We start from the raw sequence: 57,671 nt of genomic DNA on the forward strand, positions 1-57,671 counted from the left end.
TGAGGCTGTTGTCAAAGTGACAGATTTGATGGCGGAAATATCGGCAGCCTCGCACGAACAAAGTAAAGGTATTGAAGATATGACCACGCGAGTAGGAAAGATTAATGAAGTCACCAAGCTGAATGCGGAACTTGTCGAACAATCCACGCGCGCTTCGGAAGTTTTACAGCAGCAAATTTTTCAGCTCAATCAATTTGTATCCCGATTTTCTTTACCTACCGTTATAAGGCCTCCCCAAGAGAGTTATGAGGAGGTTTTGGCCAGAATTTAACGTGCTATACCGTTTGTTAAAAAATCAAGCCAGCCGGACGGATCTCCATAATATTCGCTGGCTGACAGAGTCGTCATTTTCCCCTGATTGTCCTGCAATACAAATGTTGGAAAACCGTGTCCGCGTACTTTTGCCAGTAACATGCGACTATCCGCTATATGCGAATCTGACTCTATTATGGCGGCATTAAACGCGGTGATAAAGGCTTCGCGGTTCAGGCCAATATCCTCGGCAAGCTCCACTAATACGGGGGTGTCGCTGATGCGGCGACCTTCAACATAATGCGCTTGCTGGGTGCGATGGAGCATTGTTACCCCCAACCCAGCCAATGCCTCGGCTGCTAAGATTGCGGCAATCGGTGGGGTGGAATCCATGATTGCCGAGGTATCGTTAAGCAAACCATTAAAATAACTATCACCAAAAATTTGCCCGGTTAATTGAGCAATACGCCGGTCATGAGGCATAACATAACCTCGCCACTGGCTATCTATTTGTCGCCGATTTGGCCCAGACATCATCCCGCCGCCATGCAATACCAATGTCAGAACTGGGATATTTTGTGCTACTTGTAAGAGTGGTGCTGCGCCATAGCACCAGCCACATAAGGGATCGAAAATGTAATGCAACTTGGTGCCAGACATCTTGTGTTCCTCACTTTTTCCTGGTCGGATAATCTGTTCAACTTTATTTTTGCGCTTTTACTGTGGCCATTTCATTTCGTTTTTCAGCACCTTGGCACTTAATTCCAAGCTGGATTCATCTTTTAGTTTTGGGTAATGTTTTTTCATTGCCGCAATCAGTTCTGCCGAATCTTTTGCTTTGGGAATTTCTGTGTTTAACGTTGTTAAATAGTTTTGAGTAAAGGCCACTGAGGCCAATGTTTGTGGCGCATTATCCAGAAAATGCCCAGGAACCACGGTCTCGGGTTTTAATGCTTTGATGTTCTCCAGTGTCGTTAACCAATGTTGGCGTGATTCTGGTGTTTGGGTATCTGCTACCCATAGATGAATATTACCGGATACGGCAACCCCCCCGACGACGGCTTTCAATGATGGGATCCAGACAAAGGTTTTTTCTGGCGACGGGCCATCTAAGCCTTCAATGTCGATTCTTTGCCCATCAATAGTAAAGCTTTTGCCTGGCAATTCTTGTGGCACAATCACGCGAGTAGGGGCATTTTCTTTTAAAATTGGCCCCCAATAAGCCATTTTCCCCTCTTTTGTAGCTTTAATTTCTTCGATGGTTTGTGGGGTCGCGATAACCTTCGCTTGCGGGAATGCATCCGTAATGACATCCAAACCGAAATAGAAATCAGGGTCTGCCTGACTGATATAAATAGTGGTCAGTTTTTTGCCACTTTGCTGGATCTTCTTCACTAAAGCTTCAGCATCATTACGCTGAAATTGGGCATCAATCAAAGCAACTTCAGTTTTGCCACTAATAATTTCTGACGATACTGGAAAGATACTTTTTTCACCGGGATTGTAGACTTCCATTTTCAGTTGATCAGCGGCATTGGCAGTTGATATTGCAGCAAAAGTTGCCAAGCCGGCAAAGGTCATTTGTAAAAGCGTTTTAGTCAACATGTTCATTTTCCTGAGAGTAGCGGGGTATGGGTGAGATAATAGATTGCATTAATCGATAGAAAAACCCGATAATTGGCAATTATTTGTTGCTTAAATCGAGCTAATGATGGATAGAATCACTGCCGCTGAAGTCTTTGTGGCGATTGTTGAGCGGGGCAGCATGATTGCCGCCGCTGATGCTTTAGAGATGTCGCGGGCAATGGTGACACGCTATCTGGCTCAGATGGAGCAGTGGGCCGGAGCGCGTTTGTTGCATCGAACAACCCGTAAGCTAAGTTTGACTCATGCAGGGGAGGCAACACTTGAACGCTGCCGCCGCATGCTGGAGTTTGCTCAAGATATGGATTTGGTTGAGGGGCAGGAAAATGACGAATTGCGGGGGCTGCTACGAATCAGTTGCTCTCAGTCTCTTGGGCAAAGTGCCTTGGTGGTCGCCGTCACTGAATATTTGCGCTGTTACCCACAGGTTGCTGTTGATCTGCAAATGAATAATCGGGCCATTAATCTGGTGGAAGAGCGAATTGATCTGGCATTGCGTATTACCAATGATTTAGACCCCAACCTAATTGCGCGTCCACTGGCTACCTGTCACTCCGTTGTCTGCGCTTCTCCGAGTTACCTATCAGCGAAAGGGACTCCTAAAGAGCCACAGGATCTGGCGGTACACAACTGCCTAACATATTCCTATTTTGGCAAAAGCTTATGGCACTTTGAGCAGCAAGGTGCCAAATCCTCTGTCGCCGTAGGTGGAAATTTAAGCGCCAACGAATCGGTTGTTTTGCTCAGTGGGGCACTCGAAGGAGCCGGGATTACGTTGCAACCCAGTTACTCCGCCGCACCCTATATCGCCCGCGGAGAGTTAGTAAAATTATTACCTGATTATCAGCCGCAGGCGATGGGCATTTATGGAATCTATACATCCCGGCGTCAAATGCCAGCAACATTGAGGACGATGTTAGATTTTTTGGTGGTATGGTTTGCTACCCATCCCCTTCCATAACCCTGCTTACTTGAAGCTGTAGCGGTGTTAGCTGCTCTCATCCACCCGAATCACTTACTGCGTGTAAGCTCATCGGGATGAACTCGTTTGCTGCCTTGCTACAACTCCAATTAATTTGGGTTATTTTTTCTGCTTACTTGAAGCTGTAGCGGTGTTAGCTGCTCTCATCCACCCGAATCACTTACTGCGTGTAAGCTCATCGGGATGAACTCGTTTGCTGCCTTGCTACAACTCCAATTAATTTGGGTTATTTTTTCTGCTTACTTGAAGCTGTAGCGGTGTTAGCTGCTCTCATCCACCCGAATCACTTACTGCGTGTAAGCTCATCGGGATGAACTCGTTTGCTGCCTTGCTACAACTCCAATTAATTTGGGTTATTTTTTCTGCTTACTTGAAGCTGTAGCGGTGTTAGCTGCTCTCATCCACCCGAATCACTTACTGCGTGTAAGCTCATCGGGATGAACTCGTTTGCTGCCTTGCTACAACTCCAATTAATTTGGGTTATTTTTTCTGCTTACTTGAAGCTGTAGCGGTGTGGTTACATTCTCAAACATATTTTTATTGTAGAGAAGGGGGCTAAATCATTTTTTATTTCATTAGGTTAGTGCTGAAAAGAGAACTTGTTTAATTACCAAGCTAGTTATAACTCTATTCATTATTAATCAGAATATGCTATTTCTACCAAGTCCGTTCAGAGATTAAATAATTATAAATACTAGGGTTATTGCTGGGTTCTTTAGCAATTGACCACTATTTCTTTGCCTCTTTTCTACTGACTACGTCGTGCCAGCCAATAAATTATGACTGGCACCTATTTGATCTGCCTGTTTGTTGTGATGAGCAGATATTGTCTTACTGGGAGCTTGTATTATGCCTGTTGCGCTGCTGGCATTGGCACTGAGTGCTTTTGCTATTGGTACTACTGAATTCGTCATTATGGGGTTACTGCCCCAAGTGGCTGGTGACTTACACATCTCAATTCCCACCGCCGGCTGGTTAATCAGTGGTTATGCGCTAGGTGTGGCTATCGGCGCACCCATAATGGCTGTATTGACTGCCAAATTACCGCGTAGAAAGACATTATTGCTATTAATGGTGATATTCATTATTGGCAACCTGATGTGTGCATTGGCGTACAGTTATGACTTCTTGATGCTGGCTAGGGTCATTACCGCATTGTGTCATGGGGCGTTCTTCGGTATTGGTGCGGTAGTTGCGGCTAATCTGGTGGCACCAAATCGACGGGCTTCTGCGGTAGCGTTGATGTTTACCGGCCTAACATTGGCAAATGTGCTGGGTGTGCCGCTAGGCACTGCGTTGGGGCAGGCTTTCGGCTGGCGTTCAACATTCTGGGTGGTTTCTGTTATTGGCTTGTTCTCGTTGGCCGCGCTCTACAGCAAGTTGCCTTCTTCTCAAGAGGAAGCCCCAACCGAGTTACGCAAAGAGATTGCCGCACTGCGAGGTGGGGGTATCTGGCTGTCTTTGTTGATGACCGTTTTCTTTGCCGCTGCTATGTTTGCTCTCTTTACATACATTGCGCCAATACTGACTGAGGTAACTCAAGTTTCTGAGCACGGCGTCAGTTGGACCTTATTACTGATGGGGCTAGGGTTAACCTTGGGTAATATTGTAGGGGGGCGGCTCGCTGATTGGCGCTTGCCTGTTAGCCTCACCATGACTTTCTTGCTGATCGCAATATTCTCGGCTCTGTTTAGTTGGACGAGTCATTCATTTCTGGCTGCGGAAGTGACATTATTCCTATGGTCCGCTGCCGCATTCTCCGCAGTTCCTGCATTGCAAATTAACGTGGTCACCTACGGTAAAAAAGCCCCTAATTTGGTCTCGACACTCAACATTGCCGCTTTTAACGTCGGCAATGCGCTGGGGGCTTGGGTCGGTGGGGTCGTGATTAGTAAAGGTTTAGGATTGACCGCTGTACCGCTAGCGGCTGCCGTACTGGCTGTGATGGGTTTACTGCTGTGTCTGTTTACCTTTTCTAGAGCGCGCAGCCGTCAGGCAAAAACGGCGTAATGCGGGTAAAAATGAATATCAAGGGGTAATCACTGTCGCCAGTCGACGCTGGAAGGTGATTGCCTGTTGTTTTAAATGTTCAATAAACGTTTCTACCAAAGTTGATGAGGGGCGGTGCATTGGCTGTATTAAACTGATCGTAAAAGGGATCTCAACACTAAAAGGCCGCACACAAACGCCTCCAGTAGAGCCTTTGCTGATGTAATCCAACGCGGTTAATGGGTTAACGATTGAGACACCCACCCCCTCGCGCACCATAGCGCAAACTGATGCCGCACTGTGAGTTTCCAGTACCAATCTGCGGTTAATTCCTTGTTCACTAAACAGATTATCCAGTAACTGGCGATAACTGTCGGTGACTGACAAACTAATAAAATTCTCACCTTGGAAATCTTGCGGTGTCAGCACTGCTTTGTGTCGCAACGGATGGTCGCTGGGCAACACACAAACCTCATTTACCGTCATTAAAGCGTGACGCAGAGTACCTGCCGGGGTCTGAGAGTTTTCAGTTAAACCCAGATCGTGGCGCTGGGCTGAAAGCCACTCTTCTAAGAGCGGCGACTCCTGTGGGATAACACTCAGGCTGACTTCTGGATAGCGATCAATAAAAGGTTTACACACACTGGGAAGCAATGACTGAGAAAATACCGGCAAGCAGGCAATAGAAAGCTGCGCATGTTGAAATTGCCGGATTCCTTCAGCGGCCTGTTTGATGCGATCAAGCCCGTAATAAGAGCGCTGTACTTCTTCAAATAGACGCAAACCTTGCACCGTTGGGTAAAGGCGGCCTCGTACCCGGGCAAACAGTTTTAATTGAACGATTTGCTCAAAGCGGGCCAGTTCACGACTGACGGTGGGTTGTGATGTCTGGAGCAATAATGCGGCTTCGGTCAGGTTGCCGGTCGTCATTACCGCATGAAAAATTTCTATTTGCCGTAAGGAAATGGCGGGCATACAGCGCTCCTGCGGTGTCGGAAAAATCATCGAATCCATATCATAGATGAATAGACTCTGGGTAAATAGATATTTTCCTAACGCTTGCTTCATTGTTAATAATGGTGCATCAGTGAAATCCTGTTTTTCGCCCAACAAATTAATGACTCATTATCAGGAAAGCCTTATGCCACGTGCACTTAACGATACTTCTTCGGCACTGACTGCCCAAAATTTAATTGCCTTGCCAGAGCGTTTTGGCTGCCCGGTATGGGCCTATGATGGTGATATCATTACTCATAAAATCAATCAATTACGCAGTTTTGATGTTATTCGTTTTGCGCAAAAAGCGTGCTCGAATATTCATATTCTGCGTTTGATGCGCAGCCAAGGGGTTAAAGTTGACTCAGTCTCGTTGGGTGAAATTGAACGCGCATTACAGGCTGGCTTCCAACCGGGTTTGGAACCCGCTGAGATTGTCTTCACGGCGGATCTACTCGATCAAGCGACATTGTTGCGGGTGACAGAATTAAATATTCCGGTGAATGCGGGTTCCATCGACATGCTGGATCAACTGGGGCAACATGCGCCCGGCCATCCGGTTTGGTTGCGTGTCAATCCGGGCTTTGGTCATGGGCACAGCCAGAAAACCAATACTGGTGGCGAAAACAGCAAGCACGGTATCTGGTATGAAGATTTACCTCACGCCATTGAGAAAATTGAGCAATATGGCTTAACGCTGGTGGGTATTCACATGCATATTGGTTCTGGTGTTGATTATCAGCATCTGGAACAAGTCTGTGATGCCATGGTGCAGCAGGTTATTGATCTTGGGCAGGATATCAGTGCTATCTCTGCGGGTGGAGGCTTATCAATCCCTTACCAAACAGGGGATGATGAGATCGATACTGAGCATTACTATGGCTTATGGAATAGCGTCAGAGAAAAAATTGCTGCGCATTTGGGACATCCGGTCAGTCTTGAAATTGAACCAGGCCGTTTCTTGGTTGCCGAGTCCGGGGTATTAATCGCGCAGGTGCGGGCGGTGAAAAATATGGGCCGTCGACACTATGTTTTAGTTGATGCGGGTTTTAACGATTTGATGCGCCCGGCCATGTACGGTAGCTATCACCATATTTCGTTGCTGCCTGCGGATGGGCGCTCACTTGTGACAGAGCCATTAATTGATACGGTGGTTGCTGGCCCACTGTGCGAGTCAGGCGATGTGTTCACACAAGAAGCGGGTGGTGGATTGGAAACCCGTGCGTTACCGGCCGCTAAAATTGGCGATTATTTAGTATTCCACGACACTGGGGCCTATGGCGCATCAATGTCGTCTAACTACAACAGCCGCCCTTTATTGCCGGAGGTGCTGTTTGAGCAAGGGCAACCACGTTTAATCCGCCGCCGCCAAACCATCGAAGAACTGATGGCATTAGAACAATTTTAATTCTATTGGGCCTTATTACCTCAGCGGTAATAAGGCCCTGGCACTACCGATTCCCGCAGTTTCAACTCACCAGTAAAGGGAGAGAGAGGCTGCACTTTTTTCCCCGCAATCAGCCGTAATGCCTGAGTAACCGCTGCTTCAATCATGGCATCAATGGGGAGATAAACGGTTGATAGTGCAGGTTGTAAATAAGGTGCGGTGGGCTCATCATCAAAACCAAACAGTGAAACTTCCTCCGGCAACTTTTTCCCCGCCTGAATGAGGGCTTTCATCGCCCCAATCGTCATATCATCATTATAAATAAATAGGGCGCTGAACGTGAGATTACGGGCTAATAATGCCTGACAACCTTTGTATCCGTCGGGTACACCGCTATCACCATGAATAATTAATTCATCTTTGAGCGGAATCCCGTGTTTGGCCAGTGCTTGTTGATAACCGGCAAGGCGCGATTGTGCGGTGGCTGTGGTGATAGGCCCAGTGATGCAACCAATGTCACGATGCCCTTGTTCAATCAAATAGTTAACGGCATTAAATGCTGCTTGCTGTTGTTCGAAGAACACACAGTGCTCCCGCGCTTGTGGTAAATCGCGGTTAATCACCATCAACGGAGTGGATACGTTGGCAAGCAACTGCATTAAATCCACCTCAGACATTGAGCGGGTATAAAGAATAATGGCGTCGCAGCGGCGGTCGGCCAGTAACTGAACGGCTTGTTGCTCACCCTCTGGTGTATCGTGACCGTCAGTTACAATCAGATGCTTGCCACTGGCTTCAACCAGTTTGGCTGCCTGATGAAGTAGGCGACCAAAATAGGGGCCTTCAAAGTTGGAAACGACCAACCCTATGCTATTGGAGCTTTTGTTTGCCAGTGATTGCGCCAGAAAATTAGGGCGATAACCTAACTCATCCATTGCTTTAAACACGGCTTCACGGGTGCTCTCTTTGACCTGCCCGGTACCATTGAGCACGCGGGAAACCGTGGCCTTGGAAACACCTGCGCGCAAAGAGACATCCAACATGGTAATCATCAATTGTAGACCTCTGGCTGGGGGCGAATCTTGTGCGTAACTGCCGGATATAGCGGCAGTTTAGCATAGCGCGGGAGGAAGGTTGTTGCTCTTTGTTATTCGCCGATGTTAGTCATCTGCCACCATTTGCGGGCTGGCGACGGAATGACGGCGAACCAGTGTAGGGCTGAACATATTGGTGATTTCTGGCAGGGGAGTGTTATTGGCCAGTGCTAGTGCCAATTCTGCCGCTTGTGTCGCCATTGCCACCACTGGGTAGCGGATGGTTGTCAGCCGTGGGCGCAGATACCGCGAGATCAAAACATCGTCAAAACCGATCAATGAAATCTCTTGCGGCACTTCGATGCTGTTATCACTGAGTACCGACAAAGCTCCGGCCGCCATAGGATCGTTATAACAGGTGACTGCGGTGAAATGCTTGCCACGCCCAAGTAGGTCAGTCATGGCTTGCTCGCCACCGATTTCATCAGGTGAGCCGTAGGAGACTAAGCGGTCGTCAACCGGAATACCAAATTCTTTCAATGCATCCAGATAACCTTGGAGACGATCAGCGGCGTCCGAAATTTCATGATTGGAGCAAATGATTGCGATCCGTTTGTGCCCCTGCTGGATCAGATGACGCGTGGCTAACCAGGCGCCATAGCGATCATCAAGCGCGACACAGCGGGTTTCAAAACCGGGTAAAGTGCGGTTAATCAACACCATACCGGGGATCTGTTCCATTAATGACGTCAATTCCTCATCTGATAATTTTTTGGCGTGCACCACTAAAGCGGCACAGCGATGACGAATCAGCTGCTCAATCGCTTGGCGCTCTTTTTCAGCATCATGGTAACCGTTACCAATCAATAGAAAATTACCGGTCGCATAGGCCACTTGCTCTACGGCTTTAACCATCGAACCAAAGAAAGGATCGGAAACATCAGAAACAATCATCCCCACGGTTTCTGTAGATTTTTGCGCTAGCGCCCGTGCATTGGCATTCGGGTGATATTGCAGTTGTTCCATGGCACTGCACACCGCTGTTCGTGATGCCTCACTGGCCTTGGGCGAGTTATTGATAACACGAGATACCGTTGCGACGGAAACACCCGCCAGCTTGGCAACATCCTTAATAGTGGCCATTTTTCTTCCAGAGATTTTTAGGGTAATCGCTTACATCACTCAGTTTTGCGGAAAACAGGGCGGTCCGCAAGGGGGGATGATCGCAACTTGATGAGAAAAAATCAAAGAACATGAAATTAGGAGAATTACCGGTAGACACCAGATGAGGTTGCGCGCGCTTTAGTACAAAGCGGCACACTTTAGACAAAATTGTGCTTTGGCCTTCCCCTTAGGGGAATGCTATTTTTACGGCCTATTTAATTGCCAGAGATAGCCATGTCCATTACCCGTTACCCCCAGCTTGCCCACTGGGGCGCTTATACCGCTGTAGTTGAAGATGGCAAACTTATCCGCTGCGAACCTTTTGTTGGTGATTCCAATCCGTCGCCCTTATTGGATTCTATTACGCCAATGGTCTATTCCGACAAGCGTATCCGTAAACCCGCCGTTCGCCGCTCATGGTTACAGCAGCGAGAAAAGAGTGATCGTACTCTGCGTGGGCGGGAAGATTTTATTGAAGTGGACTGGGATGTGGCGCTGGACTTGGTGGCTGAAGAGAATCGCCGAGTCAGAGATAAATACGGTGCTTCAGGGTTGTTTACCGGGTCTTATGGTTGGTCTTCTGCGGGGCGCTTACATCACGCACGTTCATTAGTCCGGCGTTTTTATTTCAGTGGTGGTGGGGGTGTTGATCAACTGGGTAACTATAGCTGGGGGGCGGCACAATTTTTCTTGCCCTATGTCATAGGGACGTTTAGCCCGCTGACCGGCAGAGTGACCTCTTGGCCAAGTGTGGTTGAACATTGCGAATTGTTTATCGCTTTTGGTGGATTGGCACTGAAAAATGCTCAAGTTTCCTCTGGCGGTTCGGCGGAGCATTCATTAAAGCCATGGCTGGAGAAGCTGGCACAAAAGGGGACGCCGGTCATTAACATCAGCCCGATGCGGGATGACTGCCCAGCCTTTGTAAATGCGGAATGGATACCTATTCGCCCAAATACGGATGTTGCGCTGATGCTGGCGTTGGCTTATGAGATACAGCGTGTTGAGGCGCAGGATGAGGCTTTCCTGGCAACCCATTGTGTGGGCTATGAGCAATTAGCTGATTATATTCGCGGAGCGGATGACGGGATCGCCAAAACACCGGAATGGGCCAGCGATATTACTGGTATTCCGGCAGCAAGAATCGCCCTCTTGGCGCAGCAGCTTATCGGTGTACGCAGCTTTATGACTTGCTCTTATTCTGTCCAGCGCGCACATCGTGGTGAGCAACCTTACTGGATGGTGATTGCCTTATCGGCCATGTTAGGGCAAGTGGGGCTACCGGGTGGTGGCTTCTCCTTTGGGCACGGCTCAATGAATGGTGTCGGCAATCCACGGATAGACACGCCGGGGCCAAGTATGTCCACAGGGAAAAACCCAGCAGGGTTGGCGATTCCGGTGGCGCGAATTTGTGACATGTTGCTCCAACCGGGGCAGCCTTATCAGTTTCAGGGCGAAACCCATACTTACCCAGATATTCATTTGGTGCATTGGGCAGGCGGTAATCCCTTCCATCATCATCAGCAATTGAACCGGCTGGTGGAGGGATGGCAAAAGCCGGATACCGTGATTGTGCAGGATATTTGGTGGACACCGGCTGCGAAAATGGCAGATATCGTGCTACCAGTGACCAGTTCACTGGAGCGAAATGATATTGGTGGTTCGTCAAGGGATCGCTATGTCTTGGCGATGCATCAGGCAATTGCTCCGCAGCATCAGGCGCGAAACGATTTTGATATTTTTGCTGACTTGGCTGAACGTTTAGGGTATCGCGATACATTCACTGAAAACCGCGATGAGATGGCATGGATCCGGCATATTTATCAGGAGTGTGGTGTGGCACAGCAACCTCACGGGGTTGAGTGGCCTGACTTTGACACCTTCTGGCAACGTGGCCATGTGGATTTACCCGCCCCACAGAAGGAGTTTGTTTTCTTTGATGCCTTCCGTAACGATCCTCAGGCCCATCCGTTGCAAACGCCCAGTGGCAAGATTGAACTATTCAGTGAAAAGATAGCCAGTTACCAATATGAGGATTTTGCCCCACACGCGCAATGGAAGCCGCCAGTCGAGTGGCTAGGATCATCACTGACGGAGCAGTGGCCGTTACATTTGATCTCTATCCAGCCGGAGGATCGCTTGCACAGCCAGCTTGATCCCGCTCCTTTGGCACAGGGGAACAAAACGGCGGGGCGAGAAACACTCTATATGCATCCACAAGATGCTGCGCAGCGTGACATTTCTGAGGGCTGCGAGGTGAAAGTCAGCAATTTACGTGGTCATTGTCTGGCGGGCGTGCGTATCACCGATGGCGTGACGCGGGGTGTGGTGTTGATGGCCACAGGGGCATGGTTTGATCCCGGTTTTGGCGCTAAACAGCATAAAGTGGAGCAATCTGGTAATCCCAATGTTTTGACATTGGATATTGGTACATCACGTTTGACCCAAGGCCCGAATGCCATGAGTTGTTTAGTGGAAGTCGCGCTGTGTTAATTGGCTGAGGTATGTACCGTAATGAATTACAAACCTTTTCGTCTTTCTGACAATGTTCACTACTGGTTACACTTTGCACGCAAATGTTGCGATTACGTGCTGGCTGTGGTTTCACAGAAACGGATACAGTAGTGGTCCCAGAGGTATTAATTGGTGAGTAATCAACATACGCTGTGTGTTAAAAGCCAGTTTTTTATTTGCACCGACCTACGCAGATGCGTAGGTTTTTTTTTATTTGTTCTTTTCCCCCCGATTATCAGTGTGCTCTTAGATAAAAACCCGCCAGAATTATAGTATCCTGTTTGCACCTTTCTTAATCATTGTTCATTGACTTATAGGGAAATAGACATGGGTTATCGCGCACTGCGTGCTCTTTTTCGTGGGTTATTTCGTGTCACCATTGAGGGTGTCACTGACCAGTTCTCACATCAAAAGCTGATTATTACACCGAATCATGTCTCTTTCCTTGATGGTGCTTTATTAGCCCTGTTTCTGCCAATCAAGCCTGTGTTCGCCGTTTATTCCAGTATTACGGAAAGTTGGTATATGCGCTGGTTGAAACCTTATGTGGATTTTGTTGCGCTTGACCCAACCAAGCCCATGGCAATCAAACACTTGGTTAGATTGGTAGAGCAGGGGAGGCCGGTGGTTATCTTTCCTGAAGGGCGCATCACTGTCACTGGTTCTTTAATGAAAATCTACGACGGTGCTGCATTTGTTGCTGCTAAATCAGGGGCTACAGTTGTTCCAGTCCGCTTAGAAGGCCCTGAGTTTACTCATTTTGGGCGGCTCGGCGATGTGTTAAAAGTCCGCTGGTTCCCGAAAATCAGTATTCATGTCTTGCCGGCCACGACATTGCCTATGCCACAGGCCCCACGCGCTCGTGATCGCCGGGTGCTTGCGGGTGAGCGCTTACATGCCATTATGATGGCGGCGCGGATGACGGTTCAGCCAAAAGAAACCTTGTTTGAAGCACTATTATCAGCTCAAACCCGCTACGGGCGCTTTAAACCTTGCATCGAAGATATTTCATTTAAAGAAGATAGTTATCAAACTCTGCTGAAGAAAATCCTCGGTGTCAGTCGTATCCTGCAACGTTTCACTGTACCGGGGGAGCATGTCGGCATGCTGTTACCGAATGCGACTATCACGGCGGCTGCGATTTTTGGTGCTTCCGTGCGCGGACGTATTCCAGCACTTCTTAACTACACCGCGGGTGCCAAAGGTCTGAGCAGTGCTATCACCGCAGCGTCATTGAAGACCATTGTCACCTCACGTCAGTTTCTGGAAAAAGGCAAATTAACACATTTGCCGGAACAGGTGACACAAGCCAACTGGGTCTATCTGGAAGATTTGAAAGATACTGTCACGCTTGCGGATAAGTTGTGGATTTTATTCCATTTATGTTTCCCACGCCGAGCAATGGTGCCACAGCAGGCTGATGACAGTGCCTTGATTTTGTTTACCTCAGGTTCAGAAGGTCATCCTAAAGGGGTGGTGCACTCACACGCTAGCTTATTGGCGAATGTCGAACAGATCCGCACCATTGCAGATTTCACACCGCGTGACCGCTTTATGTCCTCTTTGCCACTGTTTCATGCTTTTGGTCTGACGGTTGGGTTATTCACCCCCTTGATGACTGGCAGCCGTGTATTTCTTTACCCCAGCCCGCTGCATTATCGGGTGGTGCCTGAACTGGTGTATGACCGTAACTGCACCGTATTATTTGGGACGTCAACCTTCTTGGGTAACTATGCTCGTTTCGCCCATCCTTATGATTTTGCTCGCTTGCGCTATGTGGTCGCCGGAGCCGAGAAGTTAGCTGATAGCACCAAACAGATTTGGCAGGACAAATTTGGTATTCGTATTCTGGAAGGGTACGGTGTGACGGAATGTGCACCGGTGGTGGCGATTAACGTGCCAATGGCAGCCAAAGTGAATACTGTTGGCCGTATTTTGCCGAGTATGGAGTCCCGGCTGATTCAGGTCCCGGGCATCGAAGATGCTGGGCGGCTGCAACTGCGTGGCCCCAATATCATGCGCGGCTACCTCCGAGTAGAGAATCCCGGTGTGCTGGAACAACCCTCGGCTGAAAATGCTCAGGGTGAGCAGGAAGCGGGTTGGTACGATACTGGAGACATTGTTGCCATTGATGAACAAGGGTTCTGCGCCATCCGTGGCCGAATGAAACGCTTTGCTAAATTGGCTGGAGAGATGGTCTCACTGGAGAGTGTCGAGCAGTTGGCGCTACGCCTCTCCCCTGAGGGACAACATGCGGCAGCCACGAAAGCAGATAGTGCCAAAGGCGAAGCCTTGGTGCTGTTTACCACGGACAGCGAGATAACCCGCGAAAAATTGAGCAAAACCGCGCGGGAAAATGGTGTGCCGGAGCTGTACGTGCCACGTGATATTCGCTTCGTGAAAGCCTTACCTCTGCTGGGGAGCGGTAAACCTGACTTTGTGACGTTAAGTAAAATGGCTGAAGACCCGGAGATGAGTGTATGAGTCAGCAAGCATTAGCAGAGAAACCACTACTATCCCGAGGAATGATTGCCGTACTTTGCGCGCAGTTTTTCTCCGCTTTTGGCGACAATGCGCTACTTTTTGCCACATTGGCATTAATTAAACAGCAGCTATATCCCGATTGGAGTCAGCCAATTTTACAAATGGCTTTTGTCGCGACCTATATCATTCTGGCACCTTTTGTCGGGCAATTTGCCGATAGCTTTGCCAAAGGGCGAGTCATGATGGTGGCGAACGGCCTGAAGCTGGCTGGCGCACTGGTTATTTGCTTTGGCTTCAACCCATTTCTGGGATATAGCCTAGTGGGCGTGGGCGCTGCGGCCTATTCACCGGCTAAATATGGCATTTTGGGCGAAATCACCTCTGGTGAGCAATTGGTGAAAGCCAACGGCATGATGGAAGCTTCAACTATTGCCGCCATCTTACTGGGTTCGGTCGCCGGAGGTGTGCTGGCCGATTGGCATCTGGTGGTGGCTTTGGGTGTTTGTGCGCTGGTTTATGCCATCGCCGTGGTTGCCAATATGTTTATTCCGCGGTTAGCGGCTGCGCGTTCGGGGAGTTCATGGCGGCCAAAGGCAATGACCAGCAGTTTTTTTGCCGCTTGCCGAATTTTGTGGCGTGATGGCGAAACCCGTTTTTCATTGGCGGGAACTAGCCTGTTTTGGGGGGCAGGGGTAACACTACGTTTCCTGCTGGTATTGTGGGTGCCGATTGCGCTGGGGATTACCGACAATGCCACTCCCACACTGTTAAATGCCATGGTCGCTATTGGGATTGTGCTGGGGGCCGGTGCTGCAGCTCGCTTTGTCACACTGAAAACCGTAAAACGCTGTTTACCTGCGGGTGTGTTGATTGGCGTGGTGGTCGCTATTTTTGCCTTGCAACACAGTATGCCGATGGCGTATTTACTGCTGATTATTATCGGGATTTTAGGCGGATTTTTTGTTGTTCCTCTTAATGCTTTATTGCAGGAACGCGGCAAACAGAGTGTCGGGGCAGGTAATGCTATCGCCGTGCAAAATTTGGGTGAGAACACCGCGATGTTGTTGATGCTGGGGCTATTCTCGGTTGTGGTGAAACTGGGTGTGCCAGTTATCGCTGTGGGTGTTGGTTTCGGCGTGGTCTTTGCTCTGGCGATAGCATTACTCTGGGGCTGGCAGTGGCGGCAACTGCGCCGTAAGGCGACGGAATGACTCGATAATAAAAAGGCCGCAGCAGCGGCCTTTTTGCTCTTTAAACATGGGTAGAATTAAGGGGCTGGAATAGTAAAACGAGTATGAATCTCTTCCAGCCCATCCAACACTTCCTGACTCAACACCACATTTTGGCTATCAATGTTACTTTTCAGTTGTTCCAAAGTCGTCGCGCCCAACAAGGTGCTGGCAACAAAGGGTTGTTGGCGTACGAAAGCCAGCGCCATTTGCGCCGGATCTAATCCGTGACGTTTTGCGAGAGCAACATATTCAGCTACCGCTAATTGGGCTTGTGGCCCGGTATAGCGAGTAAAGCGGCTAAATAAGGTATTACGCGCCCCAGCGGGTTGTGCGCCATTGAGATATTTCCCGCTCAACGTCCCAAATGCCAGACTAGAATAAGCCAGCAACTCAACACCTTCGTGCTGACTAATTTCAGCTAGGCCAATTTCGAAGCTGCGATTAAGTAAACTGTATGGGTTTTGAATTGAAACGATACGCGGTAAGTCATGTTTTTCTGCTAATTGCAGATAACGCATAACACCCCAAGGTGTTTCATTCGAGACACCGATATAGCGAATTTTACCGGCCCGCACCTGTTCATTCAGGGCTTCCAGTGTCTCAAGCAATGTGACAACGGCGGTCTGCTCGCTGTAGCGATAATTCAACTTACCAAAACAGTTGGTTTCCCGCTGTGGCCAATGTAACTGGTAAAGATCAAGATAATCGGTATTGAGGCGTGTAAGGCTAGCATCCAGCGCAGCGCGGATATTTTTCCGGTCCAGTGCCATATTCGGGCGAATCGGTTGATCGCTCCCGCGTGATGGCCCGGAGACTTTGCTGGCTAAAATGATTTTTTCTCGGTTTCCGCGCGCTTTGATCCAGCTACCAATATATTGCTCGGTTCGCCCTTGAGTCTCTGGTTTTGGCGGCACGGGGTACATTTCTGCGGTATCTATCAAGTTAATACCAGCTGCAACGGCATAATCCAGTTGAGCATGGGCATCGGCTTCACTGTTTTGTTCACCAAAAGTCATGGTGCCCAGACCCAGCAGGCTTACTTCTAATGAACTGTGGGGAATACGATGATATTGCATTGCCGACCTTCCTTAATGTCTGAAATTATCAGGCCATACCCTGCGTACCTGACGGTGCAACGCCAATAATTTGGGTATAAGTCAATTCCGACTATAACGAAGCACTGCGGCAGGGGGAAGAGCGCAAGGCGAAAGTGCAGTAAAAAGCGATAAACGGGCACGGCAATGCGCGCCCGGAGAGAATGATGTTGCTCTATTTTTTGGTGGACTGATTTTTTTTCCCACGCATGAGATTCAAGGTTTCGACGCCCATGGAGAAGAACATGGCGAAATAAATGTAACCTTTTGGAATGTGAATTTGGAAACTTTCCAGCATCAACGTGAAGCCAACCAAAATCAGGAAAGACAATGCCAGCATTTTGACTGAGGGATGACGATTAACAAACTCCCCAATCGGCCTGGCAGCAAACATCATCACGCCTACAGATATCACGACAGCAGCCATCATAATAAACAGATGGTCTGATAGCCCAACGGCGGTTATCACCGAGTCTAGGCTGAAGATAATGTCGAGCAGCATGATTTGCACAATAGCGGCGAAGAAAGAGCTGACATTACTGGTGTGCTCAGTATCACTGCCTTCAATGGTTTCATGGATTTCTTTACTGGCTTTCCAAATCAGGAATAGCCCCCCGAGCAGCAGAATCAGATCCCGCATAGAGACACCGTGACCGGCCACAGTAAACAGTGGTTCAGTTAGGCGAATAACCCAGGCAATAGAGGCAAGCAGTGCCAGACGCATGAGCATTGCCCCCGCTAAACCTAAACGGCGGGCTTTGTTCTGTTGTGCTTTGGGTAATTTTGCGACCACCAAAGAGAGGAAGATTATATTGTCTATCCCAAGAACAATCTCGAGAATAGTTAACGTGCCCAGCGCCAACCAGGCATTTGGATCGGCAATCCATTCAAACATTGCGCCTACACACCTTACGGAAACACAAAAATACAATTATACGCTTTTATTTATTAATCGGTACATATCCTAGGTAATTGCTATTGTTGCCAGACAATCAATAAGCGAATTCTGCGTTACAGTAAAAAGTGTCGGGCTAACATTGGGCCTGTGAACGTTTTTTTCAGATAAAAGCCGCGGGGCAGCGTCATTATAGGCTGGCCTTGCTCGCCAATGGCTTCCGTCAGTGCACGACTGTTGGCCGCTTTCGGGCGCAGTTGTAATACTTCGCCGTGGCGTGCAGTAATGGTTTCGACTTTTCCCAGAACGATAAGATCCATTAACTCTTCCCAATCGCGTCGCAGCAGTTCTTCCTCTTCTTCATTCGGGCTCCACAGTAAGGGCGCGCCGACTCTGCGTTCAGCTAAGGGGATTTGTCGCTCCCCTTCCACAGGCACCCACAATACTCTGGCTAACTTGTGTCGCACATGGCTGCTTTCCCAAGTGATACCACTGTTGCCCGTCAACGGGGCAACGCAGACGAAAGTTGTCTCCAGTGGCTTACCTTGCGCACTAATAGGAATCGTTTTCAGCTCGATACCGATATCCGCAAAATCCTGTTCAGGTTTACTGCCGGCGCTAGCTCCCAGATAAAACTCCAACAACATGCCAACCCAACCCTTTACACGTTTTAGGTCCGCCGGAATAACCCATTGCGCTTGAGCCGCTAGTTCGCCAAGAGTAAAACCTGACAACGCTTGAGCACGCTGTAAAAGCTGATGTTCATCAGTGGGTGGTGCTGGAGGCAGTGAATAAACAGACATGGATAAAAACCTGCTAAAGTCGGTTAAAAAACAAGCTGAAATAAAAGTGACTGTAGATGTATTGTTGTTCAGTACGGCAGAAATGAATAATAGCATGATTTAACGGAAGTTTTCTTTCCTTCCGCTCAGGAAATGCTTTTATTCTGACTATCTTGTGCACTTGTTGACAGGAATAATGAACAGGATCTTACACCTATTTATCCACAGATTTATGGGATAACCTCAGTAAATCACGATCACTGGTTCAATTTACAGCCTTGACGGCAGGTTTTTTTGCGAGTTTCACTCTTTTTTGCATAACTTTACCCCATTATCTGTGGATAAAAACCACATTGATGGATCTTTAGCCAGTGCCAGATCTAAAACGGATATAGATCACATTTTTGTTGGGTGGATACCTGTGGGAAACCTGTTATTTTATTGAAATTAATCATTTATTTTTTTTTATATTTTTGGCGTATAATAACGTTAAAATGAGTTGTACCTGCTTTTCCCTAGAGTTCTGCACACCTATATCCACAGAAAAAGTGAATAAAATAGAGCAAGTAGCCCCTAGGGTGTTTATAACTTTGCTAATATCTGTGAGTTATCCCAAAGTTGTCAGGTTTTGCTGGCGGATAAGCAGTGGTTTACCGCCTGTTACTAGTGTGAAACAATCAGGGTATCTTTGAGTATTAAGCTTATCGAGGTAGTCCGGTGATCGATGATGATGGCTACCGCCCGAACGTGGGTATTGTAATTTGTAATCGGCAGGGCGAAGTGTTGTGGGCCAGGCGTTATGGTCAGCACTCTTGGCAGTTTCCTCAAGGGGGAATAAACCCCGGAGAGACGCCAGAGCAGGCTATGTATCGCGAACTTTTTGAAGAGGTAGGACTTAACAAAAAGGATGTCCGAATTCTGGCTTCAACTCGTAACTGGTTACGTTACAAATTACCAAAGCGTTTGGTGCGTTGGGATACAAAGCCGGTATGCATCGGCCAAAAACAGCGATGGTTTCTACTACAGTTAATGTGTAATGAAGCCGATATCAACATGCAACGCAGTAGTACCCCGGAGTTTGATGGCTGGCGCTGGGTCAGTTATTGGTATCCGGTGCGTCAGGTGGTGTCTTTTAAACGTGATGTTTATCGTCGCGTAATGAAAGAGTTTGCGCCAACCGTAATGCCTGTGCAGGAGGCCGCTCCGCCACGGGTGCCGCCCGCTTATCGCCGTAAAAGAGGTTAAGTTAAGCCGATCATGCTCACGCGTTTGCGAGAAATAGTTGAGAAAGTGGCGATGGCAACCAGCCTAACGGATGCGTTAGAGCTGTTGGTCAATGAAACCTGTCTGGCGATGGACACGGAAGTCTGCTCGATTTATCTGGCAGACAATGACCGCCGTTGTTATTACCTGATGGCGACACGGGGTTTGAAAAAACCCCGTGGTCGCACTATTACACTGGCTTTTGACGAAGGTATCGTCGGGCTGGTAGGGCGTTTGGCCGAGCCAATTAACTTGGCTGATGCACAGAGCCACCCTAGCTTTAAATATGTTCCCCAAGTTAAAGAGGACCGCTTTCGTGCGTTTCTCGGGGTGCCTATTATTTATCGCCGCCAATTACTTGGTGTGCTGGTGGTTCAGCAACGTGAGCATCGTCAGTTTGATGAGAGCGAAGAGTCGTTCATGGTCACGCTGGCGACACAACTGGCTGGCATCCTGTCTCAATCTCAGCTTAATGCGATTTTTGGTCAATACCGCCAAACCCGAATCCGCGCACTGGCTGCAGCCCCCGGCGTTGCGGTAGCTGAAGGCTGGCAAGATACTTCACAGCCTTCCCTCGATTTAGTTTATGAAGCTTCGACACTCGATCCTGCTCTGGAGCGTGAACGTCTGACTCAGGCATTGGAAGAGGCTGCGGCTGAATTCCGCCGTTTCAGTAAGCGCTTTGCCGCCAGCTCACAAAAAGAGAGCGCGGCAATTTTCGATCTCTATTCTCACTTGCTCAATGATGCCCGCCTAAAACGCGAGCTTTTCGCCCAAATTGATGCCGGTTCTGTGGCTGAGTGGGCGGTTAAGCAGGTGGTTGAGCAATTTGCCGCACAATTTGCCAGCCTACAAGATACCTACATGCGCGAGCGTGCCAGTGATTTACGCGCACTGGGCCAGCGTTTGTTATTCCATCTCGATGATAGCACCTCAGGGGCCAGTCAATGGCCCGCGCGCTTTATTCTGGTGGCCGATGAGCTAACTGCCACGCTATTAGCTGAGGTCCCGCAGGATCGTCTGGCGGGTGTGGTGGTAAGAGACGGTGCAGCTAACTCTCATGCCGCCATTTTAGTGCGCGCCATGGGGATACCGACCGTAATGGGTGCGGATATTCAACCTTCGCTGCTTAATCAGCGTCTCTTGATTGTCGATGGTTATCGTGGCGAGGTGCTGGTTGATCCTGAGCCAGTGCTGGTTAAAGAGTATCAGCGGCTGGTTACTGAAGAGATCGAGCTGAGTAAACTGGCGGAAGATGATGTTGAACAACCGGCAGCCCTGAAAAGTGGTGAGCGAGTTCAGGTTATGCTTAATGCGGGTCTTAGCCCGGAGCATGAACAGCTACTGGGTGGGCGGGTTGATGGTGTTGGTCTGTACCGTACCGAAATCCCTTTTATGCTGCAAAGTGGTTTCCCATCAGAAGAAGAACAAGTCGCACAGTATCAAGGTATGTTGCAGCTTTATCCCAATAAATCGGTCACGCTAAGAACGTTGGACATTGGTGCCGATAAACAGCTGCCTTACATGCCTATCAGCGAGGAGAATCCTTGCCTAGGTTGGCGTGGTATCCGCGTTACGCTGGATCAGCCGGAGATCTTCTTGATCCAAGTCAGAGCGATGCTTAGGGCTAATGCAGGAACCGGTAATTTAGGTATTTTATTACCGATGGTCACCAGCCTGGAAGAGGTCGATGAAGCAAAACGCCTCATTGACCGCGCCGGGCGTGAAGTTCAGGAAGTTCTGGGTTATGAATTGCCACAGCCTAAATTGGGTGTGATGGTTGAAGTGCCGGCGATGATTTTCATGCTGCCTTACCTAAAATCGCGGGTGGATTTTATCTCGGTTGGCACCAATGACCTAACACAATACCTGCTGGCGGTGGATCGCAATAATACCCGTGTGGCTTCACTCTATGACAGCCTACACCCTGCGGTGTTGCAAGTGCTCCGTCATATTTTGACTCAAGCGACACAGTCCGGTCTTCAGGTGAGTTTGTGTGGTGAAATGGCCGGTGACCCTATGGGCGCGTTATTACTGATTGGGCTGGGTTATCGTAATCTCAGTATGAATGGCCGCAGTGTGGCACGAATTAAATACTTGCTGCGCAATATCGAGTTAGCGGATGCACAAGCCTTAGCCGAGCGAGTATTAGCCGCTCAAATGACGACGGACGTGCGCCATCTCACGGCAGCATTTATGGAGCGAAGAGGGCTGGGCGGGTTAATCCGAGGCGGGAAATAATTCTTTTTCCTTAGCGCTGTTGGCTGCTCTTGTTTACCCGAGTCACTGCGTTGAGCCAAGGATTCTCTTGTACAGGGGAGCATTGTTTACAGAACTTTTCTCCAAGCGGCTTTCCAGACACACTCTGCCCTATGCTATTATGCGCTACCTGTAGCCCTAACTGGGCAAGAACAATAGACATTTCGTGGTGATAGATGAGCAATAGCTATCTGGCGTTTCCAACATTTGATCCGGTCATTTTCTCCATTGGCCCAGTTTCCCTTCATTGGTATGGCCTGATGTATTTGGTGGGTTTTGTCTTCGCCATGTGGCTGGCAGTTCGTCGGGCCAATAAGCCCGGTAGCGGCTGGACCAAAGAAGAAGTCGAAAATCTCCTTTACGCCGGGTTCCTTGGGGTGTTTGTCGGTGGGCGTGTCGGTTATGTCCTGTTCTATAACTTGCCGATGTTCCTCGATAATCCACTGTATCTGTTTAAGGTATGGGATGGCGGCATGTCATTCCACGGCGGCCTGATTGGTGTTATCTGTGTGATGCTGTGGTTCGCCCGCCGCACTAAGCGCCATTTCTTCCAAGTTGCTGACTTTATTGCGCCTTTGATTCCGTTTGGTCTAGGTGCCGGTCGTCTGGGGAATTTTATCAATGGCGAATTATGGGGCCGAGTGACCACCGATACCCCGTGGGCAATGCTCTTCCCGACCTCGCGTGGTGAAGATATTGCGATTGTTGCTGCCGATCCCGCAAAATGGCAGGCGATATTCAATCAATACGGTGTATTGCCACGCCACCCTTCACAACTGTATGAAATGATCCTTGAAGGGGTGGTGCTGTTTATCATCCTGAATCTGTTTATACGTAAGCCGCGTCCGATGGGCAGTGTTTCCGGCTTGTTCCTGATTGGCTATGGTGTGTTCCGTATTATCGTGGAATGTTTCCGCCAGCCAGATGCGCAACTTGGTTTGTTCGACGGCGTGATCAGCATGGGGCAGATATTATCTGTACCTATGATTCTGGCCGGTATCATTATGATGATTTGGGCGTATCGCCGTCCTACGCAACAACTTTCGTGAGGTAACATGAAACAGTATCTGGATTTGATGAAAAAAGTGCTGGCAGAAGGCACACCTAAAGATGACCGTACCGGAACCGGGACTGTATCTATCTTTGGGCATCAGATGCGTTTCAATTTACAAGACGGCTTCCCGCTGGTGACCACCAAACGTTGCCATCTGCGCTCCATCATCCATGAGCTGTTATGGTTCCTTAATGGCGATACCAATATTGCTTATCTGAAGGAGAATAACGTCTCAATTTGGGATGAATGGGCAGATGAAAACGGCTCACTTGGCCCGGTGTATGGCAAGCAATGGCGTGCATGGGGGGCTGCTGATGGCCGTAAAATTGACCAACTCAGCAATGTAGTGCAGCAATTGAAGCAAGACCCTAACTCCCGCCGTATCATTGTTTCTGCGTGGAATGTGGGTGAGCTGGATCAAATGGCACTGGCGCCTTGCCATGCTTTCTTCCAGTTCTATGTTGCTGATGGCAAGTTGTCTTGCCAGTTGTATCAGCGCTCTTGCGATGTGTTCCTTGGCTTGCCATTTAACATTGCCAGCTATGCATTACTGGTGCATATGATGGCGCAGCAATGTAATTTGGACGTGGGTGATTTTGTCTGGACTGGGGGCGATACGCACCTATACAGCAACCATATGGAGCAAACACAGCTGCAATTGAGCCGCGAACCACGGGCATTGCCAAAGCTGATTATCAAACGTAAACCTGAGTCATTGTTTGATTATCGTTTTGATGATTTTGAAATTGAAGGATACGATCCTCATCCGGGAATCAAAGCTCCCGTTGCTATCTAGATATTGCTGATTCTGACCGGAGCTGTGATGGCTCCGGTTTTATATTTTTATCCTTCACTACTTCACTACTTCACTACTTCACTACTTCACTACTTCACTACTTCACTTCTGAGCGACTCCGACTCCTCACCTTTGGTAATAATTGCGAGCCACCCCGCAAGCTTTGCTGAATTTCTGTCGTCATAAATAAAGTTTTGCGCACCTTTCCTAAGCTTGATAACCCGTGGCTGGAATTTGAATTCCAGCGCCGTAAACTCGCGGGATGAAAATAAATACATCACAATATTCCCTACGTCTTATAAGGAATAATGCCCTTATAAAACAAAAAGGTATCAGCCTTATTGAACTACTACTGGTTATTGCATTGGTTGGAGCAATGGCCACATGGGGAGCGCAAAGTTGGCATCATTATCGACAACGAGAGAGGCTCGTGGATAGCGCTCGGCAGTTACTGGCCTTCTTAACGCACATGCAGGCAGGGGCTAATCGTGGTAACTACACGGCACTATTATGGGTACAGCCTAATGGGCGGGGGTGCTTAGGTAGGGGTAATAAACCTTTAACCCACTGTTCTTCAATCACAAACTCAATATTTATCCCCCCTTATCCTGATGTGGTTCTTACGATTGCCTTGAAAAAAGAAATAGGTTTCTTTGGTGTGAGGAACACGGCACAAGCAGGGAATATCATCCTCAGTAACCCCGTTGGGCGCATCAGACTGATTATTTCCAGCCGTGGGCGGATGAGGCTGTGCAGTGAAGAACAATCGATGGCAGGTATTCATGTATGCCAATAATAACCAAAGAGTCAGTAATATCAGGCCATTTTTTACCGAGATATATGACGGGTTTTACCCTGCCGGAAATGATGCTGGCATTGAGTATAGGTAGCTTGATTATGATGGCCGCGACGCAGGCCTTCCCTAAATTGCATCGGCAAATTTCACTATTGCAGCAACACTACCATCTGGAGTTAGCACTAAGTCAGGTTATGGCTGCGCTGGAAAAAGATCTGCGACGGGCAGGGTTTTGTCATGGTGAGTGTCAGGGAAAAGCGATGACAACACATCATTATCCGGGAGAAACAACAAATTCGTGTTTGATTATGGCTTATGACCTTAACCGTAATGGCCGATGGGAAGGGGAGAAACATTCGGAGTCTGAATATTTTGGTTATCGCCTACGCAATAAAGCATTAGAAGGCCAGCGCGGTGAATTGAATTGTTCGAGCCGTGGTTGGGAAAAACTGTTTGATCCGCAAGAGATTACGGTTACACACTTTTCTGTTGATCACTGGTCTCAGCTAACCTCAGGAAAGGTTTATAGGGTGAAGTTGGCCGGGCAACGAACGGGTAATCCGGCAATTCATCATCAGCTCACTTATACGATTCGCGGCAATAACCTATGAAACTGAATCGTCAACAAGGGGCGAGCACCTTGGCTGCCGTCGCCACACTTTTTGCCCTTGGTTTGTTTCTGCTGTCAGCGTTACACCGGCAATTAGATAATATTCAGCAAATTACAGCTGAGGAGCAGCACCATTTAAGGGCTTTTAATCAGGCGACATCATCATTGAATTGGGGGATAAAGCAGCGCTGGGTATTTGCTATGCCGTGGCGAGCTGGGGCTACTTGGTTATGCAATGAGCATCAACAATATGGTTTGAAAGCCTGCCTTAAACCGGCTTCACTGGCTGGTTATTTTATCCTCAGGGGCGAGAGCCAAGGTTTTAATATCCCGTTGATACTGTATCAACGCGTCAAACTGCATACAGAGAAAGATCATGATGATGGCTATCAATTGGTTAAGGCCCCACATGGTTGGTTGGATTTTTGCCCTGACAAGGATGACCAATTTTGTATTTACTGAAAGCTCCTTATCCGCGCCTACTGGCTAAATCCTCATCCCACCCACATGGGCAACAGGGGTTTAGTTTGCCGGAAGTGCTTATTGCTGCATTATTTTTCACGGTTTCACTATTGGGATTACTGCAATACCATCAGGCGCTTTTGCAAGGGTTCTCCGCTTTATGGCAACAGCGCCAGGCATGGTCTTGGCTTAATCAACATATTGAGAGTGGAGCAGATAATATCCCCTCAAAGCAGTTGAACTCTGAATTGGCACCTAACTGGCACTATCAGCAATCGATGGCTAGGGTTGATGGGGAGTGTACGGAGCTTAATTTTACGCTAACAATACCACCAACACGACGGGCAAAATTAAGTCGCTGGTTTTGTTCTTAGAGAGGTGAGCACTCATGCGGCATCAGGCGCGAAAGCGGGATAATGAAGATAACCTATTGCGCTCACTTATTATCAAGCTAGAGTATTAAACCTCAGGATGCATCCGAAAGTGATAATGAGCTGATTTAATCATTTATGGATATTTTCCACTGTGCCTAAAGGGAGTTGTCATGTTCACGGTCTATCATTCTAATCAACTGGATTTGCTCAAAGCGCTCACCACCGCGCTGATAGAACGAGAGCCGTTGGATAACCCTTTCCAGCAAGAAGTGGTGCTGGTTCAAAGCCCTGGAATGGCGCAATGGTTGCAAATGCAACTGGCACAGCAATTTAGCATTGCAGCCAATATTGAATTCCCATTGCCCGCAACCTTTATCTGGGAGATGTTTACCCGTGTATTACCGGGGATCCCGAAGGAAAGTGCATTTAGTAAAGATGCAATGACATGGAAGCTGATGTGGTTACTGCCTGATTTATTGGAAAATCCGGCATTCTCTCCGATGAAACGCTATTTAAGTGATGATGGTGATAAACGCAAAATTCATCAACTTGCCGCCCGTGTAGCTGACCTTTTTGACCAATATTTGGTGTATCGTCCAGAGTGGCTTGAGAGCTGGGAGCGTGGTCAACTGATTGACAATTTGGACGATGCCCAGCAGTGGCAAGCCTTATTGTGGGTCGAGCTTACGCGCTATACCCGTGAGTTGGAGCAACCGGAATGGCATCGCGCCAATCTATATCAGCGTTTTATCCGCACCCTACTCGAGTCTGATGTATGCCCAGCAGGGCTACCCAAACGGGTATTTATTTGCGGCATATCTGCATTGCCCCCTATCTATTTACAGGCTTTGCAAGCGTTGGGTAAACACATTGATATCCACCTGATGTTTACTAACCCATGCCGTTATTTCTGGGGTGATATTCAGGATTATGCCTTTTTGGCGAAACTGCAAAGCCGCAAACGCAGACATTACCGTGAGTCGATAGACGTAAAACTATTTCGGCACCCTGAACAGGCAGAACAGCTATTTAATGCTGAGGGTGAGCAAGACCTGAGTAACCCGCTACTGGCTTCATGGGGCCGGCTTGGGCGAGATCATATGTATTTATTGTCTCAGGTTGATGAGATCCAAGAGGTGCATGCTTTTGTTGATATCGATCCGGATAATTTATTGCATGGTATTCAGCACGATATGCTGGAATTAGAAGATAGCGCCATTATTGGTACCACACCGGAAACCTTAGCCCGCAGTGACCAGAAACGAGAATTACAACTGAGTGACCGCTCACTCAGTCTGCATGTTTGCCACAGTCCGCAACGCGAAGTCGAAGTTCTACAAGATAATCTATTGAAATTATTAGCAACTGACTCAGAACTGACTCCACGTGACATCATCGTGATGGTGGCGGATATCGATAGTTATACCCCTTATATTCAGGCCACATTTGGCAATGCTACAGGGGATCGCTATTTACCGTTTGCGATTTCTGACCGTAAAGCCAGTCAGGCCCATCCCGCGCTCCAGGCGTTCATTACGCTATTGGATTTACCTCAGAGCCGCTTCACATCTGAGCAAGTATTAGCATTGTTGGAAGTCCCCGCCTTAGCGAACAAATTTAGTATTACTGAAGATGGATTACGCCGCTTGCGGCAGTGGGTTGGGGAGTCAGGTATCCGTTGGGGATTGGATGATGACAATGTGAGGGAGCTGTCCCTGCCTGCAACCGGCCAACATACTTGGCAGTTTGGTATAACTCGCATGTTGTTGGGTTACGCCATGGACAGCACCGCGGGGGATTGGCAGGGGGTTCTGCCTTATGACGAATCTAGCGGTCTAGCCGCAGAACTCGCCGGGCAATTGGCTGATATGTTGATGCAACTTAGTCAGTGGCGACAGCAATTAAGTGAACCTCGTGCGCTGTGCGAATGGTTACCACTTTGTCGTCAATTATTGGACACCTTCTTCGAGTCCGATGCAGAAACAGAAGCCGTTTTGGTTTTGATTGAACAGCAATGGCAGAAAGTTATCAGCTACGGTATTGCTGCCCAATATCCCGATATCGTGCCACTGAATCTGTTGCGTGATGAACTGGCTTCGCGTTTGGATAATGAGCGAATCAGCCAACGCTTCCTCGCCGGGCCGATCAACTTCTGTACATTGATGCCGATGCGCTCCATCCCATTTAAAGTCGTGTGCTTATTGGGAATGAATGATGGCGTCTACCCACGAACACTGCCGCCGCTGGGTTTTGACTTAATGGCAAAACAGGTTCGCCGCGGTGATCGTAGCCGTCGTGACGATGATCGCTATCTGTTCCTTGAAGCGCTGCTCTCTGCTCAGCAACAGCTTTATATCAGTTATATCGGGCGTTCTATTCAAGACAACAGCAAGCGCTACCCTTCAGTGCTGGTCAGTGAATTGATTGAATATATCTCACAAAGCTATCATTTGCCGGGAGATGAAGCACTCAGTGCAGATGAAAGTGCCAAGCGCGTTATCCGCCATTTACTCTGCTGGCATGCTCGGATGCCATTTTCCGCAGAAAACTTTATTCAAGGCAGTGAATTGCAGAGTTATGCTGCGGAATGGCTGCCCTCTGCTGAGTCTAAAGGGCAGGCACATCCACAATTTAATCGGCCATTACCGCCCGAACACTTACCTGAAATCACATTGGATGAATTAATTCGCTTCTATCGTCATCCAGTTCGAGCATTCTTCCAACTGCGCTTAGGGGTTAACTTTGTGATTGAAGAAACAGAGCTACCCGATGAAGAGCCATTTACCTTAGATAATCTTAATCGCTACCAGTTTAATACTCAGTTGCTCAATGCTCTGATAGAGGACAGTGACATCACCACGGTGTTCTCCCGCGCCCGCGCGGCAGGCAGTCTTCCTTATGGTGCCTTTGGTGAGCTGTATTGGGAAAGCCAGCAAGAAGAAATGGTGCCATTGGCAGAACAAATTCGGGCCGAACGTAAAGAGAACCAGAGTATTGAGTTGAATATTGAATTGGGTGAAACCACGCTTACCGGATGGATTCATCAGATTCAGGAGGATGGGTTAATTCGTTGGCGGCCTGCGGCACTTACTGCTGTCGATGGACTTTTGTTATGGATTGAGCATTTAGTGTATTGCGCGGCGGGGGGAGAGGGCGAAAGCCGGATGTATGGGCGTAAAGGAACCGGGTGGCGCTATCCTTGTCTGAGTGCCGACGAAGCTCGGCAATATTTGCAGCAACTCATTACCGGCTATCAGCAAGGCATGTGCGAACCTCTGCTTCTGTTGAGCAAAAGTGGTTGGGCATGGTTGAGCCAATGCTTTGATCGTGAGTCTGGCCAGATCTTGTGGGATGAAGAAACACAAACGAAAGCCCGGATGAAACTGTTACAAGCGTGGCAAGGTGATCAGCGGATCGCTGGTGAAGGTGAGGATCACTATATACAAAGGGTTTTCCGCCTGATGGATAACCAACATCTCGACATGATATTACACGAAACTGAACGTTATTTATTACCGATAGCCCGTCATAATAAGGCGTGAGAATTGCTCATTAGCAAAGCAAGCTATTCAATACAAGAAGCCGGGTATGTGCTTTAGCGGCGATTTTAGGGGTTAGGGGAGAAACGGAATGCATAAACAGTTTGCCCGGTTCATTGGCATATTTTTCTTATTGGGTTTGTTAGCTCCACTGAGTTGGGCTAAAACACCTGCATGGCAACCACTGGCAGAAGCTATTCACAAAAGTGAACATGATCTGCGCAAATATCAGGCAATAAAATTGCCTAATGGTATGACTGTACTGCTTGTTTCTGATGAACAAGCACCAAAGTCTTTGGCGGCTGTTGCATTACCTGTCGGATCACTGGAAGATCCCAATAACCAACTGGGTTTAGCTCACTATTTAGAGCACATGTTACTGATGGGATCTAAGCGTTTCCCTGAACCCGGCAGTTTCTCTGAGTTTTTGAAGAAACATGGCGGTAGCCATAATGCGAGCACGGCCTCTTATCGAACCGCCTTCTATCTTGAAATTGAGAATGATGCCTTGGCCCCAGCGGTTGACCGTCTGGCCGATGCCATTGCTGAACCACTGTTAGACCCGATTAATGCTGATCGTGAACGTAATGCGGTGAATGCTGAATTAACGATGGCCCGCTCCCGAGACGGCATGCGAATGGCACAGGTTAATGCTGAAACTCTTAATCCAGCGCACCCGAGCGCACGTTTCTCTGGCGGTAATCTAGACACCCTTAAAGACAAGCCAGATGGCAAATTACATGATGAGCTACTGAGTTTCTATCATCGTTACTACTCTGCCAATCTGATGGTGGCTGTACTGTATAGTAATCAGCCTTTGGAGCAGTTAGCGCAATTAGCGGCTGATACTTTCGGCCTTATTCCAAATAGAGATGCGACAGTACCGCCGATTACAGTCCCGGCGGTCACTCCCGATCAAACTGGCATTATTATCCATTATGTCCCGGCCCAGCCTCGTAAGCAGTTAAAAGTAGAGTTTCGCATTGAAAACAACAGTGCAGAGTTCCGTAGCAAAACAGATACCTATATTAGCTATTTGATTGGCAATCGTAGCAAAGATACGTTGTCTGACTGGCTACAAAAACAAGGTTTGGCAGAGGCAATTAATGCCGGTGCAGACCCCATGGTTGACAGAAATGGCGGTGTATTCTCCATTTCAGTCTCACTCACCGATAAAGGCTTGGCGCAGCGTGATGTCGTCGTAGCAGCCATTTTTGATTACATCAACTTGCTGCACAAAGAGGGCATTAAACAGAGCTATTTTGATGAAATCGCCCATGTCTTGAATCTGGACTTCCGCTACCCCTCAATTACGCGGGACATGGATTACATTGAGTGGCTGGTGGATATGATGCTACGAGTACCTGTAGCACATGTGCTAGACGCGCCTTATCTGGCTGATAAGTACGATCCTAAAGCCATTGCAGCTCGGCTGGCTGAAATGACGCCAGAAAATGCCCGTATCTGGTTTGTTAGCCCTGATGAACCGCACAACAAAGTCGCTTATTTCGTTGATGCCCCCTATCAGGTGAATAAAATCACTCCGCAAGAAATGCAAGAATGGCAGACGCTGGGGAAAGGTATCCAACTGAACTTACCCGCACTGAACCCTTACATTCCGGATAGCTTCTCTTTAATTAAAGCTGACAAAAATATTACCCGGCCACAGAAAGTGGCAGAACAACCCGGCTTGCGAGTGTTTTATATGCCAAGTCAGTATTTTGCTGACGAACCGAAAGCCGATATCTCAGTAGCTTTTCGCAATCCTCATGCATCGGATACCGCTCGTCATCAGGTATTGTTTGCCTTGACGGATTATCTTGCTGGCCTGTCACTCGATGAATTGAGTTATCAGGCATCTATCGGGGGGATAAGCTTCTCGACTGCACCGAACAATGGTCTGTATGTCAGCGCAAATGGTTTCACACAGCGAATGCCACAGCTGCTGACCTCCTTAATGGAGGGTTACTCCGGGTTTACACCAACAGAAGAGGAGCTCATACAGGCTAAGTCTTGGTATCGCGAACAACTGGAAGTTGCTGAGAAAGGCAAAGCCTATGAACTGGCTATTCAACCCGCTAAGTTACTGTCTCATGTTCCCTACTCAGAACGCACTGAACGGCGCAAATTGTTGGATACCATCAGTGTGCAAGATGTTGTGGCCTACCGTGATGCTTTGCTTAAACAATCTGCAATGGAAGTTCTGGCTGTAGGCAATATGACCGCCCAACAGGTAACTGATCTGGCTGAGTCGTTGAAAAAACAACTGAGCCTCACTGGTAACACTTGGTGGACGGGTGAAGATGTGGTGGTTGATAAGGCTCAGTTAGCTAACATGGAACGGCTTGGCAGCAGCTCTGATGCTGCTTTGGCAGCGGTCTATATTCCGACTGGATATACCGAGATTAAAGGGATGGCCTACAGTGCCTTGTTGGGGCAAATTGTTCAGCCGTGGTTTTATGATCAACTACGGACAGAAGAGCAACTGGGCTATGCGGTATTTGCCTTCCCAATGTCGGTTGGCCGGCAGTGGGGCTTGGGCTTCTTGCTGCAAAGTAACAGTAAGCAACCTGATTATCTCTATCAGCGCTATTTGGCTTTCTATCCACAGGCTGAAAAGCGCCTGCGTGACATGAAATCGGCAGATTTTGAGCAATATAAGCAGGGGTTAATTAACCAATTACTGCAACGCCCACAAACGCTGGATGAAGAAGCCAGCCGTTACAGTAATGATTTTAACCGCAATAATTTTGCGTTTGATAGCCGTGAGAAAATGATTGCTCAGGTGAGGCTCTTGACCAACACTGCGTTGGCAGATTTCTTCCAGCAAGCCGTCATCAAACCGCAAGGCTTAGCGCTGCTTTCTCAAGTTAAAGGCTTAGGACAAACAACGGGTGGGTATGCAGTGCTTAAGGGTTGGACAACCTATCCAACAACCTCTGCCTTGCAAGCAACCCTACCGCAGAAGGTATTGGCTCCATGACATCAATCACTCCCCAGCGGCTGGAGCCGCTAACGCTCCCCTTGTATGGTGAGAGGCTGATTGAGGCTTCTGCCGGTACGGGTAAAACTTTTACCATTGGGGTTCTTTATCTCAGATTGTTGTTGGGCCTAGGTGGGGAGGCTGCGTTTCGACGCCCCCTAATGGTTGAGGAAATCTTAGTGGTGACCTTTACCGAAGCGGCAACAGAAGAGTTAAGAGGGCGAATTCGCGACAATATTCATGAGTTGCGTATCGCGTGCGTGCGGGGAGTCAGTGATGATCCAATGCATAAAGCTTTATTAGCTGAAATTATCGATCTGGGCGAGGCCGCAGCACAGTTGCTAGCGGCAGAGCGCCAGATGGATGAAGCGGCTATTTACACGATTCACGGCTTTTGTCAGCGAATGCTGGCGAACAATGCATTTGAGTCCGGCATTTTATTTGAACAAACATTAGTGCAGGATGAGCTACCACTACGTAGACAAGCTTGTGCTGATTTCTGGCGGCGTCATTGTTATCCACTGCCCTTGGCTATCGCTCGAGCGGTCAGTCAGGAATGGAGCGGGCCAGAGGCTCTACTCAAAGACCTTTCTGCATATTTGCAGGGAGAGACCCCAAAGTTTCGTCAAGCGCCGGGTGATGATGAAACGATACTCAGTCGACATCAGCAAATCGTGGTGCAAATTGATACAGTTAAAGAGCAATGGCGTACCGCGGCTCATGAGTTAGAGGCATTGATTAGTCACTCTGGTGTAGATAAACGCAGCTACAGCGCTAAACATTTACCTAATTGGCTAGAAAAAGTCGGGATTTGGGCAGAACAAGAAACGGGTGATTATCAATTACCCAAAGAACTGGAAAAATTTCGCCAGTCAGTATTATTTGAAAAAACGAAAAAAGGGGCCGCCCCCCAACATGCTTTGTTCAGTGCGATAGATCAGATATATGAACAGCCGCTGACCTTAAGGGATCTAATTTTAGCCCGAGCGATTAGTGAAATACGCACTAGCGTCCAGCAAGAGAAACGGCAACGAGCAGAATTGGGGTTTGATGACCTACTCAGTAAACTGGATACAGCATTACAGCAAGCGGGTGGGGAGCTACTGGCGCAAACCATTCGTACCCGTTACCCCGTAGCAATGATTGATGAGTTCCAGGATACCGACCCCCAACAATACCGTATTTTCCACACTCTTTATGGTGGGCAAAGCGATTGCGGCCTATTACTGATTGGGGATCCTAAACAGGCGATTTACGCTTTCCGTGGAGCAGATATTTTTACTTATATTCGTGCTCGTTCAGAAGTAAGTGCCCACTATACACTGGAGACTAACTGGCGTTCATCTTTCCCGATGGTGCAATCAGTCAACAGGCTTTTTAGTTTGGTCGATGTTCCTTTCTTATTTGAACAAATTCCTTTTATCAATGTGACACCGGCTGAAAAAAATAGTCAATTGTCATTTGAAATTAAAGGGAAAAAACAACCAGCGCTATCTTTCTGGTTACAGCCGGGAGAAGGTGTTGGGGTTAGTGAATACCAACAATTAATGGCGCGCCAGTGTGCGGCTCAAATCCGTGAATGGTTAACTGCAGGCCAGCAAGGGCTGGCCCAATTAGTCACGGGTAAAAGCTCAAAGCCGGTTCAGGCGTCGGATATCACCATATTAGTACGCAGCAGGGCAGAAGCGGCTTTGGTGCGTGATGCGCTAAGCGCATTAGCCATCCCATCAGTTTACTTGTCCAATCGTGACAGTGTATTTGATACGACAGAAGCCAAAGATTTACTGTGGTTATTGCAGGCGGTGCTTGCCCCTGAGCAGGAACGGGCACTACGCAGCGCTATGGCGACCGGCATCTTAGGGCTGGATGCCAAAATGTTGGATGAATTAAACCACGATGAGCGAGCTTGGGATGCTTTAGTTGATGAATTCGATCGCTATCGCCAACATTGGCAGCATCGTGGCGTGTTGCCAATGCTACGTGAGATAATGGCCCGCCGTCATTTAGCTGAAAATTTGCTTGCTACCCCCGGTGGTGAGCGTCGGTTGACAGATGTGTTGCATCTAGGGGAATTATTGCAAGAGGCGGCATCACAACTTGATAGTGAGCACGCACTAATCCGCTGGCTAGCACAACAAATAGCACAGCCAAATCACCAGTCAGATAACCAACAATTACGTTTGGAAAGTGACCGCCATTTAGTGCAGGTCATTACTATCCATAAATCGAAAGGGCTGGAATATCCGTTGGTATGGCTGCCTTTCGTGGGCAATTTTCGTCAGCAGCAAGATGTGCTCTATCATGACCGCCACAGTTTTGAAGCATTATTGGATCTGAATGCCGACGATGAGAGTCAAGCCTTGGCGGAAGAAGAGCGCTTGGCGGAAGACCTACGGCTATTATATGTGGCACTCACTCGTGCGGTTTATCATTGTAGCGTGGGTATTGCTCCGCTGATTAAAGGCGGGCGAAAAAAGCAAGGCGACAGTGATATGCACCTCAGTGCCTTGGGCTATCTGGTACAACAAGGTAAAGCAGGTGATGCACAGTATCTGGCCGACAAACTCACAGAGCTGGCGACACTTGCTGGAGGGGATATCTCGGTTTCACCCGCCGGGCAACTAAGTGAGACTCCTTGGCAGCCACAGCCGGAGGAAGTTCCTTCCCTTGCTGCTCGTCACTTTAACCGACAAATACAAGATTACTGGCGCGTGACCAGTTATTCCGGTCTACAGCAGCATGGCTCCAGCAAAAATAGCCTATTACCGGCATTGAATGTGCCTTTACAGGAGTTATTACCCCGGCTGGATACCGATGCTGCTGGCGAGCAAGCACTGATAACCGAGCCCCATTTAACCCCGCATACTTTCCCTCGCGGCGCAGCACCGGGGACTTTCCTGCATGATTTGCTTGAGCCATTGGATTTTAGTCAACCCATTGAGCAGGAGTGGCTTTCCGAACAATTACAGCAGCAAGGGTTTGGTGAGCAATGGTCACCTATGTTGTATCAGTGGCTAAATGACATTGTACACGTCCCACTTAATGAAACCGGTGTGACACTGGCGGAGTTAACACCACAGAGCAAACAAGCGGAATTACAATTTTATCTGCCCATTGACACGCTGCTACAAGCCCGAGAGTTAGACACCTTAATTAAACACTACGATCCACTCTCTCGTCAGTGCCCGGTATTGGATTTTCAGCAAGTCCGTGGGATGCTCAAAGGGTTTATTGACTTGGTTTTCTGTTGGCAAGGTCAGTATTACTTATTGGATTACAAATCCAACTGGCTGGGAGAAGACAGCAGCGCTTACACCGTGGAGGCGATGACCCAAGCCATGGCTGAACATCGCTATGATCTGCAATATCAGCTTTATACCTTGGCATTACACCGCTATTTACGTCATCGGTTAGCCAGCTATGACTATCAACGTGATTTTGGTGGCGTCATTTATCTCTTCCTGCGTGGTATTGATAAGCAACATCCGGGTAACGGCATTTTTAGTTGTCGCCCAGCGCAGGAGTTGATTGAAGGAATGGACAGTTTATTCAGTGGATTTACCTCGGTAGATGAGGGGACATCAATATGATGATGCTACTGGAGCAAGCTGTTCGAGACCATTTACTACGTCCTCTGGATGTCCAGTTCTCACGTATGATAGCTGCTGATAATGACCCTATGCTGCAATTAGCCGCCGCTATTCTCAGTGCTGAAGCTGGGGCGGGGCATGTGTGCTTGCCATTAAGCTATTTACAGGCGGATGAGTTATTTGGTGGGCGGCAACCAGAGCTATCGCAAGCGCTATGGCAGGCGGCGGGAGCGCCAGATAAATTGCGTTGGGCACAAGTACTAAATAACGCGCCTGCGGTCAGTGATGGATCGCAGCCAACACCGCTCGTCCTACATAATGACCGTTTGTATTTGCAGCGGATGTGGCAGTACGAGGGGGATGTGGTGCGCTTTATTGCCAGTGATAATGCCGCTTCATTCATCAACGAAACCAGAGTAGTAAATGAAACGTTATTGAGAGAAACCCTTGATAACCTCTTTGGGAAGGCTGGCCCTGAAATTGATTGGCAAAAAGTGGCCGCCGCCGTCGCAGCCACACGTCGAATTTCAGTCATTTCTGGTGGGCCGGGCACGGGCAAAACGACCACAGTCGCAAAGTTATTGACCGCACTGATACAACTTAGCCAAGGGCAACGGTTACGTATTCAACTAGCAGCCCCCACTGGTAAAGCCGCGGCACGCTTGACCGAATCACTGGGCAACGCTATTCGGCAACTTCCACTGACTGATGATGAGCGCAAGTTATTTCCTGAACAGGCCTCTACTTTGCATCGTTTGCTAGGGGCTCAACCTAACAGCCAGCGCCTACGTTATCATCAAGGTAATCCATTAAGCCTTGATGTGCTGGTGGTTGATGAAGCCTCTATGGTGGATTTACCCATGATGGCGCGGCTTATTGCTGCATTACCAGAGAAGGCTCAGGTGATTTTTCTTGGTGACCGTGATCAGTTAGCTTCCGTTGAGGCGGGGGCGGTACTGGGCGATATTTGTCGCTTTGCTGAATTAGGCTATAGCAGCACTCGAGCGGCACAATTAGCACGCTTAACAGGCTGTACGCTGGCGGGTCAAATACCTATTGGTGATGTGCAGAGCGATACAGTCAATGTCCGTGATAGTTTGTGTTTGCTACGCAAGAGTTACCGTTTTGATGAAAAATCCGGTATTGGGCAGCTTGCTTTGGCCGTGAATGCAGGCAAATATCGGGACGCATTATCCGTTTTAAATGGGGCACATTCTGATATCGAGCATTTTTCTCTCGCTGACGCCGATGAGTATCAGGCATTGCTGGAAGACTGTGCTACTGGTTATCAGCACTATCTTCAACTGGCGACCACCGGCGCGCATGCTGCTGATGTGTTATCAGCATTTGGTCGTTATCAGTTATTGTGTGCATTACGTACTGGGCCATTTGGTGTCAGTGGGCTAAATGAGCGGGTTGAACAGTTATTGCATCGTAAGCGCTTAATTGAACGCCCCGTAGGGCCATCAGGGCGCTGGTATGTCGGTCGGCCTGTCATGATTGGGCTTAATGACAGTGCTCTTGGTTTGTTCAACGGTGATATTGGTATTGCGCTAATTGACGGTGAGGGGGAGCTGCGAGTGCATTTCCAGTTGCCAGACGGCAATATAAAATCAGTACAACCCAGCCGCCTTCCTAGCCATGAAACTGCTTATGCGATGACCGTGCACAAGTCTCAGGGGTCGGAGTTTGAGCATACAGCGTTGGTATTACCCAATACTTTTATGCCAGTGTTGACCCGAGAGTTAGTTTACACCGCGATAACACGCGCCCGACAGCGCTTAACGCTGTATTGCAGTGAGGCGGTATTGAGCCATGCGATACGCACACCAACTCTTCGCCTTAGTGGATTGGTTGATCGTTTGAATGCGCTGAAGAAATAATACTAAGGGGGCTATTGCCCCCTCATCACCATCAATGACCGACTACAAATCCGCCAACAGAATTTTTGAGCGGCGCTGATAGTTATACAATTCTTGTTTTTGAATCGGTAAAACCTCAACTTCTGCTGGGGTAAAACCGCGTTCTTGGAACCAATGAATACTGCGAGTAGTTAACACAAACAGTTTTTTCAGGCCCATCTGCCGCGCTTGATTTGCGACCCGCTTGAGGAGCATTTCACCTCGAGAAGAGCTGCGATAATCCGGGTGCACTGCAACACAAGCCATTTCCCCTATTTGCTCCTCAGGGAATGGATAAAGCGCGGCACAGGCAATAGTCAGATTATCCCGCTCAATAATAGTGAACTTATCAATTTCCATTTCAAGTTGCTCACGTGAACGCCGCACCAAAATACCTTGTTGTTCAAGTGGACGAATCAATTCCAATATGCCGCCGATGTCATTGATAGTTGCACGGCGAACTTGCTCCGCACTTTCCATCACAATCTGGGTGCCGATCCCATCACGAGAGAATAGCTCTTGAACTAATGCGCCATCTTCTTGATAACTCAGTAAATGACTACGGCGCACGCCACTGCGGCACGCTTTCACCGCTCCACGCAGAAAACGGACTGTCCCCGAATTGTAGTCACCCTCTTGCTCCAGGTCTTCAATTCGCTTTTGCGCTTCGTTTGGAAACAGTTCTGAAATGATATTGCCTTCGTTGTCTGTCACCCCTTGGGATGAGCAGAAGCCGATCATCTTTTCGGCTTTGAGTTTAATGGCTAATTGAGTGGCAACTTCTTCAGATGTCAGATTAAAACTCTCACCAGTAACGGACACCGCAACAGGCCCCAGTAATACAATAGCGCCATTATCCAATTGGCGATGAATAGCATCTTCGTCGATTCTACGGATGCGTCCGCTATGGCAATAATCAACACCATCATCCACCCCCAGAGGTTGGGCAATGATAAAATTGCCGCTGACGACATTGATATGCGCGCCTTGGAGCGGAGTATTATTCAGGCTCATTGATAATCTTGCCGTAATATCCAACTGCAATAGGCCTGCGGCCTGTTTGACCATTTCCAACGTGCGGGCGTCGGTCACCCGAGTATGCTTGTGATAAATAGGTTCGTAGTGGTGCTGTGCCAAATTGGCATCGATTTGTGGGCGGGCGCCGTATACCACGACCAGCCGGATCCCAAGGCTATGCAACAACCCTATATCATTAACGATGTTTGAGAAGTTTTCATGCTCAATCGCCTCGCCACCCAGCATGACAACAAATGTCTTGCCGCGGTGTGCATTGATATAGGGAACTGAGTGGCGAAATCCTTGAACCAGTTCAGTACTACGTTCCTTCACGGCAGATCCTCTTTGAATTTTTATTCGATATTTTTGTATTTTTATTCTTTTTTGATCAAGATGGCAAGCAGGAAATTGCTATTAAATGCATATGTATGGCACATGTGTATTAATAAATTGAATAACATAAAAATGTTTTTCTGATGACAGCAGGGGGGCGATTAGTTAAAGTTTTTCCTCGTTAATTTTTTTTGTTCGATTTTTATTCATATTTTGGTAGTTACTTTGGAGTTACATGGCAGATTCAAATCATAATTCTGGGCGTCGCCGTCTACTACAAGGTGCTGCCGCAGCCTGGATGCTTAGTGTCACCCGGGTTGGATTTGCTGCTTCCTCACATATTATTGCTGTTAGGGTCTGGCCTTCCTCAACCTATACCCGGGTAACGCTGGAATCCAATACGCCACTTAAATATCGTCAGTTCGCTTTGACGAACCCAGATAGGATTGTGGTGGATATAGAAGGTGTGCACCTCAATAGCGTTCTGAAAGAAATTAGCACTCAAGTACAGTCCGGTGATCCTTACTTAAAGCAGGCGCGAGTAGGGCAGTTTGATAAAAACACTGTCCGACTGGTACTGGAGTTGAAGCAAAGCATCAGCCCACAATTATTTACGCTTAAGCCTTTTGCAGAATTCAAAAATCGTTTAGTCGTCGATTTGTATCCGCAAGAGGGGACAACCTCGGCAGAGGATGACCCGCTGCTGGCGTTATTAGAGGATTACAATAAAGGCAATGTGGAGCGCACATTGCCCGCAGAAGCGCCTAAAGCGGGTAAAGCAGGGCGAGATAGACCCATTGTTATCATGCTCGACCCTGGGCATGGCGGAGAAGACCCCGGTGCTATTGGTCGAAATAAAACTCGCGAAAAAGATATTGTGCTGCAAATTGCCCGGCGGTTGCAGGCATTGATAAAGAAAGAATCAAATATGCGGGTGTTTATGACCCGCAATGAAGACGTCTTTATTCCCTTGAAAGTGCGGGTGGCTAAAGCCCGTAAGCTACGTGCAGATTTATTCATTTCGATCCATGCCGATGCTTTCACTAATCGAGCTGCCAGAGGCTCCTCAGTATTTGCATTATCGACCAAGGGGGCAACCAGTACCGCAGCACGTTTCTTGGCTCAAACACAGAATGAAGCCGACCAGATTGGTGGGGTCAGTAAGAGTGGGGACCGCTATTTGGACCATACCATGATTGATTTACTGCAAACTGCAACCATCAATGACAGCCTGAAATTTGGCAAAGAAGTGCTAAACCGTATGGGGAAAATCAATAAGCTTCACAAGAATAGTGTTGATCAGGCTGGTTTTGCTGTATTGAAAGCACCGGATATTCCGTCAATTTTGGTTGAAACGGCGTTTATCAGCAACTTGGAAGAAGAGCGAAAATTGCGAACTAGCCATTTCCAGCAGCAAATTGCGGAGTCTATCTTTGCGGGTATCAAAGCTTATTTTGCTAATGGTGGGGCGATGGCACGGCTTTAGTCTTTGGCACATGGTCATTGACTGATATATAGCAGGACTAGGATAGCCCTGCTTAGGGATACGTTTATCGTCGATTGGACGCCAGAAACAAAAAAACACCCTTGAGGGTGTCTTATAGCGATATAAAGATGATTAAGAATTGGTTGCGGGGGCCGGATTTGAACCGACGACCTTCGGGTTATGAGCCCGACGAGCTACCAGGCTGCTCCACCCCGCGTCCGTCTTAATACTCTTTTTTATTTTGCTGCTTTTAATGTAATTGGTTGCGGGGGCCGGATTTGAACCGACGACCTTCGGGTTATGAGCCCGACGAGCTACCAGGCTGCTCCACCCCGCGTCCGTCATTACATTTATTACTTTACTTCATTAGCCGTTTTCACAGCTGGGCATCTATTTTACCTAATTCGTCTTAACTTTCAAGACTATCGGACGACATATGACACTGCTGGTAGCCAGTATCGGTTGGTTGCGGGGGCCGGATTTGAACCGACGACCTTCGGGTTATGAGCCCGACGAGCTACCAGGCTGCTCCACCCCGCGTCCGATTGAGCGCACTATACTCTGGATGAGATCTGTTGCAAGTAGTTTTGCCACTTAATTAGGGTAAATAGGGTTTTTCGATTAATTTATCAACTATCTGTTTCCTTTTTCCCCACAACCATGCCAAGGGGATTTTTTTCCACCTGCTGATTCCTTTATCTATAGGCGTTTGTTATCGTTCGCCAGTAGATAAAATAAGTAAGAGAAGGCGTGAAATGACGAGTCGTTGGGGCAAATACCTACTGAGTGGAATAATGATTGCTGTATTGGCCGGTTGCCAATCGCGCCCAACAGATCGCGGGCAGCAATATAAGGATGGGCGTCTGGAGCAATCACTGGAACTGGTGAATGAGCCGAACGCGACAGGTAAGCCAGTCAACGCAAAAGATTATTCTGATCAGGTGAATGTGATTAACCAATCTTCACCGGGTCTCTATAACCGTAATAGCAATACTTTCAATGCGGTTCAAAATTGGATGTTAGCAGGCGCTGATACCAGTAAATTAAGTTTGTTTGGGTTAAATGCCTATCAGATGGAAGGGGTCGATAATTTTGGTAACGTGCAATTTACCGGCTACTACACCCCGGTACTTCAGGCGCGTTACACTCCACAAGGTGAGTTCCGCCACCCACTTTACCGCATGCCAGCTAAAGGAAAGCGCCGTTTACCTGATCGGGCGGCTATTTATGCAGGTGCTCTGGATAATCGTAATTTAGTTATCGCCTATACCAATTCATTGGTGGATAATTTTATGATGGAAGTACAGGGCAGTGGCTATGTTGATTTTGGTGATGGCCGGCCTCTGACCTTCTTCGGCTATGCGGGTAAAAATGGCCATGCATATCGCAGTATTGGTAAGGTCTTGATTGATCGCGGCGAAGTTGCCAAAGCTGATATGTCAATGCAAGCGATTCGCCACTGGGCTGAAACTCACAGTGAAGCTGAAGTCAGAGAGTTATTAGAGCAAAACCCGTCCTTTGTGTTCTTCAAACCGGAAATGTATGCGCCCGTGAAAGGTGCCAGCGCTGTGCCATTGATTGCCAAAGCTTCGGTCGCTTCAGATCGTTCACTGATCCCACCGGGAACCACATTGCTGGCAGAAGTCCCTTTGTTGGATAATCAGGGGAAATTTACCGGCCAGTACCAGATGCGCTTGATGGTCGCTTTGGATGTAGGTGGTGCAATTAAAGGTCAACACTTTGATATTTATCAGGGGATTGGGCACGACGCAGGACAAGCTGCTGGTTTCTACAACCATTATGGCCGAGTTTGGGTGCTGAAAAATGCCCAAAGTGGTGGGCCACTGTTTACGGCTTATCAAGGTAATAAGGCAACGGCGCCATCGGGTGAAAACCCGTCTCTATTAGTGAGTAATCAGGGCCAATAAATAGAGTGGTTTTTATTTTTCTCAGGCGGCCAATGGGCCGCTTTTGCATTCGTATTGTTTTTCTAAGTTGTGAAGGTAATAAGGTTATGAAGGTAACAAGTCGATGAGCACAACCTATTCCGAAGCTTACCAACAGCGGTTTGGTGGTATAGCACGTCTATATGGACAGCAGGCGCTGACGCTTTTTTCACAAGCGCATGTTTGTGTCATCGGTATTGGTGGCGTGGGTTCATGGGCGGCAGAAGCATTGGCACGCACTGGCATTGGTGCAATTACTTTGATTGATATGGATGATGTTTGCGTTACCAATACTAATCGCCAGATCCATGCTTTACGGCACAATGTTGGGCAGGCCAAAACCGAAGTGATGGCAGAACGGATTCTGGCTATTAATCCGGAATGCAAAGTAACTTGTATTGATGATTTTATTACTGCAGATAATGTTGCAGAACTTTTAGATAACAATTTTAGCTATGTTATTGATGCTATTGACAGTGTAAGGCCAAAAGCGGCGCTATTGTCTTATTGCCGTCGCTATAAAATCCCAGTAGTGACGACGGGGGGAGCAGGTGGACAAATCGACCCTACCCGCATTGAAGTGGTGGATCTGGCGAAAACAATTCAAGACCCACTGGCAGCGAAATTGCGAGAAAGACTGAAGAATGATTTCAATGTGGTGAAAAACAGCAAAGGGAAATTGGGGATAGATTGTGTTTTCTCCAGCGAACCCTTGGTTTACCCACAAAGTGATGGTTCTGTATGCGCATCCCGTAGTACTGCTGAAGGGCCGAAGAAGATGGATTGCACTTCAGGTTTCGGCTCGGCGACGATGGTTACCGCCACATTTGGCTTTGTCGCCGTCTCACACGCATTGAAGAAAATGATGGCGAAAGCCGCACGCCAGGTACAATAGCTACTCAGGTATATGTGTGCGGTTAACAAAATAATCTTGTTACTTCAATTAGTTAGTGTATTTTTCGGCAATGGTTTGGACACCTTGTGCCAGCGCCTGTAAACCGCTGGCACGTGAAGTGCTTAACTGTTGGCGTAATCCCAATTGATCAAACAGTATCAAGGGGTCTTGCGCCAATACCTGCTCTGGAGTTTTGCCTTCTACAGTCGTTAAAATAACTGCCAATAATCCACGAACAATCCGCCCCTCACTGTCACCATAGAAATGTAAGCTGCCGTCTGGCAGGCGTTCATGCCCAAGCCACACTCTGTTTTCACATCCTGTGAGTTCCAACTCATTTTGCTTTAATGACTCAGGCAGTGGTGGTAGTTGCTTGGCGAGCAAGATTAACTGGCGATAACGATCTTCCCACTGTTTCTGAGCACTGAATGTTTCAAGCAGATGAGCTGCGGTAATATCGTGGCCAAATGGGTGTGGAGCAATCATCATCTTCTCATTTTATGGTTAGTTAAATTATTCGAAATTATAAGCTGTTAGCGCCTAATCTTGTAATAGCGCGAGCGTTTTGGTGATTGCAGAGCACAGGACTTCAACATCGTTCTCGGTATTGTAGGGGGCAAAAGATGCACGCAAACTACCACTCACACCCAACGCGGCCATCAATGGTTGGGCACAATGTTGCCCAGCTCGCAGTGCGATGCCTTGTTCGGCGAGCAACGTCACTAAATCGCTGTGGTGAACACCATCAAATGTAAACGCGAGTAAACTTGATTGCTGACAACGGAAGCTACGAAAACCCGGCAAGTTAGCCAGTTTATTCTCGGCTAAGGTGGCTAAACTTTGGCTATAAGCTTCGGCCTCTTCCAAATCAATATGTTCGAGCCAACTGAGAACGGCTGAGAGACCAATCACACCAGCAATATTGGGCGTACCCGCTTCAAAACGGTATGGTACTTCGTGAGGAGTAAAACCACTGAATGAAGCATGTGTCAGCATTTTCCCGCCGCCTTGCCATGCGGTCATTTCGCTCAGTAATTCAGATTTGCCGTACAGGGCACCAATGCCAGTTGGTCCATATAATTTATGGGCAGAAAATGCATAAAAATCAATATTAAGAGCTTGAACATCGGCGGGGCTATGAACGATACCTTGTGCGCCATCCACGACCACAATGCAGTCATACTGATGGGCGAGTTCAATGGCCTGAGCCAACTGCGGACAACCACCAGTCACATTAGACATCTGCCCCAGCGCTAAGAGCCGAGTTTTCTTATTGAGTAACCGTGGCAATTGCTGTAAATCCGGCAGATTATCTGGACCGATGGGTAATTTAACTATTTTGGTCCCGGTCTGTTCGGCAACCATAAGCCAAGGTATTAAGTTCGCATGATGTTCTGCTTCACTGACAATGATTTCATCCCCTGCCTGTAAACGGGGCCGAGCGTAGCTTTGTGCTACTAAGTTAATGGCCTCAGTTGTCCCTCGTGTCCAAATGATATTTTCTGCATCCGGCGCATTGATAAAGTCAGCTACCTGTTGGCGGGTTTCTTCAAAACGAACAGTCAATGATAGCGCCGATTGATGCTGGCTACGATGCACAGTTGCAGAATCTTGCTGATAAAACAGCTGAGTAGCCTCAATCATGGCGCGTGGCTTCAGCGCTGTTGCTGCACTGTCCAGATAGATTATTTCGTCGTTGATTGCCGGGAATTCCTGGCGAAAATCTGTTGGATTAAAAGCCTTCATATTGTTGTTTATATCCTTTAATTGGCTTCGGAACTGTCTCATTTTGCCCATAATCAGCCGACTAATGACCCTGATGGCTGGCAATATGACATGAGCGAGTTATGCTGAATAGTAACGGACATAACCATTTGTCTGGTAATGGAAACGAGTTTTTCAGCATTTTAATCTGCAAGGAGTCACCCATGAAAAAGACAGCTGCCGTAATTTCTGCACTTATGCTCACTTTTACCTTAGCAGCCTGTTCAAGCAACTATGTTATGCACACGAATGATGGTCGCACTATCGTTGCTGATGGTAAACCTAAAGTAGATGATGAAACAGGGATGATAAGCTATACCGATGCCAATGGCACTGAGCAGCAAATTAATCGTTCAGAAGTGAAAGAGATGGCTGAAGGTAATTAGTTGATCCCCTTCGTACTACTTAAATTTAAGCTTTTGCTCTGTGCAATATAAAGCGGGCGCTTACATTTAGGTCTATTGAACATAAGTCAGCCCCAAAATAGGGCAAAAAAAAAGCACCGCAAAAATTGCGGTGCTGCATAAAATCACTATGGACAGACAGGGTAAATGTACAGGAAGTGAAAAAAAAACAGTAGCTTGGCTACTATGTCTGGTACACCAGACCATTTGCAAACACAACATCACAACCACAAAGCCAAAAGCATTTCAGTACCTGGATACTAAACCTACTTTTCGTTCCGGCTTGGGAAGTGCCGTCACTATAGGTATTTACTGGCACATCCTCAACGGACAATTTATAATGTCTCGGATTACAAAAACTAATAAGTAAACAAAGGGTTTCATCTCGCGATGAGCCGTTATAAAAAAGTATCCAATTCATGTCAAAACGATTACCACCACTGAATGCTCTGCGGGTTTTCGATGCGGCCGCACGCCACCTGAGTTTTACTAAAGCTGCTGATGAATTATTTGTCACTCAAGCGGCTGTTAGCCACCAGATAAAGTCACTGGAAGATTTTCTTGGACTAAAACTGTTCCGTCGCCGTAATCGCTCTTTATTACTGACCGAAGAGGGGCAGAGTTACTATCTCGATATCAAAGAGATTTTTACTTCCATCAATGAAGCCACGCGAAAATTACAGGCGCGCAGTGCGAAAGGTGCCCTGACCGTCAGCCTTCCCCCTAGTTTTGCTATCCAATGGTTGGTTCCTCGCCTGTCTGGATTTAATGCGGCTTATCCCGGTATTGATGTCAGAATCCAAGCCGTTGACCGTGAAGAAGATAAACTTGCCGATGATGTGGATGTGGCGATATTTTATGGCCGAGGAAATTGGACCGGCTTGCGCACTGAACGTTTATATGCCGAATTCTTGCTTCCCGTGTGCGCACCGAGCCTGTTAATGGGCGAACATGGGTTAAAAGTGCCATCAGATCTGGCTTATCACACCCTATTGCATGATACTTCCCGCCGAGATTGGATGGCGTATACCCGTCAACTGGGTGTACCACAAATTAATGTGCAACAAGGCCCGATATTTAGCCACAGTGCGATGGTGGTTCAGGCCGCTGTTCATGGGCAAGGTATTGCGCTGGTGAATAACGTGATGGCGCAGTCCGAGATCGAAGCCGGGCGATTAGTGTGTCCGTTTAATGATGTGCTGGTAAGTAAAAATGCTTTTTATCTGGTTTGTCATGACAGTCAGGCAGAACTGGGTAAAATAGCCGCCTTTCGTCAGTGGATACTGGCAAGAGCTGCTAGCGAACAGGAAAAGTTACGCTTTCGCTATGACAACTAATTTTGATTATCACTAGGCGATTTAACGATAACTCTATCTAATTTAAGGTTAATGACGATGAATGGTCGTTTAATGCTGATATTTGCCGCCCTGAGCGGGTTTTTCTATGTGGCTTTTGGCGCTTTTGGTGCCCATGTATTGAATGCCTCTTTGGGGCCAAATGAGATGGCTTGGATTCGTACCGGGCTGGAGTATCAGGGGTTCCATACGTTGGCAATCCTGGCACTGGCTGTTGCCATGCAACGGCAGATAAGTATTTGGTTTTATTGGAGTGGAGCCTTGTTAGCACTTGGAACACTACTCTTTAGCGGCAGTCTCTACTGCCTGGCTCTATCACACCTGAAATTGTGGGTATATATCACGCCAATTGGCGGAGTATGTTTTCTGGCGGGATGGATTTTGATGTTGATTGGCGCGCTGCGTCTAAGAAAAAGGGCAGAACGCCATGAATAATAAGATTGCTTTGTATTGCCGCTCTGGCTTTGAGAAAGAGTGTGCGGCAGAGATTACTGCTAAGGCAGCCCAACTTGAGATCTTTGGCTTTGCGCGAGTCAAAGAAAATAGCGGTTATGTGTTGTTTGAATGCTATCAATTGGAAGATGCGGATCGTCTGATTCGTGAAGTCCCATTCCGTGAATTGATCTTCGCCCGCCAGATGATGGTGGTGGGTGAGTTATTAAAAGATTTACCGCCAGAAGATCGCGTCTCACCTATTGTTGGCATGTTGGTGGGGGTTATTGAAAAAGCGGGCGAACTGCGTGTTGAAGTTGCAGATACTAATGAAAGCAAAGAGTTACTTAAGTTCTGTCGTAAGCTGACAGTGCCGCTGCGTAATGCTATGCGTGAACAGAAAATTCTCTCTGCCCGTGAGAATCCTCATCGTCCAGTTGTGCATGTGTTCTTTATTGCCTCTGGTTGTTGCTATGTTGGTTATTCTTATAGCAACAATAACTCGCCGTTCTATATGGGAATTCCACGCCTTAAATTCCCTTCAGAGGCACCAAGCCGTTCGACCTTAAAATTGGAAGAAGCTTTCCACGTATTTATCCCCGCGGATGAATGGGACGAGCGTTTGGCCAGTGGTATGCATGCTGTTGATTTAGGGGCTTGCCCCGGTGGTTGGACTTATCAATTAGTGCAGCGCAGCATGATGGTTCAGGCTATTGATAATGGCTCAATGGCACAAAGTCTGATGGATACCGGGCAGGTAACACATCATCGCGTTGATGGTTTTAAATATGAGCCAACGCGCAGCAATATTTACTGGTTAGTATGCGATATGGTCGAGAAACCGGCCAAGGTGACCCAACTTATCACTAAGTGGTTAGTTAACGGGTGGTGCCGTGAAGCTATTTTCAATCTGAAGTTACCGATGAAAAAGCGTTTTGAAGTTGTTTCAGAGAATCTGGAAATGATGGATGAGCAACTGAAAGAAAATGGCATCAACGCGCATATTCAGGCCAAGCAACTTTATCATGACCGTGAAGAAGTTACGGTACATGTACGGCGAATCTGGTCAGGCGTGCCTGGCCGCCGAGATGAGCGTAACTAGCTCAATAACGTTGGCGTAGTGTTATATTTAAAGAAGGGATCAATGGATCCCTTCGCTTTTATATAACCGCTATCTTCAAACTGCAGGTTTGTTGGCTGCATTCATTCACTCAAGTCATTGCGTTATCTGGACTCCTCGAGTTCACTCTGTTACCACCTACCTGCAACTCAAAGTCTATTGGGTATAAGCTGATATTATTTATTCAAACGCAACTGCTGCAAATTGCCAGTTAAGGGCAAATCAGTTTTTAGTGTGGCTATTTGTTTGCAAATAAAAGCCATTTCTTGATGTTCTTGCAGTTTTTTACGCCATTTTTCCGGTATAGAATCCAGCCCCTGATAAAGTTCCTCCAGACTACTGGCTTGTTGCAGTAATAGCGCTGCCGTTTTTGCTCCGATACCGGCGACCCCAGGAATTTTGCTGCTACTGATCCCAGCCAGTCCCCAGTAATCTGGCAATTGATGTGGTAATACACCAAATTCTTGTTTTACAAATGGTATATCTAGCCAGCGTTTTTGGAAATAATCTCGAATCTGCACATTCGGCGCGAGCAGTTGGCAGTAGCCTTTGTCAGTAGAAACGATGGTTACCTGATGCCCGGCCCGACTTATCTTTGCTGCCAATGTAGCGGCCAGATCATCGGCTTCATTGCCCGGCGAATGCCAACAGTTAACGCCTAATGAAGTGAATGCTTCACGGATAAGGGGCATTTCCTGTTGCAGATTATCTGGCATCGGCGAACGGCCCGCTTTGTAATCAGGAAGGCATTGATGACGCCAGCTATCAGAACGATCATCCTCATCAAAAACGGCGACGGCATGAGTCGGTTGGCTGTGCTGAATTAATTGTTGCAGCCCGTGCTTGCAAGCATTTACACAGGGTGAACCTTGTACCGCATGAATGCGACGGATTAGGTTAAGGGCATCAACAATAAGAAGGTGGATTTGCATGACCTGTCTTGAACAGTTATTAAGGCAGAGTGATATCGGGCAGTGCAAGCACCACCCGGTGAAGTTATTTATTCTCTAGCTGCAAATTTCATAGCAAGGTGTATAAGCACTACCCGGTAATTTCATTCGATACTGGGCAATAAAGCCTTGCAACAGTTGGTCCATTTGCTTCATCAGTAGTGGGTCACCGTGCAATTTGAACGGCCCATGAGCTTCAATAGCATGGATCCCGACTTCTTTGACGTTGCCGGCCACAATCCCAGAGAAAGCACGGCGTAATGCTGCGGCCAGTTTTTCGGGCGGTTGATTGTGGGATAAATCCAAATTGGCCATGTTTTCATGTGTTGGCTCGAACGGATGTTGCAAATCAGGCTCGATACGGATGGACCAGTTGAAGCTATAAGCATCGCCAGTATTACGGCGATTTTCTTTGACCAATGGCATCGCTTTTTTCATCTGACGGGCGACTTCATCTGGATCATCAATAATAATTTTATAGTATTTACGCGCCTCATCACCCAGCGTATTCATGATGAACTCATCCACGACCCTGAAGTAATCCGCGCTCTCTTTTGGCCCGGTCAGGATCAGCGGCAACACCTGTTCGCTGTTGGCCGGATTCATCAGAATCCCTAACAAATAGAGTAACTCTTCAGCCGTACCTACGCCGCCAGGGAAAATAATGATCCCATGAGCAATACGGACGAAGGCTTCCAGCCGCTTTTCAATGTCTGGCATGATAACCAATTCATTAACCAGTGGATTTGGTGGCTCGGCTGCAATGATTGAAGGCTCTGTCATACCGATAAAGCGACCTTGTCTGTAACGCTGTTGAGCATGGCCCACCGCAGCCCCTTTCATGGGGGCTTCCATTGCTCCTGGCCCACAACCAGTACAGATATTTAACTCCCGTAAACCGAGTTGGCTGCCAACTTTGCGGGCATATAGATATTCGACTTCATTGATTGAATGCCCACCCCAACAAACAACCATATTAGGTTCTTCATCAATATGCAGCGCGCGGGCATTACGTAGGATGGAGAAGACCAAGTTGGTCAAGTGGCTGGAGCTTTCGGTATTCAGATGCTGATGGTGTTCAGCACTTACAATTTGACCATTCACAAATAAAATATCGCGCAAGACGGCAAACAGGTTTGCCTGTAGTGAGCGGATGATTTTACCATCAACAAATGCATGTTCTGGTGGATTAACCAGCTCAAGTTTTACGCCTCGTTCACGACGCAACACATTGATATCAAAGGTTTCGTATCGAGATAGTAGCTCTTTGCTATTATCGGTCAGACTACCGGAATTAAGAACGGCCAATGAGCAATTACGAAATAAACGGTACAGATCACTGCTTGCTGTACGCTTGAGCATATCCACTTCGAGCTGTGACAACAGATCCATTGAGCCGAGTGGGCTGACATGTGTAATCAAAGTTACTCCTTTACACCCCTGAAGGGTGCTAGTACCTGTGTATCAGAGTGCTGTCTTCTTTTTTCCGTGGAATATCAGATAGCCCTCTAAGTATCCATTACTGGCATTTTCAGCTGAAAATAGCATGAAGATCCTGTAATTAACCTTAACGTTGCCAGCCGTTTTTTACCAATATTAACGTGTTCGAGCTGTAATCTTGCGTACATGCCCGCATTTATTGCCGTGCTAAACGCCCGGTAGAAGGTACAAAATCAGTATTAGAACGCCATGGATTGATATCTAGCCCTCCGCGGCGAGTATAACGAGCATAGACTGACAGGGTTTCGGGCTGACAAAAACGCATAATGTCAGTGAAAATACGTTCGACACACTGCTCGTGGAATTCATTATGGTGGCGGAAAGAGACCAGATAGCGCAGCAGTGCTTCGCGGTTAATCTGTGGGCCGGCATAGCTGATTTGTACTGAGCCCCAATCCGGTTGATGGGTTATCAGACAGTTAGATTTGAGCAAGTGGCTGACTAAGCTCTCTTCTACTCGATTTTCACCCGCCGCATCCTGCAAATAATCAGCACTGAATTCATAGTTTTCGATACGGATATCCTGCTGATCCAGACACTCTCCAGCGAAATTGGCAATGGGTTGGTGGGTTATTTCGTCCAGATGATATAGCGAGACGCTGACATCACCTTGTGCACAGGCGGCCAAATCCTGCTGCAAAGTGGCTCGTACACTTTCCCAATCGGCAAAAACGGTTTGGTTAAAACTATTGAGGTAGAGTTTAAAGCTTTTGGATTCAATTAGATTAAGACTATCTGCATTCAGACTTATTTCACCGACGGCAACCTGCGGTAGGCCATTGCTGTTTAGCCAAGACAATTCATATAAAGTCCAGATATCCGCGCCATGAAAGGGCAGGTTATCTGGATATAAACCGAGAGGTTCACGATTCATGCTACGTGGTACCGCTTGAAGTAAGCTGGCGTCATAGTGATCGCGGTAAGCGGTTGGCTTGCCCAGCGTCAGTTCCGCCAGAGCCTGATGGTCTTGATATGAAGACATGCTGTTTCCATGATAAGAGATAGGTACAATAGCGACAGTTTATCAATTTATGCCGCGTTTAACTGCATTTCTGAAAGTCGGGTTCCCCACTTTGGTGCAGCGCAAGTCGCCGCAATACTGAGAGTAAGAATGGACCAGAATGTTTCAACGGCACTCAATAGCTTTACTCAACGCTATATTGATTTGTGGCAGCAGCAATCAGGGCATCCCCCGGCGAGCGAAGAGCTATATGGGGTGCCTTCACCCTGCATAGTGAACACGCAGGATTCACAAGTATTTTGGTTACCTCAGCCGTTTGTTGCCGATGCGACACTCGCCAACATTGAACGGGCACTGGAAATTCAACTTCATCCAGATATTCATGAGTTTTATACCCAGCAATATGCGGGTGATATGACCGCAGATTTGGGTGATCGCCGCTTTACCTTGCTGCAAGTATGGAGCGAAGATGATTTTATCCGCTTGCAAGAGAATCTGATTGGTCATTTAGTGACACAAAAAAGATTGAAGCTGTCGCCGACACTGTTTCTAGCGACCACAGAATCTGAAATGACCATGGCCTCACTCTGTAATGTGAGTGGTAATGTGATACTTGAGGAGTTTGGGAGTGGTAAACGAACATTGCTGGCTTCAACACTCGCTCATTTTTTGGATGCATTACGACCAGTAATGCCTGAATAAATAGATGGTTATTGTTTATTCATACAGAGCCGGTGTGAGAGATCTCGCACACCGGCTGTGAGACATCACTTCTATTCTTTTTATGTGAAATTATTGTATTGGATTTATCTTCAATAAAATCATTTTGTTATAAATATTCATTTTTTCATAAATAAACTCGCCCATCTCATTATCCTTACAGTACCTTGTCTCCCTTTGTTGATTAAGCGATCCTTTATTCGCTGGATAGGATCTGGCGGAGAGGGATGGCATCAGGATGGTGCGACTTCAGGATGAAGAACACAGGGACTGCTTAGGATGAGTGAAGGGATGTTTCCGGATGAAACCAAGGACACCTCCAGGATGGAGATTGAGAGCCAACTCAGGATGATTGGTGGGTTAGGATAACCTTAGGATTGGCACTGGGATGGTGTAGCAGAACGCGACGGATTGCTGGTTAGGATAACCGCACGGAAAAGTTTTCAAGGAACGAGCAGGGAGCATCACTTTTAGCTGGATTGCTATGAAACGAATCGAGGGGTACTGGTAAAACAGTACCCCTTTTTTTATCTGTATTTTGCTTAATCCGAGCCTGTAATCTGGGGTGGGAGTTTGGGCATCTCCTGCTTCAATGGTATGCTTGGCCGCCGTTGAGCCAGCTTGGCGAATAGTTGTTTTTTGGGTTGAGAGCATAATCATGAATACAGAAAATCAGGTGCGTCAGAGCCTACAGAATATCGAGTTTGCTATGCGGGAAATCGATCTCTGGCAGACTGTGCCGCCACAAGCAGAAGCTTTTGAAAGTAATGAGCCTTTCAGCATTGATACCATGGATGCAGAACAGTGGCTGCAATGGGTATTAATTCCTCGGATGTATGCATTGCTGGAATCAAGAGGGCCACTCCCAACACGTTTTGCGATCACCCCTTATTTTGAAGAGGCCCTGAGTGGTGATGGCCGCCCAGATTGCACAGTACTGCTGGTTGAATTACAGCGCCTTGATGATTTGCTAAATAAAGAAAGTGACTAATGCTGGAAATACTCTATCAAGATGAGCATATCGTTGCGGTTAATAAACCCGCAGGTTGGTTGGTGCACCGCAGTTGGCTAGATAGCAATGAAACCGTATTTGTGATGCAAACCGTGCGTGACCAGATTGGTCAGCATGTCTATACCGTCCATCGCTTGGATCGCCCAACATCGGGTGTGTTGTTGATGGCGTTATCCAGTGATGTGGCACGCACTCTGTCAATACAATTTGAGCAACACCAAATCCAAAAAACATATCATGCGGTGGTCCGTGGATATGTCTTAGACGATGGCACTATTGATTATGAAATGACGGAAGAGCTGGATAAAATCGCGGACAAATTTGCCAGACCCGATAAAGCCCCTCAGCCTTCAGTCACTCATTATCAGCCCTTGGCTCAAGTAGAAGTCCCCGTGGCGATTGGGCGTTATGATACAGCCCGTTTCAGCTTAATGGAGTTGAAGCCGGAAACAGGTCGTAAACATCAACTTCGTCGGCATATGGCACATATTCGCCATCCTATCATCGGTGACAGCACCCACGGAGACCTACGTCAGAACCGGGGTATTGCGCAGCATTTTGACTGTTCGCGCTTGATGCTGCATGCCAGTCATTTGCAACTGAACCACCCGGTCACTGGCGAGCCTCTGACTCTGACTGCGCGCTGGGATGAATCTTGGCAACAGTTGATGTCACATTTTGGTTGGTTGGGTATTGCCCCTCATCTTGAAAGGGTTGAGTTTCCAGCGCCCGCGGGTCAGGATAGTGAATTAATTTTTTAGTCAAAAGGAAATATCTTTTATGGCCCAGGTCGGGATTTTTGTCGGCACTGTCTACGGTAATGCGCTGCTAGTTGCAGAAGAAGCTGAGAATATACTGAAAGAGCAGGGGCACGAGGTAAAAGTGTTTGATGAGGGGACATTAGAAGCTTGGCAGTATTATCGTCAACATTATGTGCTGGTGGTGACCTCAACCACTGGGCAGGGTGATTTTCCAGACAGCATTGCCTCACTTTTTGTCGCCGTACGAGATCAAGTTGGGTTTCAGCCAGAACTGCGCTATGGCGTTATTGCGCTGGGTGACAGCAGTTATGATAATTTCTGTGGCGCTGGGCGGGCGTTTGACGAATTACTGCAAGAGCAGGGTGCGACAAGAATTGGCGAAAGATTGGAAATTGATGCCATTGAACATCCTGAGCCAGAAGTGGTTTCAGCGCCGTGGGTAGAACAGTGGGGGCATTTGCTGCAATAAGTCGCACTTTTTCAGCAATAACTCGGTGTTCGAATTTGGTGTTGCAGGAGTGATTGCAATATTCACTGACCTGCAACTCCAATAATTTTAGATAGATAAAAATTCCTACCAGATTTAGCGGCCGCTGGTCAGCTTTTCCAAGTCAGATTCGATTTCAGAAATCTTATTGGCAACAACGCTTTCTAAGTGACGTAAGTCATCCAAAATTTTACGTTTCAAATCAACTTCAATTTGATCACGTTTGCATAATTGATCAAGTTCATCAATGACATAACGTAGGTTAGGGTTAATTTCATTGATTTCTTTGTAACCATGACCCGCATTATCAGCAACCACTGTTTTACGCTGGCGTGGGTATTTGAATTTCACACTCTTAGCAAAAAATTCGCCTTTATCTTTGCGGAAGTAAATTTTCAGAATGTCGTTATTGGCCTCCTGACGCAGGCTATAGCGATCGACATCTTCTGGTTGTGTGATCCCTAAACTTTTCAGATTGTCATACATAGCGCCACCTTTTTGGTTTTATATTCCACAGTTTATGATTATGACGGTAAGTTTCGCCAAAATATGTGATTACAGGCGATATCTTATACATTTGAAGCCGTTTACAGCTTCATTTACGTTGAATATACAATGCTCAAGGCAAAAAAATAGCGGGGATTAGCCCGCTATCTATAATCTTAGTCTATGGTACGCAATAACTCATTAATACCGACTTTTCCACGGGTCTTCGCATCGACTTTCTTCACGATAACCGCGCAGTACAGGCTGTAGCTGCCGTCTTTCGATGGCAGACTACCTGAAACGACCACTGAGCCTGCTGGAACTCGGCCATAATGGACTTCACCGGTTTCGCGATCATAGATGCGGGTGCTTTGGCCGATAAATACGCCCATAGAGATAACAGAGCCTTCTTCGACGATAACCCCTTCAACCACTTCTGAGCGTGCGCCAACAAAACAGTTGTCTTCAATAATGGTTGGGTTAGCTTGCAATGGCTCCAATACACCACCAATACCTACGCCACCGGACAGGTGAACATTCTTACCAATTTGCGCGCAAGAACCCACGGTTGCCCAAGTATCGACCATCGTACCTTCGTCAACGAAAGCACCAATGTTGACATAAGAAGGCATCAGGACAGTATTACGGGCAATGAAAGCACCTTTACGCACGGTAGCCGGAGGCACTACGCGGAAGCCTTCTTTTTGAAAACGAGCTTCATCATAGCCAGCAAATTTCATTGGCACTTTGTCGTAGTAACGGGTTTCAGCGCCTTCCATAACCTGGTTATCATTGATGCGGAAAGACAGTAATACTGCCTTTTTTAACCATTGGTGGGTTACCCACTGGCCGTCAATTTTTTCTGCCACTCGCAGGGCGCCGGTATCCAGCAGGTCAATCACATGGTTAATCGCTTCGCGCGTTACGGTATCTACGTTGGCTGGAGTAATATCGGCACGACGCTCGAAGGCGGTTTCAATAACATTCTGTAGTTGCTGCATCCTGGTCTCGTTCCTGATGTTATACCCGTCAGACTTGTTGCCACAGCAGTGTTAGCTGCAGCGCCAATGACTCTGGGTGGTCAATTGTAAGAAAATTAATCGCTAAAAAGTTATTTGTATCACAGTTTATCGTTCGGATTGAGGGTATCTGTCAACCGTTGTGCTAATTCACGACGAGTTTCAAGGCTCAATGCCCGGCGATCTTTATCCGCTAACACAAACAAATCCTCTACTCGCTCGCCAATCGTGGTAATACGCGCACTATGCAAGGATAATCCTAAATCCGCAAAAATCTCGCCAACACGCGCCAGCAAACCCGGTTGGTCTAGTGCAATTAACTCCAAATAAGTTCGGCGCTCATTGTGGGTTGGCAAGAAATTGGTTTCGGTTGGCACACTGAAATGCCGCAATTTAGGTGATAACCGCCTGACTCGCGGGTGTTGATAGTTCGGCTGCGTCATCGCCTGTTGTAAGGCATGGCGGATAATCGGATGCCTATCTTGTGCCAGCGGGCTACCATCTGGCTCTAGCACGATAAAAGTATCCATTGCCATACCATCACGGTTAGTGAAAATCTGTGCATCATGAACACTCAGATTACGACGATCTAATTCACCAACAACGGCGGCAAATAGCGATGGGCGGTCAGGGCTCCAGATAAATATTTCGGTCCCTCCGCGTGTCGCCTGACGGCTAATCAGAACCAGAGGCTTGGTGGAGTCATGCTCAAGCAAATGACGGGCATGCCAAGCTAACTGATTAGGTGAGTGTCGCAGGAAGTAGTCGGCCCGACAACGGCTCCAGATTCGATGCAGTGCTTCTTCATCAATATTATCCATCCGCAGTAGTGCTAGCGCCTGTAGCCGATGATGGCGTACGCGCTCACGCAGATCCGGGCTGTTTTGCATACCCCGGCGTAACTGTTTTTCTGTGGCGAAATAAAGTTCGCGTAACAGGCTTTGTTT

Annotated in this window: 47 protein-coding genes and 3 tRNA genes (2 of these 50 running past the window's edge); 30 read left to right on the forward strand and 20 right to left on the reverse strand. The window is 47.7% G+C overall.

Annotation, left to right across the window (positions count from 1 at the left end):
- Positions 1-271, forward strand: the 3' portion of a protein-coding gene (locus tag ACIOG0_RS04465; protein WP_128451605.1) for a methyl-accepting chemotaxis protein. 1,403 nt of this gene lie to the left of the window's left edge; the window shows 271 of its 1,674 coding nt (coding positions 1,404-1,674); its start codon lies beyond the left edge, outside the window; it ends in the stop codon at positions 269-271.
- Here ACIOG0_RS04465 and ACIOG0_RS04470 read toward each other — a convergent pair.
- On the reverse strand, positions 268-912 hold the full coding sequence (locus ACIOG0_RS04470; RefSeq protein ID WP_128451568.1) for a DsbA family protein: 645 nt from the start codon (positions 910-912) through the stop codon (positions 268-270). The genes ACIOG0_RS04465 and ACIOG0_RS04470 overlap by 4 nt on opposite strands.
- Before the next feature lie 57 nt (positions 913-969).
- Positions 970-1,857, reverse strand: coding sequence for an MBL fold metallo-hydrolase (locus tag ACIOG0_RS04475; RefSeq protein WP_050140274.1), 888 nt, complete (start codon positions 1,855-1,857; stop codon positions 970-972).
- 106 nt (positions 1,858-1,963) lie between these two features.
- Here ACIOG0_RS04475 and ACIOG0_RS04480 point away from each other — a divergent pair, with 106 nt between their 5' ends.
- Positions 1,964-2,857 (forward strand): LysR family transcriptional regulator, encoded by an 894-nt coding sequence (locus ACIOG0_RS04480; protein ID WP_050140275.1) that lies wholly within the window; start codon positions 1,964-1,966, stop codon positions 2,855-2,857.
- 870 nt (positions 2,858-3,727) lie between these two features.
- A complete protein-coding gene (locus tag ACIOG0_RS04485; RefSeq protein ID WP_050140276.1) occupies positions 3,728-4,888 on the forward strand; it encodes an MFS transporter in 1,161 nt (386 codons plus the stop codon).
- Positions 4,889-4,906: 18 nt separating this feature from the next.
- Here the strand turns inward: ACIOG0_RS04485 and ACIOG0_RS04490 are convergent, their stop codons facing one another.
- Entirely contained in the window at positions 4,907-5,842 is a 936-nt protein-coding gene (locus ACIOG0_RS04490; protein WP_050098171.1) for a LysR family transcriptional regulator, read from the reverse strand.
- A 166-nt stretch (positions 5,843-6,008) separates the two neighbouring features.
- Between ACIOG0_RS04490 and lysA the strand changes: the two genes are divergently transcribed.
- Positions 6,009-7,271 (forward strand): diaminopimelate decarboxylase, encoded by a 1,263-nt coding sequence (gene lysA, locus ACIOG0_RS04495; protein WP_128451567.1) that lies wholly within the window; start codon positions 6,009-6,011, stop codon positions 7,269-7,271.
- Positions 7,272-7,291: 20 nt separating this feature from the next.
- Here lysA and ACIOG0_RS04500 read toward each other — a convergent pair whose 3' ends face one another.
- Positions 7,292-8,302 carry a LacI family DNA-binding transcriptional regulator gene (locus ACIOG0_RS04500; protein WP_050098075.1) on the reverse strand — a complete coding sequence of 337 codons (1,011 nt, stop codon included), beginning with the start codon at positions 8,300-8,302 and terminating at the stop codon, positions 7,292-7,294.
- Between the two features lie 108 nt (positions 8,303-8,410).
- Positions 8,411-9,427, reverse strand: a complete 1,017-nt coding sequence (gene galR, locus ACIOG0_RS04505; protein ID WP_050098076.1) for an HTH-type transcriptional regulator GalR — start codon at positions 9,425-9,427, stop codon at positions 8,411-8,413.
- Positions 9,428-9,682: 255 nt separating this feature from the next.
- On the opposite strand from galR, the gene ACIOG0_RS04510 reads away from it, so the two are divergent.
- The 3 genes from ACIOG0_RS04510 (at position 9,683) to lplT (ending at position 15,657) form a co-directional block, all read left to right on the forward strand.
- On the forward strand, positions 9,683-11,941 hold the full coding sequence (locus tag ACIOG0_RS04510; protein ID WP_050140278.1) for a molybdopterin guanine dinucleotide-containing S/N-oxide reductase: 2,259 nt from the start codon (positions 9,683-9,685) through the stop codon (positions 11,939-11,941).
- 348 nt (positions 11,942-12,289) lie between these two features.
- Positions 12,290-14,446 carry a bifunctional acyl-ACP--phospholipid O-acyltransferase/long-chain-fatty-acid--ACP ligase gene (aas, locus tag ACIOG0_RS04515; protein WP_050098078.1) on the forward strand — a complete coding sequence of 719 codons (2,157 nt, stop codon included), beginning with the start codon at positions 12,290-12,292 and terminating at the stop codon, positions 14,444-14,446.
- Entirely contained in the window at positions 14,443-15,657 is a 1,215-nt protein-coding gene (lplT, locus tag ACIOG0_RS04520) for a lysophospholipid transporter LplT (RefSeq protein WP_050296104.1), read from the forward strand. The genes aas and lplT overlap by 4 nt, the downstream gene beginning before the upstream one ends.
- A 56-nt stretch (positions 15,658-15,713) precedes the next feature.
- On the opposite strand, the gene ACIOG0_RS04525 is transcribed toward lplT, so the two are convergent.
- From ACIOG0_RS04525 to mutH, 3 genes are all read right to left on the reverse strand, one after another.
- Positions 15,714-16,754 carry an NADP(H)-dependent aldo-keto reductase gene (locus tag ACIOG0_RS04525; protein ID WP_050098080.1) on the reverse strand — a complete coding sequence of 347 codons (1,041 nt, stop codon included), beginning with the start codon at positions 16,752-16,754 and terminating at the stop codon, positions 15,714-15,716.
- A gap of 193 nt (positions 16,755-16,947) precedes the next feature.
- A complete protein-coding gene (locus tag ACIOG0_RS04530; protein ID WP_050098081.1) occupies positions 16,948-17,667 on the reverse strand; it encodes a TerC family protein in 720 nt (239 codons plus the stop codon).
- A 116-nt stretch (positions 17,668-17,783) separates the two neighbouring features.
- Positions 17,784-18,470 (reverse strand): DNA mismatch repair endonuclease MutH, encoded by a 687-nt coding sequence (mutH, locus tag ACIOG0_RS04535; protein WP_050140280.1) that lies wholly within the window; start codon positions 18,468-18,470, stop codon positions 17,784-17,786.
- 696 nt (positions 18,471-19,166) lie between these two features.
- Between mutH and rppH the strand changes: the two genes are divergently transcribed.
- The 12 genes from rppH (at position 19,167) to recD (ending at position 38,058) form a co-directional block, all read left to right on the forward strand.
- Positions 19,167-19,694: an RNA pyrophosphohydrolase gene (rppH, locus tag ACIOG0_RS04540; RefSeq protein ID WP_005165374.1), complete on the forward strand. Its 528-nt coding sequence runs from the start codon at positions 19,167-19,169 to the stop codon at positions 19,692-19,694.
- Between the two features lie 12 nt (positions 19,695-19,706).
- The gene (gene ptsP / locus ACIOG0_RS04545; RefSeq protein ID WP_050098083.1) at positions 19,707-21,953 is read left to right on the forward strand and encodes a phosphoenolpyruvate--protein phosphotransferase; all 2,247 of its coding nucleotides are present in this window, start codon (positions 19,707-19,709) and stop codon (positions 21,951-21,953) included.
- A 194-nt stretch (positions 21,954-22,147) separates the two neighbouring features.
- Positions 22,148-23,020: a prolipoprotein diacylglyceryl transferase gene (gene lgt, locus ACIOG0_RS04550; protein ID WP_050098084.1), complete on the forward strand. Its 873-nt coding sequence runs from the start codon at positions 22,148-22,150 to the stop codon at positions 23,018-23,020.
- Between the two features lie 6 nt (positions 23,021-23,026).
- Positions 23,027-23,821 (forward strand): thymidylate synthase, encoded by a 795-nt coding sequence (thyA, locus tag ACIOG0_RS04555; protein ID WP_050098085.1) that lies wholly within the window; start codon positions 23,027-23,029, stop codon positions 23,819-23,821.
- Between the two features lie 262 nt (positions 23,822-24,083).
- Positions 24,084-24,617, forward strand: coding sequence for a prepilin peptidase-dependent protein (locus ACIOG0_RS04560; RefSeq protein WP_050098086.1), 534 nt, complete (start codon positions 24,084-24,086; stop codon positions 24,615-24,617).
- Positions 24,608-25,228, forward strand: coding sequence for a prepilin peptidase-dependent protein (locus tag ACIOG0_RS04565; RefSeq protein WP_050098087.1), 621 nt, complete (start codon positions 24,608-24,610; stop codon positions 25,226-25,228). The genes ACIOG0_RS04560 and ACIOG0_RS04565 overlap by 10 nt, the downstream gene beginning before the upstream one ends.
- Positions 25,225-25,689, forward strand: a complete 465-nt coding sequence (locus tag ACIOG0_RS04570; RefSeq protein WP_050296105.1) for a YgdB family protein — start codon at positions 25,225-25,227, stop codon at positions 25,687-25,689. Before ACIOG0_RS04565 ends, ACIOG0_RS04570 begins: the two co-directional genes overlap by 4 nt.
- Positions 25,677-26,063, forward strand: coding sequence for a prepilin-type N-terminal cleavage/methylation domain-containing protein (locus ACIOG0_RS04575; protein ID WP_050296106.1), 387 nt, complete (start codon positions 25,677-25,679; stop codon positions 26,061-26,063). The genes ACIOG0_RS04570 and ACIOG0_RS04575 overlap by 13 nt, the downstream gene beginning before the upstream one ends.
- A gap of 170 nt (positions 26,064-26,233) precedes the next feature.
- On the forward strand, positions 26,234-29,605 hold the full coding sequence (gene recC / locus ACIOG0_RS04580; protein ID WP_050296107.1) for an exodeoxyribonuclease V subunit gamma: 3,372 nt from the start codon (positions 26,234-26,236) through the stop codon (positions 29,603-29,605).
- Between the two features lie 88 nt (positions 29,606-29,693).
- A complete protein-coding gene (ptrA, locus tag ACIOG0_RS04585) occupies positions 29,694-32,585 on the forward strand; it encodes a pitrilysin (RefSeq protein ID WP_128451565.1) in 2,892 nt (963 codons plus the stop codon).
- On the forward strand, positions 32,582-36,175 hold the full coding sequence (recB, locus tag ACIOG0_RS04590; protein WP_128451564.1) for an exodeoxyribonuclease V subunit beta: 3,594 nt from the start codon (positions 32,582-32,584) through the stop codon (positions 36,173-36,175). Before ptrA ends, recB begins: the two co-directional genes overlap by 4 nt.
- A gap of 2 nt (positions 36,176-36,177) precedes the next feature.
- Positions 36,178-38,058 carry an exodeoxyribonuclease V subunit alpha gene (recD, locus tag ACIOG0_RS04595; protein WP_404705044.1) on the forward strand — a complete coding sequence of 627 codons (1,881 nt, stop codon included), beginning with the start codon at positions 36,178-36,180 and terminating at the stop codon, positions 38,056-38,058.
- A 42-nt stretch (positions 38,059-38,100) separates the two neighbouring features.
- Here the strand turns inward: recD and argA are convergent, their stop codons facing one another.
- Positions 38,101-39,426, reverse strand: coding sequence for an amino-acid N-acetyltransferase (gene argA, locus ACIOG0_RS04600; RefSeq protein ID WP_050098094.1), 1,326 nt, complete (start codon positions 39,424-39,426; stop codon positions 38,101-38,103).
- A 235-nt stretch (positions 39,427-39,661) separates the two neighbouring features.
- On the opposite strand from argA, the gene amiC reads away from it, so the two are divergent.
- Positions 39,662-40,912, forward strand: coding sequence for an N-acetylmuramoyl-L-alanine amidase AmiC (gene amiC, locus ACIOG0_RS04605; protein WP_050098095.1), 1,251 nt, complete (start codon positions 39,662-39,664; stop codon positions 40,910-40,912).
- Positions 40,913-41,052: 140 nt separating this feature from the next.
- Here amiC and ACIOG0_RS04610 read toward each other — a convergent pair.
- From ACIOG0_RS04610 to ACIOG0_RS04620, 3 genes are all read right to left on the reverse strand, one after another.
- Positions 41,053-41,129, reverse strand: a tRNA-Met gene (locus ACIOG0_RS04610).
- Positions 41,130-41,172: 43 nt separating this feature from the next.
- Positions 41,173-41,249: transfer RNA gene (locus ACIOG0_RS04615), tRNA-Met, on the reverse strand.
- A 126-nt stretch (positions 41,250-41,375) separates the two neighbouring features.
- Positions 41,376-41,452: transfer RNA gene (locus tag ACIOG0_RS04620), tRNA-Met, on the reverse strand.
- Between the two features lie 215 nt (positions 41,453-41,667).
- Between ACIOG0_RS04620 and mltA the strand changes: the two genes are divergently transcribed.
- Positions 41,668-42,840 (forward strand): murein transglycosylase A, encoded by a 1,173-nt coding sequence (mltA, locus tag ACIOG0_RS04625; protein ID WP_050098096.1) that lies wholly within the window; start codon positions 41,668-41,670, stop codon positions 42,838-42,840.
- A 103-nt stretch (positions 42,841-42,943) separates the two neighbouring features.
- Positions 42,944-43,753, forward strand: coding sequence for a tRNA cyclic N6-threonylcarbamoyladenosine(37) synthase TcdA (gene tcdA / locus ACIOG0_RS04630; protein WP_050098097.1), 810 nt, complete (start codon positions 42,944-42,946; stop codon positions 43,751-43,753).
- 48 nt (positions 43,754-43,801) lie between these two features.
- On the opposite strand, the gene csdE is transcribed toward tcdA, so the two are convergent.
- Together csdE and csdA are read right to left on the reverse strand one after the other, a co-directional pair.
- The gene (csdE, locus tag ACIOG0_RS04635) at positions 43,802-44,242 is read right to left on the reverse strand and encodes a cysteine desulfurase sulfur acceptor subunit CsdE (RefSeq protein ID WP_050098098.1); all 441 of its coding nucleotides are present in this window, start codon (positions 44,240-44,242) and stop codon (positions 43,802-43,804) included.
- Between the two features lie 51 nt (positions 44,243-44,293).
- Positions 44,294-45,499 carry a cysteine desulfurase CsdA gene (gene csdA, locus ACIOG0_RS04640; RefSeq protein ID WP_164908407.1) on the reverse strand — a complete coding sequence of 402 codons (1,206 nt, stop codon included), beginning with the start codon at positions 45,497-45,499 and terminating at the stop codon, positions 44,294-44,296.
- A 182-nt stretch (positions 45,500-45,681) separates the two neighbouring features.
- Between csdA and ACIOG0_RS04645 the strand changes: the two genes are divergently transcribed.
- The 4 genes from ACIOG0_RS04645 to rlmM all read left to right on the forward strand — a co-directional run bounded on the left by ACIOG0_RS04645 (position 45,682) and on the right by rlmM (position 48,810).
- Entirely contained in the window at positions 45,682-45,903 is a 222-nt protein-coding gene (locus tag ACIOG0_RS04645) for a YgdI/YgdR family lipoprotein (protein ID WP_032910246.1), read from the forward strand.
- Between the two features lie 437 nt (positions 45,904-46,340).
- Positions 46,341-47,258: a transcriptional regulator GcvA gene (locus tag ACIOG0_RS04650; RefSeq protein WP_050098100.1), complete on the forward strand. Its 918-nt coding sequence runs from the start codon at positions 46,341-46,343 to the stop codon at positions 47,256-47,258.
- A 57-nt stretch (positions 47,259-47,315) separates the two neighbouring features.
- Entirely contained in the window at positions 47,316-47,711 is a 396-nt protein-coding gene (locus tag ACIOG0_RS04655) for a DUF423 domain-containing protein (RefSeq protein ID WP_072086527.1), read from the forward strand.
- The gene (rlmM, locus tag ACIOG0_RS04660; protein ID WP_050098101.1) at positions 47,704-48,810 is read left to right on the forward strand and encodes a 23S rRNA (cytidine(2498)-2'-O)-methyltransferase RlmM; all 1,107 of its coding nucleotides are present in this window, start codon (positions 47,704-47,706) and stop codon (positions 48,808-48,810) included. The genes ACIOG0_RS04655 and rlmM overlap by 8 nt, the downstream gene beginning before the upstream one ends.
- Before the next feature lie 194 nt (positions 48,811-49,004).
- Here rlmM and xni read toward each other — a convergent pair whose 3' ends face one another.
- The 3 genes from xni to queF form a co-directional block, all read right to left on the reverse strand.
- A complete protein-coding gene (gene xni / locus ACIOG0_RS04665) occupies positions 49,005-49,760 on the reverse strand; it encodes a flap endonuclease Xni (RefSeq protein ID WP_050098102.1) in 756 nt (251 codons plus the stop codon).
- Positions 49,761-49,835: 75 nt separating this feature from the next.
- Positions 49,836-51,200, reverse strand: a complete 1,365-nt coding sequence (ppnN, locus tag ACIOG0_RS04670; RefSeq protein WP_050098103.1) for a nucleotide 5'-monophosphate nucleosidase PpnN — start codon at positions 51,198-51,200, stop codon at positions 49,836-49,838.
- Between the two features lie 214 nt (positions 51,201-51,414).
- Positions 51,415-52,260, reverse strand: a complete 846-nt coding sequence (gene queF, locus ACIOG0_RS04675; RefSeq protein WP_050098104.1) for an NADPH-dependent 7-cyano-7-deazaguanine reductase QueF — start codon at positions 52,258-52,260, stop codon at positions 51,415-51,417.
- A 129-nt stretch (positions 52,261-52,389) separates the two neighbouring features.
- Between queF and syd the strand changes: the two genes are divergently transcribed.
- The 4 genes from syd to ACIOG0_RS04695 all read left to right on the forward strand — a co-directional run bounded on the left by syd (position 52,390) and on the right by ACIOG0_RS04695 (position 55,201).
- Entirely contained in the window at positions 52,390-52,941 is a 552-nt protein-coding gene (gene syd, locus ACIOG0_RS04680; protein ID WP_050098105.1) for a SecY-interacting protein, read from the forward strand.
- 676 nt (positions 52,942-53,617) lie between these two features.
- Positions 53,618-53,950, forward strand: coding sequence for a YqcC family protein (locus tag ACIOG0_RS04685; protein ID WP_050098107.1), 333 nt, complete (start codon positions 53,618-53,620; stop codon positions 53,948-53,950).
- Positions 53,950-54,732 carry a tRNA pseudouridine(65) synthase TruC gene (truC, locus tag ACIOG0_RS04690; RefSeq protein WP_050098108.1) on the forward strand — a complete coding sequence of 261 codons (783 nt, stop codon included), beginning with the start codon at positions 53,950-53,952 and terminating at the stop codon, positions 54,730-54,732. The genes ACIOG0_RS04685 and truC overlap by 1 nt, the downstream gene beginning before the upstream one ends.
- A 19-nt stretch (positions 54,733-54,751) precedes the next feature.
- On the forward strand, positions 54,752-55,201 hold the full coding sequence (locus tag ACIOG0_RS04695; RefSeq protein ID WP_050098109.1) for a flavodoxin: 450 nt from the start codon (positions 54,752-54,754) through the stop codon (positions 55,199-55,201).
- A gap of 114 nt (positions 55,202-55,315) precedes the next feature.
- Here ACIOG0_RS04695 and ACIOG0_RS04700 read toward each other — a convergent pair whose 3' ends face one another.
- From ACIOG0_RS04700 to glnD, 3 genes are all read right to left on the reverse strand, one after another.
- Entirely contained in the window at positions 55,316-55,705 is a 390-nt protein-coding gene (locus ACIOG0_RS04700) for a DUF3461 family protein (protein WP_005276087.1), read from the reverse strand.
- A 176-nt stretch (positions 55,706-55,881) separates the two neighbouring features.
- Positions 55,882-56,706 carry a 2,3,4,5-tetrahydropyridine-2,6-dicarboxylate N-succinyltransferase gene (gene dapD, locus ACIOG0_RS04705; protein ID WP_050098110.1) on the reverse strand — a complete coding sequence of 275 codons (825 nt, stop codon included), beginning with the start codon at positions 56,704-56,706 and terminating at the stop codon, positions 55,882-55,884.
- A 119-nt stretch (positions 56,707-56,825) separates the two neighbouring features.
- A protein-coding gene (gene glnD, locus ACIOG0_RS04710) for a bifunctional uridylyltransferase/uridylyl-removing protein GlnD (RefSeq protein WP_050098111.1) crosses the window boundary here: on the reverse strand, positions 56,826-57,671 show its end. It continues 1,833 nt past the right edge of the window; 846 of the gene's 2,679 nt are visible here — the last part of the coding sequence; the start codon falls outside the window, past its right edge; it ends in the stop codon at positions 56,826-56,828.

Source organism: Yersinia vastinensis (genome assembly GCF_044905075.1).
Classification (GTDB): Bacteria; Pseudomonadota; Gammaproteobacteria; order Enterobacterales; family Enterobacteriaceae; genus Yersinia; species Yersinia vastinensis.

Coding starts and splice junctions, on each gene's coding strand:
- ACIOG0_RS04645 (WP_032910246.1), top strand. CDS start 45,682: ATGAAAAAGACAGCTGCCGTAATTTCTGCACTTATGCTCACTTTTACC.
- ACIOG0_RS04510 (WP_050140278.1), top strand. CDS start 9,683: ATGTCCATTACCCGTTACCCCCAGCTTGCCCACTGGGGCGCTTATACC.
- dapD (WP_050098110.1), bottom strand. CDS start 56,706: ATGCAGCAACTACAGAATGTTATTGAAACCGCCTTCGAGCGTCGTGCC.
- ACIOG0_RS04475 (WP_050140274.1), bottom strand. CDS start 1,857: ATGTTGACTAAAACGCTTTTACAAATGACCTTTGCCGGCTTGGCAACT.
- ACIOG0_RS04480 (WP_050140275.1), top strand. CDS start 1,964: ATGGATAGAATCACTGCCGCTGAAGTCTTTGTGGCGATTGTTGAGCGG.
- ACIOG0_RS04695 (WP_050098109.1), top strand. CDS start 54,752: ATGGCCCAGGTCGGGATTTTTGTCGGCACTGTCTACGGTAATGCGCTG.
- ACIOG0_RS04565 (WP_050098087.1), top strand. CDS start 24,608: ATGCCAATAATAACCAAAGAGTCAGTAATATCAGGCCATTTTTTACCG.
- ACIOG0_RS04570 (WP_050296105.1), top strand. CDS start 25,225: ATGAAACTGAATCGTCAACAAGGGGCGAGCACCTTGGCTGCCGTCGCC.
- ACIOG0_RS04685 (WP_050098107.1), top strand. CDS start 53,618: ATGAATACAGAAAATCAGGTGCGTCAGAGCCTACAGAATATCGAGTTT.
- truC (WP_050098108.1), top strand. CDS start 53,950: ATGCTGGAAATACTCTATCAAGATGAGCATATCGTTGCGGTTAATAAA.
- ACIOG0_RS04470 (WP_128451568.1), bottom strand. CDS start 912: ATGTCTGGCACCAAGTTGCATTACATTTTCGATCCCTTATGTGGCTGG.
- lplT (WP_050296104.1), top strand. CDS start 14,443: ATGAGTCAGCAAGCATTAGCAGAGAAACCACTACTATCCCGAGGAATG.
- ACIOG0_RS04525 (WP_050098080.1), bottom strand. CDS start 16,754: ATGCAATATCATCGTATTCCCCACAGTTCATTAGAAGTAAGCCTGCTG.
- lgt (WP_050098084.1), top strand. CDS start 22,148: ATGAGCAATAGCTATCTGGCGTTTCCAACATTTGATCCGGTCATTTTC.
- ACIOG0_RS04530 (WP_050098081.1), bottom strand. CDS start 17,667: ATGTTTGAATGGATTGCCGATCCAAATGCCTGGTTGGCGCTGGGCACG.
- ACIOG0_RS04490 (WP_050098171.1), bottom strand. CDS start 5,842: ATGCCCGCCATTTCCTTACGGCAAATAGAAATTTTTCATGCGGTAATG.
- mutH (WP_050140280.1), bottom strand. CDS start 18,470: ATGTCTGTTTATTCACTGCCTCCAGCACCACCCACTGATGAACATCAG.
- recD (WP_404705044.1), top strand. CDS start 36,178: ATGCTACTGGAGCAAGCTGTTCGAGACCATTTACTACGTCCTCTGGAT.
- recC (WP_050296107.1), top strand. CDS start 26,234: ATGTTCACGGTCTATCATTCTAATCAACTGGATTTGCTCAAAGCGCTC.
- amiC (WP_050098095.1), top strand. CDS start 39,662: ATGGCAGATTCAAATCATAATTCTGGGCGTCGCCGTCTACTACAAGGT.
- ACIOG0_RS04700 (WP_005276087.1), bottom strand. CDS start 55,705: ATGTATGACAATCTGAAAAGTTTAGGGATCACACAACCAGAAGATGTC.
- rlmM (WP_050098101.1), top strand. CDS start 47,704: ATGAATAATAAGATTGCTTTGTATTGCCGCTCTGGCTTTGAGAAAGAG.
- ACIOG0_RS04560 (WP_050098086.1), top strand. CDS start 24,084: ATGAAAATAAATACATCACAATATTCCCTACGTCTTATAAGGAATAAT.
- mltA (WP_050098096.1), top strand. CDS start 41,668: ATGACGAGTCGTTGGGGCAAATACCTACTGAGTGGAATAATGATTGCT.
- ACIOG0_RS04500 (WP_050098075.1), bottom strand. CDS start 8,302: ATGATTACCATGTTGGATGTCTCTTTGCGCGCAGGTGTTTCCAAGGCC.
- lysA (WP_128451567.1), top strand. CDS start 6,009: ATGCCACGTGCACTTAACGATACTTCTTCGGCACTGACTGCCCAAAAT.
- ACIOG0_RS04485 (WP_050140276.1), top strand. CDS start 3,728: ATGCCTGTTGCGCTGCTGGCATTGGCACTGAGTGCTTTTGCTATTGGT.
- aas (WP_050098078.1), top strand. CDS start 12,290: ATGGGTTATCGCGCACTGCGTGCTCTTTTTCGTGGGTTATTTCGTGTC.
- csdE (WP_050098098.1), bottom strand. CDS start 44,242: ATGATGATTGCTCCACACCCATTTGGCCACGATATTACCGCAGCTCAT.
- syd (WP_050098105.1), top strand. CDS start 52,390: ATGGACCAGAATGTTTCAACGGCACTCAATAGCTTTACTCAACGCTAT.
- csdA (WP_164908407.1), bottom strand. CDS start 45,499: ATGAAGGCTTTTAATCCAACAGATTTTCGCCAGGAATTCCCGGCAATC.
- galR (WP_050098076.1), bottom strand. CDS start 9,427: ATGGCCACTATTAAGGATGTTGCCAAGCTGGCGGGTGTTTCCGTCGCA.
- recB (WP_128451564.1), top strand. CDS start 32,582: ATGACATCAATCACTCCCCAGCGGCTGGAGCCGCTAACGCTCCCCTTG.
- ptsP (WP_050098083.1), top strand. CDS start 19,707: ATGCTCACGCGTTTGCGAGAAATAGTTGAGAAAGTGGCGATGGCAACC.
- thyA (WP_050098085.1), top strand. CDS start 23,027: ATGAAACAGTATCTGGATTTGATGAAAAAAGTGCTGGCAGAAGGCACA.
- ptrA (WP_128451565.1), top strand. CDS start 29,694: ATGCATAAACAGTTTGCCCGGTTCATTGGCATATTTTTCTTATTGGGT.
- ACIOG0_RS04650 (WP_050098100.1), top strand. CDS start 46,341: ATGTCAAAACGATTACCACCACTGAATGCTCTGCGGGTTTTCGATGCG.
- queF (WP_050098104.1), bottom strand. CDS start 52,260: ATGTCTTCATATCAAGACCATCAGGCTCTGGCGGAACTGACGCTGGGC.
- ACIOG0_RS04655 (WP_072086527.1), top strand. CDS start 47,316: ATGAATGGTCGTTTAATGCTGATATTTGCCGCCCTGAGCGGGTTTTTC.
- xni (WP_050098102.1), bottom strand. CDS start 49,760: ATGCAAATCCACCTTCTTATTGTTGATGCCCTTAACCTAATCCGTCGC.
- tcdA (WP_050098097.1), top strand. CDS start 42,944: ATGAGCACAACCTATTCCGAAGCTTACCAACAGCGGTTTGGTGGTATA.